The organism is Flavobacterium sp. (assembly GCF_043722275.1).
Taxonomy (GTDB): Bacteria; Bacteroidota; Bacteroidia; order Flavobacteriales; family Flavobacteriaceae; genus Flavobacterium.
In genome coordinates this window covers 1-57,671 of the sequence record NZ_JAYSPC010000008.1, presented here as the reverse complement: position 1 = coordinate 57,671, position 57,671 = coordinate 1, and the positions used below count along the sequence as shown (strand labels likewise).

The following is a 57,671-nucleotide window of genomic DNA, read 5'->3' as shown; positions in this document are numbered from 1 at the left end:
CAGAGCCGAATGGTTCCAATCGGCAGAAGCGCTGAAAAAAATAAATCCCGCACAGGCCGATTTCATTGTTCAGATTATCTCAAAAATTTCTTCTTCGATCTAAAATATAACATTCCTTTAGAGAATAATTTCGTAATTTACATCTTCGGTCAAGCCGAATAAATTAAAAATGTAAATAGAGATTATGGAAGTTAAATGTATAATTTTCGATTGTGATGGAGTTCTTGTAGATACTGAAAAAATTGGTAACGGAATCTTACTTTCTATGGCAGCCGAACATGGTTTTGAAATGAAATTAGAAGATGCGTATCGTGATTTTAACGGACGAAATTTAAAAGAGTGTTTTTTGCATATAGAAAATGCCATTGCCAAAAAACTTCCCGAAAGTTTTGAAAACGAATACCGTCAAAGAAGTTTTGAAGCCTTCAAAACACAGGTAAAACCAATGGAAGGCGTACTTAAATTTATTAATAAATTAAAAATTCCGTATTGCGTGGCTTCTAGCGGTCCGGTTGATAAAACCAGGCTGAATCTTGAAGTTGCAGGATTACTGGACAAATTCGAAAATAAAATATACAGTTCTTACGAGATTAATAGTTGGAAACCAGAACCGGGAATATTTTTGCACGCAGCAAAAGAAATGGGTTTTGATGTACAAGATTGCATCGTAATCGAAGATAGCAAAGCAGGAGTAATTTCTGGAATAACTGGCGGATTTAAAGTTTACGGTTTTGCAAACGGATTCAATAATGAGGACTTGGAAAAAGAAGGCGCAATTCTTTTTAGTAGTTATGAAGAATTAAGCGGGATTCTTGGGTTTTAACTTTTTTGTTTCAAGTTTCAGTTTTGTTTGAATGAGAGATTTACGTAATACGAGTAAACCCGACAGGTTTTAAAACCTGTCGGGTTTGACTTTTGTTAACAAACAATAGAGTTTTTTAAAGATACCTAACAGGTTTTAGAAACCTGTTAGGATACGCGTAACAACTTCCTGACAGGTTTTTAAAACCTGTCAGGTATATCTTTAAGAAACCAATAAAATCGATAAGCTTTGTCAAAGTATTAAAACTTTGACAGAGCTTTCTTATTTCAATACATTATATAATTATCAAATTTTATCATTATCAAATTATCTATTTCAAATGTAATTTGTTACATTAAAATAAATTTTTATATATTTGGATAAAGGGATTCGTTTTTTTTATCACAACAAATTATCAAATTATAATTTTAGTAGTATAAATACGAATGTCTTTTTTTACTTAAAAATACCTTCTCCCAAAGAGGTTGTTTTTAAGATTGCGATTGTCAAAAACCGCGAACTAACCTACAGACAGAAACAAAAATGACGAAATTTTTAATTAGAATTTTAGTTCTCTCCATATCCTTTTTGTGTCCAATTGTGAATGCCCAAATTAAAAAAATTGGAGTTCCTTTTATCACAAATTACAATCCGAAAACCTATAAAGCGGCTTCTGAAAATTGGGATGTTTTACAAGATTCTAAAGGAATGATGTTTTTTGCGAATCATTTTGGAATCATGCAATTTGATGGCGTGCGATGGAATATTGTCACACAACCACAAAACAGGAGCATGGTTCGTTCTCTTGCGATTGATAAAAATGACAAAATATATGTGGGCGCTCAGGGCGAATTTGGTTACGTCGTTCAATTAGCAAACGGACAATACAAATATTCCTCTTTACTCAAATTATTATCGGCTTCAGACCAGAATTTTGGCGATGTTTTATATACCGTTGTGCTTCATGACGAAGTAGTTTTTTTCTCTAATGAAAAGATATTTATTTATAAGAACAACAAAATCAAGGTCATAAAGTCCGGTTCTAATTTTGATGAATTCTTTAATGTTGCGTCAGATATTTATGTTTTAGATAATGCAAAAGGACTTTTAAAACTCAAAAATGATGTTTTGATACCGGTTGAAAACGGACAAAAGTTTGCCGGAATGAAAATAAGAAAAGCTTTTGAAACCAAAGAAGGTTTGCTGATTCTTACTCAAAAAAACGGACTTTATACCTTTAAAAACAATCAGCTTGAACCTTTTGTGACCAAAGTTGATAATTTGCTCAAGCAAAGTCAGATCACAACCGGAATTTTACTTTCTGATGGTTATATTGGCATTGGAACGCGACAATCCGGGCTGATAGTTATTGATAGTACGGGAAATTTGATTCAGCATATTAATAAACAAATGGGTTTGCAGAATGATTATGTTACGAATCTAAAAATGGATGTTGCAGGTAATTTATGGGTTACGCTTAAAGAAGGGATTTCGCTGATTCAGATTTCGTCACCATTATCAAAAATATTAGATGCTTCAAATTCTGAAACCAAGATATATTGCAGTCAGATTTATCAAAACAAACTTTATATTGCTACAGATAATGGGGTTTTCTGGCTGGATTGGGAAGCCTATAAAAGCGGTCAGCATGAAAATGTGCACTTTCAGCATATTTCAGGAATGTCAGAGAATGTATGGAATGTTGGTATTTTTGGTAATTCGCTTTTGGCTTTTGAGAAAAACGGCATCTATGAAATAAAAGGAAATTCGGCGCAATTATTAGCTAAAACAGATGGCGCGTGGCAGGGAATTCTGATTCCAAATCATGCTGATTTATTGCTTGTTGGCGGATATAACGGATTGTATTTATTGAAGAAAATAAATAATTCATGGGTGTATCAGCACAAAATAAAAGGTTTTGAGGAAAGCAGCCGAATCATTATAACCGATAAAGCAAACAATATCTGGATCGCGCACGGCTATAAAGGAATTTACAAAATCAATTTTAATGCAACATTTGACGCCGTTTCAAAAATTGAATTTTTCAATCAGGCAGATGGTTTTCCGTCCAGTTTATTTCTGAATACTTTCAAAATAAATGATGAGATTCTTTTTGGAACCACAAAAGGAGTTTACAAACAAGATCCTCATTCGAAAAAAATGATTCAGGATCGTGTTTTTAAGAAATATCTTGGAATTGAAAATCATATTCGTTTATTGAAACCGGACAATCAAAATAATATCTGGTACATATCAGGTGAAAATACAGGAAAGATTGTAGCAACAAAAAATCGAAATTTTACTATTGAAGAATTGCCTTTTCGAAAACTCAGATATTTGTATATTCCGGGTTTCGAGAATATTCAGACGACTTCAAATGGTGATGTATTTTTTGGAACGCAAGATGGTTTGATTCATTATAATGCAACCAAAACCAAAAAATATCAGACGAAATACAAAGCAGTTATTTCTGAAGTAAAATGTATATTCCCGAAAGATAGTTTGTTGTTTTCCAGTCGATATGATGTTCTTCCTTCTGATACAGAATTGGCAAATAATACACTTTCTCCCGTTTTATCGTATTCTAATAATGCATTGCATTTTTCGTTTGCATCGCTTTGTTATGATGAAGCCGATGCTACAAAATACGAATTTTGGCTGGAAGGTTTTGAACCAAAATGGTCTGACTGGAATCTTCAGACGGAAAAAGAATATACAAATTTGCCCGAAAATGAATATATTTTTCACGTAAGGGCAAAAAATATCTACGATGTTGAAAGTGAAGAAGCCGTTTTTAAATTTGAAATTCTACCGCCGTGGTATAGAACAATTTGGGCTTATATCTTGTATCTGATACTTTTTGGAGTTTTACTTTATACGATTATTAAATACCAAAAAAATCTTGCAGAACGTGACCGTGAACAATTGATTCTGAGTCAGGAAAAAGAATTGCTCCGTAATCGTGCCGAATTAAACGAACAAAAACTGGCATTGGAACAAGAAAATATGGCAATTATGCGGGAAAATCTCGAAAATACCATTAATCTTAAAAACGCAAAAGTGGCTTCGAATACGGTAAATCTGATTCATTTAAATGAAATTTTACTTTCGATAAAAGATCTTATTGGTCAGATCGATAAGAAGAATGATTTTAATACCAATTTTGATTTATTGAAAAAAATCAACCGAATCATTGATCACGAATTGCAGGGAGATCAGCATTGGAACGAGTTTGAGGAAATCTTCAACCAGCTTCATGATAATTTTATGCAACGTTTAAAAACGAGTTTCCCTGAATTGACTCCGCGTGATATGCGTTTATGTGCGTATTTGCGAATGAATTTCAATACAAAAGAAATTGCACCGCTTTTAGGAATCTCCGTTCGTGGAGTTGAAGATACAAGATATCGTATTCGCAAAAAATTACAGCTTTCATCTGAAGCAAATATCACGGAGTTTATTTTGAATTTCTAAATGTGTTTAAATTTTTTTCACGGAGATTAAACCGCAATCTTGTCATCCCGAGGAACGAGGGATCTCCACAAGAAACTCCGCTCTCAAAAGTCACCAATCTTTGTCGAGCTACTTGCGGAGATTCCTCGTTCCTCGGATGACAAAAAATGAGAGAATCTGTTTTGAACATATGCTTTGTCAAGTTTACGTACAGTATTTGATATTATAATGCGTGTAAAACCGCATCTTAAACCACTTTTTTACTATCAGTAAAATCCTAAGTACTTTTACGCTTTTTGAAAGCTGATTATTACATTTTTTTACAAACACCGTAGTCAAACCGTATTCAAAAATGTAAGTCAAACCTCATTTATTTGTTAATATTGTCACACTATTATCAAAATAACAATCTATTTTTTACAAAGTCGGTTTTTATTGCGGTAATAATCTTTACTAACAAAAAATTAAAAAAATGAAACAAAATGACTTCATTTTCGGCCGACCACCGAGAAGCAATTACAATTTATTTAAAAGATGCCTCATTCTGATAATGATTACATTGTCGCCTTTTATAAAAATTCAGGCACAATGCAGCACTTTAATTTGGGCAGATGAATTTAACGGTACAACCGTAGATGCCACTAAATGGCAAAGTATTTCCGGAAACGGCTGTCCGTCACTTTGCGGATTCGGAAATGGTGAAGCGCAACGTTACGATCCAAATCAGGCAACAATTGTCAAGGAAGGAACAGGCAGTTATTTGAACATTCAGGCAAAATACGAACCGAATGCATCATTTCCTGCTCAACCGTATTCTTCAGCAAAATTATCTACCGAAGGTAAATACGCCATTAAGTACGGAAGAATCGAAGCTCGTATGAAATTATCTTCAGGAATGGGCGCTTGGCCAGCATTCTGGATGTTACCTGCCGGAACTTCAAACTGGCCTTTTACAGGTGAAATTGATATTATGGAAGCCAAACACAGAAATCCAAAAAATGTGGATGGAACAATTCATTATGATGGAGGCGGATATCATTATACGGGCAGAAGCTACACTTCGCCAACTGATTTATCAACTGAATTTCACATTTATGCGGTAGAATGGGGACCAAATATTATTAAATGGTTTATTGATGGCAATTTATTTCATACTGCTACACCACAAACCACTGTAAATGGTGGCTGGCCTTTTAACGATCAACAGTTTTATATCATTTTAAATCTTGCCGTTGGTAGCGTAGGAACGCCTTATACAAGTGTAAACGGAGCAGGAGTAGAGCCAATTCCGGCTGACTTTCCTGCAAAATTACAAGTAGATTATGTTCGCGTTTACAGCGGAAGTTTTACTTACGGAGTTTTAGGTGATGCAAAAGTGTACAACAACGAAACGGCTAAAACCTATTCTATAAATGCAATTGCGGGAGCAACTTATAACTGGACAGTTCCTGCGGGCGCAACAATTACTTCAGGACAAGGAACAAATGCGATTACGGTAAACTGGGGAACAACTGGCGGAGATGTATCTGTGGCTACAACAGTTTCTGGTTGTGCTTCAAATACTTATAAGCTGGCTGTAATTACAGAAGTTCCTTTGCCGGTTGAAAAAATTCATGAAGATTTTCAATCGAATAGAAATATCGTATACGGACTTAAAACGGGAGTTTTGACAGAAGCCGTTGCAAATCCTTCGGCTACGGGAATCAATACCTCAGCTTTGGTAGGGAAATATGTTCGTAATGCATCTGAATTGTATGATGTTATGAATATCAAAAATGTAGTCATCAGCAATGCGAACGATTATGTGTATGGCAGAAAAAAGATTTCTTTCGATATTTATACTTCGGCGCCTGTTGGAACTAAAATTTCGATGCAACTCGAAAATAGTCTTGTAACAACGGCAATTAATTTTCCGTCAGGAAGACACAGCGGTTACAAAGCCACAACAACGGTTCAGAACAAATGGGAAACCATAGAATTTGAATTCGAAAAAGTAATCGACCCAAATACAAGTGCCTTATCAATCAATAATGTGGTTTTTCTTTTTGAATCAAATTCGAATTCCGGTGCGACCTATTATTTTGATAATCTGCTTACAAGAGCTGCTCCGGAGAAACCGATCATTTCTACTGATGTTTTACAAAACTATGATGGAATCAATAAAATCATTAAAGGAACAACAACCGGAGTATATTCTGTGGTAGCAAATCCGGGTGCAAATGCCGTAAACAATTCTGCTAATGTGGCAAAATATGTTCGAAATGTAACAGAACAATATGATGTACTTTTCTTCAATACACAAAACAATATTGAAGATGCAGGTTTACTAAAAAATCAGACAAAAAAAATCATGATTGATGTCTATACTACAGCGCCAATTGGTACAGTTGTAAGTCTGAATTTAGAGAATAGTGCAACATCGCTTCCGGCGAATTTCCCAACAGGAAGAAACAGTAATTATGTAGCGATCACGACCAAACAGAATCAATGGGAAACCCTGACTTTCTACTATAATTCAAGTCCGGATGAAGGAACTTCGAATCTTGCTGTGAACCAAATGGTAATATTGGCAAATTCAGGTTCTTATACAAGTGATACTTATTATTTTGATAATATCAGAATTGGTTCAACCAAATTACCGGACACTTTCACGCCCGGAGTAGTTTATGAAGATTATCAAACTGTTCATAATATTACTTTTAAAGACGCGATTGGAACATATACGCCAAACACGGCAAATCCTAGCGCAAGCGGAATCAATACATCATCAAACGTTGGAAAATATGTTAGAAAATCAACTGAATTGTATGATAATTTTGCATTCAATACGACTTTAACAAACATTGGAGATTTCAAAAGCGGGACAAAAAGATTTGCTATGGATGTTTACACTTCGGCTCCGGTTGGATCAGTAATTTCATGGCAGGCAGAAAGCAGCGCTTCGATTCCGTCAAATTATCCTGTGGGAAGACATAGTATTTATCAAGCCGTTGTAAAACAAACCAATACTTGGCATACACTTGTTTTTTCATACGCAAGTTCACCAGATGCTTCAACTTTAGACAGCGAAGTAAATCGTTTTGTTTTCTTACTTGAACCGGGAACGAATTCTGGAAACACCTATTATTTTGATAATATCAGAGCTGTAAATTTAGTTTCTACAGATGTTCCTCCGGCAACTTTACCATCGCCGTGGATTAGTCAGGATCTTGGTGCGGTTACGCCAGCAGGAGAAGCAACTCACGCAAACGGAACTTTCACAATCAAAGGATCAGGAAATGATATTTGGGAATCCAGCGATCAATTTCAGTTTGTAAATCAGTCTATTACTGGTGATGCTGAAATTATTGCCAAAGTAAATTCACTTACAAATACAAATACTTACGCAAAAGCGGGAGTTATGTTTCGTGAAACACTTACGCCAACATCAAAACACGCAATGACCAATATTACTGCTGCGGCAGGAGTTGAGTTTTTATCAAGAGATGCGGTTTCTGTACCTACAATTCAGCAGGGAGCAGCGGGAACAACGCCAAAATGGCTTCGTATAACAAGAGCTGGAAATGTATTTACCTCATATTCATCTGATAACGGAACGACCTGGACACAAATAGGAACGCCAAGAACAATTGCAATGGCCAATACAATTTATGTGGGAATGGCAGTTACATCTCACGCAAACGGAACTTTGGCAACGGGAGTTTTCAGCGATGTTATTGTTCGCAATATTACGCCGCCTGTTAACAATGTCAATTTGGCTTTAGCCAAAACAGCAACAGCTTCTACAGAAGAAAATGCAACATTATCAGCCAGTAAAGCCACAGACGGAGACGGCACTGTATCAAGATGGGCAAGTTCTTTCGCCAATGCATCAGAATGGATTTATGTTGATTTAGGAGCTAATTACAACATTAATCGTGTGGTTTTGAAATGGGAAGCTGCTTTTGCAACGCAATATAAAGTACAGATTTCGACACATAATGTTTTCACCGAAAATGAAACTGTAAACACGCAAACGGCAAGCGATGGCGGAACAGATGATTTAGTGGTTAGCGGAACCGGAAGGTACATTCGTATTTTATGTACCGCAAAAGCTTTGGCTCCATACGGATATTCTTTATTCGAAATCGAAGCTTACGGATCTGCTTCATCGGCTAAAAAAGCTGTTATTGAAGAATCTCAAGTAACAAATACCGCTTTTGTAATGTATCCAAATCCTGCAAATAATGCTGTTCAACTTTCATTGCCTGAAAATTTAGACAATAAAGTGATAACAATTTATGATGAATCTGGAACATTATTATTAGAGAAAAAAATCGATGATGATGTCAATGAAAGTCAAATTGATATTAGCAGACTTAGAAAAGGAATCTACATTCTGAACTTTAAATCAGATCAAAAAAGCTGGTCTAAAAAGTTGATTAAGCAATAATTATAAAATCTGTTGGGTGTAATGTCTTTGTTAGTTTTAGCATTACGCCCGGCAGATTAATTATGGCTTTTCAAAAGAAATTTAATTCGGAAAATCTATTTACGTAACCCCAAAATTAATTTAGATATGAAAAAAAACAAACTTAGAAGATTTTCTCTTCTGGCAACACTATTTCTGGTTTTGTCCAATTTTATGTACGGTCAGGGACCAATACCTTTTACGATAAGTAATGCGTCAACATTTAACGACAACGAATTGTATGTCGCAATTGTAGGAATTGATTATAACACGGGAAATCACGTTTGGGTAAATGCCAAAACAAGTCAGGTTTTACCAATGAGTGCTTCTTATAATACCGTAACAGGACCAACGATTGGCGGAAATACAGGACCGGGACAAAACTCAAAATATGCAGCTTGTTTTACGAAATTGAGCGAGATTCCTAACAAAACTTTTACGCTTCCTCAAATTGCAGGTTGCAGGGTTTTTATTGCCAAAGGTCAGCAATTGTACTTCTACTTTTTTGGTGCAAGTGGCGCTCCGTCAGGATATACATCACCAAATCCTTTGAATGCAACAGATCCAAATCAGGGAATTTTATACGAAATAATCGAATTAACGAACAATCAATACGGTTTCTTCGGAAATCCTTCGAGAGTTGATTCGTATAAATACCCAATGGGATTAGAATTATTTGGAGCCAATGGTTATCAAAAAAGAGTTGGTGAATTAAAAAAACACGCTGATATTGTGGCGGCTTTCAAAGCCAATGTTCCTTCAGAATTTCAGGGTTGTGTTAATGATGCAACGGGCGAAATTACTGCACCGTCAAAAACTCCCGCTTTCGCGGATGGAACCGGAGGAACTTCTGTAGGACCTCAGGCAAATTATCTGAAATCTTATATTGATGCCATTTGGAACAAATACAAAAATGAAGATTTAATATTTTACGCTGGAGACGCCGGAGTTTTCAAAGGAAGAGTTATTGGTGAACAACTTGAAATGGTGGGACAATCAGGCGGATTTGTTGGTCGTACAGGACGTGTTCAAAACAGACCTTCAACTCAGGAAGCACTTGAAGGAAAAGGTGTTCTGGACAGAAGATTGGTCGACGGAGATCTTGATCTTGTGATTCAGGCGCAATTAACCGCTGCAATTAATCGTCATGTTGTAAATACAACAACGACAAATCCGGGTCAGCAAAACTGGTACGATGCATCGAAATTTTATCAGGTGAATCCAACCAATCATTACTCAAAATTCTGGCATTTGCCTGGAATAAGCGTTGATAATCTGGCATATGGTTTTGCTTATGATGATGTGGCAGATCAATCGCCATCGCTTCATACACCGCAACCTACAAAAGTTATTGCCACGTTTGGAGGATATGCAGGATCAGTTCCTTCGGTTCCTGCTACAACAGATGTAATTACGGTTTATAAAGATTGTAATTACACAGGATTTTCGGGCGGATTAACGATTGGAGATTATAATCTTGCTCGTTTGAATGCTTTAGGAATTTTAAACGACGATGTTTCTTCACTAAAAATCACTCAGGGATTTCAGGCGATTTTATATCAGGACGATAATTTTACAGGAACTTCAACCGTAATTAATTCTGATAATACATGTTTGAATGCCACTTGGAATGATAAAGTAACGTCTATTCGAATAATCGCAAACGGAACTACAAGTTTAGGAAATCAAACTTTTTATCTTCAAAACAGAAACAGCGGTTTATACATGGATGTCTGGAATGCTAATTTAGCAAATGGTGCAGCGATTAATCAAGGTGCGCTAAATTCAGGCAACAATCAAAAATTTACATTGACACATTTAGGCGACGGATTGTATAAAATTATTGCTAATCATAGCGGACAATCTTTGGATGTAAATAATTTTAATAAAGCAAATGGTGCGCATGTAGAGCAATATCCGTACAATGCAACAACCAACCAACAATTTGTTTTGGTTGCAACAGGCGACGGATTTTATAAAATTGTGGCAAGACACAGCGGTAGAATTGTTGAAGTTGCAGGAGCAAGTACAGCTTCTGGCGCAGTTGTTCAACAATGGGACAACAACAACCAAACTTGCGGACAATGGAAATTAGTTCCGGCAACGTCTTCTCAAACTTCCGTTTTAATTCAGGCCGAAGATTATTCTGCCATGAGCGGAATTCAGGTTGAAGCCACTACAGATACTGGCGGAGGTTCAAATGTAGGTTATACAGAAACTGGTGATTGGTTGGCATATAACAATATCAATTTTCCAACAACTGGTTCTTATTTAATTGAATACAGAGTTGCAAGTGGTGTAACAGGCGGTAAATTATCATCTGATTTAAGCGGAGGAACTATTGTTTTAGGCAATGTTGATATTCCGAATACAGGAGGATGGCAAAACTGGCAAACGGTTTCTCAAACCGTAAACGTGAATGCAGGAACGTACAATTTCGGAATTTACATTCAGAATACAGGAATGAATATCAATTGGATAAAAATTACAAAAGTTGGTGCTGGTTTAACGGCAAAAACTGCTCAGGCTTCAATTGAAGAAGAAGCTGTTGCAGCTGGTTTGAATATTTATCCAAGTCCGGTTGAAAACACGCTTTATACCACAACAGATGTAAGCGGTGGAAATGTGAGCATCGTAGATTCTCAAACCGGAAATGTAGTTTCGGCACAAAAAATCAACAACAACAGCATCGATGTTTCACGTTTAACGAGAGGTGTTTATCTGATAGTTTTTGAAAAAGACGGTCAAAAAACAGTAAAACGTTTCATTAAAAAATAGCAATAGAAGAAATTTTAGAATTCAGATTTTAGATTAGAATTTGCTATCGATAACTATAGTAAATAATCTAAAATCTGAATTCTAAAATATTCAATTTAAAAAAGTTAACCCTAAATCAAAACCCTATGAAAAACAATTACAAAACAATGCCGCTAAAATGGACGATCATTTTAGTCTTGGGAGTTTTCAATTTGTCAATGGCCCAGAAAAAAGTAATCGCTTATATCCCAAATTGGGTAGATCTGAATTCATTTTCGAGCACTGTTCAATACAGTAAATTGACCCACATTAATATTGCTTTTGAAAATCCGGATGCAAACGGATATTTATCTTTTAACTCCGGAAGCAATACAATTATTAATGCAGCACATGGACAAAATGTGAAAGTGTTTGTATCTCTTGGAGGAGGATCAGTTTCTGAAGGCGGCGCAATTCGCGATAATTATTTCAATTTGATTACACCAGGAAACAGAACAGCGTTCATCCAAAAATTATATGATTATGTTGTAGCTCATAATTTTGATGGAATCGATGTAGATCTTGAAGGTCCGGCAATTAATGGCGATTACGGCGGATTTGTAATTGCTTTGGCAAACAAATTACATGCAAATGGCAAATTGATTTCAGCTGCACTTTCAGAAGGTTACGGCGGTGCAAATGTACCTTCGTCTACTTTTGCGGCATATGACTGGATCAATATCATGGCGTATGATGCAACAGGACCTTGGGCGCCTGGAACTCCGGGACAACATTCTCCTTATAGTATGGCGGTGAATCAGTTTAATTACTGGACTGGACGAGGATTGCCTGCAAGTAAAGCTATAATTGGACTTCCGTTTTACGGATATGGTTTTGGAGCATCTGCAAATCAGGGAATTTCTTATGCTAATATCGTAGCGCAATATCCGGGAGCAGAAAATCTTGATCAGGTTGGAAACACAATTTGGTACAACGGAATTCCAACTATCAAAGCAAAAACAACATTCGCGATTCAAAATGCGGGCGGAGTTATGATTTGGGAATTATCACAAGACGCAACGGGTGCAAAATCATTATTGACAGCCGTAAACCAAGTGATTACTGGAAGTCAGCCACCAACAGGAACCGGAACTTTAATACAAGCAGAAAGCTATTCGTCAATGAGCGGCGTTCAAACCGAATCTACTACAGATACTGGCGGAGGTTCAAATGTAGGTTATGCAGATACAGGAGATTGGATGGCATATTCGAATATTAATTTCCCAACTTCAGGTTCGTATGTAATAGAATACAGAGTGGCAAGTGCTGTAAGTGGTGCAAAAATATCATCTGATTTAAATGCAGGAACTATTCAGTTAGGCGCTGTTAATATTCCGAATACGGGAGGATGGCAAAACTGGCAAACGGTTTCTCAAACCGTAAACGTAACTGCCGGAACGTATAACTTCGGAATCTATATTCAAACTACAGGAGTAAATATAAACTGGTTCCGCATTACAAAATCAGGTGCAGGTTTAGCAGCAAAATCGGCTTCACCGGAAGCTACAGCTAGCGGAATCGCAAATATAAATGTTTATCCAAATCCTACTCAGGATGCACTTTTCTTTAGTTCAGAAATTTCAGGAGCAAACGTAAGCATTATTAATTCTGAAGGAGGCGCGACAGTTTCGTCACAAACAGTAAATAATAATAGCGTTGATGTTTCAGGTTTAAAATCCGGAATTTATCTTGTTTTAGTCGAAAAAGACGGAATCAAAACGGTGAGACGTTTTATTAAAAAATAGGATGGTTTAAAATCCGTTGAAAAGGTTTTTTCTCGCAGATTTGGCAGATTGAGCAGATTTTTTTGTCATCATTTGAGTGTAGTTTGTCATTCCGACGAAGGAGGAATCACACCCAGTATTCGACAAAGTTTGACGATTTGCTTTGTGGAGTTTTTAGTGTGATCCTTCCTTCGTCAGGATGACATAAAATGAGAATAAAAATCTGCTCAATCTGCCAAATCTGCGAGAAAAAATAACACCTATATGAATTTAGAATAAACCAAACGCTTATCCAAAAAAAACTAATTCATAATTAAAAAATTAACCCCAAACCTCAAATTAAATATGAAAAACAATTACAAGTTTCGATTAAGCCTGCTCGTATTTCTTGCTTTCGGAAGTTTTGCCATTGCGCAAACTTCTTTAGGTTCGAGTAAAACTTTTATGAATAATCTGAAGAAAGAATTAGTAATTTCTGCTACATCAAAAAGTACAGAAAAAACAGTTTTACTTCAAATAGATAATTCAAAACAATTTAACGGAAAAATCAATTACAAAGAATCCAATTCATCAAGTGAGTTTTTGATTGGAGAAATCAAGAATGTAGCTGAATCTTCTTTTTACATAAAAGTGAAAGATAAGTCGCTTGAAGGACATATTATTTTTAAGAAAACCAGAGAAGCCTACAAATATTATTCTGATGCACAGGGAAATGCCTATGTTTCTAAAGTTGATATTAATACTTTGGTTTGTATTGATTACAAAAACATTCCTGAAAATACCAGTAAAATAACCAGTAAAGCCGAAGCTGCTCAAATTGCACCAGCTTTATTGAATTTACAAAGTTTACCAGGCGGAGCGGGATGTGTATTATTAGATTTTGATGGCTATAATATGCCGGCAGGAAATCTATGGAATAATGGTAATGCGATTAACGCCGCGCCATCAGGAATGAGCGATGCCGATGTTCAGCAACATTGGGAAGTAGTTTCAGAAGATTACAGACCTTTTAATCTGAATGTTACAACAAGTGAAGCAGTTTTCAACTCCTATCCAAGAAACAGAAGAATGCGTGTGGTGGTAACTCCAACCAATACTGCAGCCCCGGGGGCGGGAGGTGTAGCATATATTGGTTCCTTCAATTGGGACAATGATGTACCTTGCTGGGTATTTATTACTTCGGGTAAATCTGGTGGAGATGCCTCTGCGCATGAAGTGGGTCATACTTTTGATCTTGGTCATGACGGACGTACAAATCCAGTCGAAGATTATTTCGTTGGCATCAACAATACTTCGTGGGCGCCAATTATGGGAGCCGGATATTACAGACCAGTTGTACAGTGGAGCAAAGGCGAATATGATTATGCCAATAATAAACAAGATGATGTAGCAACTATTTCAGGTTCTAAATTTGGCGTAGGTTACAGAGGTGATGATTACGGAAATACAACCGGATCTGCTGCAAATTTAGATTATAACGGAAACGGAACGATCAACCAAAAAAACGGAATCATTTCAAGTGAAGCCGATTACGATTTTTTCAGCTTTACAACAGGCGGAGGAAATGTTTCCATCAATGCAAATACCGTTGGAAGAGACGGAAATCTACATCTTTTATTACGATTGTATAATTCGGCTGGAGCCGAAATGGGAACGTATTGGAACTCTGATCCATTTGCTTTAAATGCTGCTATGAATGTAAATTTGCCAGCCGGTAAATATTTTGTTGGCGTTGATGGTAACGGAGCAGGAAGTGCAGGTTATGGTGGATATTCGGCTTATGGTTCTATTGGTAGTTATTCGATTACAGGAACGATTCCGCCAGGCGGAAATATCGCAGCTTCGACAGATGTAATTACGGTTTATAAAGATTGTAATTATACCGGATTTTCAGGCGGATTAACTATTGGAGATTACAATATGGCACGTTTGAATTCGTTAGGAGTTTTAAATGACGATGTTTCATCGCTAAAAATTACGCAGGGATTTCAGGCGATTTTGTATCAGGATGATAATTTTACAGGAGCTTCAACCGTAATTAATTCTGATAATTCTTGTTTGAATACAACCTGGAATGATAAAGTAACTTCTATCCGAATTATCGCCAACGGAGTGACTAATTTAGGAAATCAAACCTTCTTTTTGCAAAACAGAAACAGCGGTTTAAATATGGATGTCTGGAATGCCAGTACCGCAAATGGAGCGAATGTTGCGCAAGGAAATGTGAATACAGGAGCCAACCAAAAATATACTTTCACGCATTTAGGCGACGGATTGTATAAAATCATAGCAAATCATAGCGGACAATCTCTTGATGTAAATGGTTTTAATGTAGCAAATGGCGCCAATGTTGAGCAATATCCGTATAACGGAACTACAAATCAACAATTTATTTTAGTTTCTACAGGTGATGGATTTTACAAAATTATCGCCAGACATAGCGGAAAAGTTGTTGAGGTTGCCGGAGCAAGTACTGTAAATGGAGCAAACGTGCAACAATGGGATAATAACAACCAGACTTGCGGACAATGGAAATTAATTTCAACATCGACAGCGCAAACTTCGACCCTAATTCAGGCAGAAGATTATGCGTCAATGAACGGAATTCAAACTGAAACCACTACAGATGCTGGCGGAGGATTAAACGTTGCATACACAGACACAGGAGATTGGTTGGCGTATAACAATATCAATTTTCCAACGTCAGGTTCTTATTTAATCGAATACAGAATTGCAAGTGGTGTGGCTGGAGCCAAAATATCATCAGACTTAAACGGAGGAACTATCATTTTAGGAAATGTTGATATTCCGAATACCGGAGGATGGCAAAACTGGCAAACGGTTACACAAACCGTAAACGTAAATGCCGGAAATTACAGCTTTGGGATCTACATTCAAACCAGCGCAGTAAACATTAACTGGATCAGAATCACTAAAATTGGTGCAGCAGCGGCAACTATTATTCCTGAATCTTCATCAATTGTAGCCGAAGAAGAAATTAAAGATGTTGCATTAAATGTATATCCAAATCCAGTTTCAGAAGTGCTTTTCTTTACAAAAGATGTTATTGGAGGAAATGCAAACATCTTCGATTCTCAAACAGGAACTTTAGTGAAAACACAGGAAATAAAAGATAATAATATCAATGTTTCTGGCTTAAATAAAGGTATATATTTCATCGTTTTTGATATAGATGGCAAGCAAACGGTGAAACGTTTTGTAAAGAAATAAAAAATTTTTACCGCAGAGCGCGCAAATTTTTTGTCTCACATTGTGGTTATTAACACAAGTTCGCAAAGCTGGTTCAATACAAAAGCTTTGCGAACTTTGCGTTTGTATAAAAGCTAGCAAATTAAAAATCTTTGTGAACTTTGCGGTTAAATTTATAAACTATGTGTCCAAGGGATTAATCCCGAAGCCTCGGGACCTGGCTACAAAATAAATCATTCCTTCGGAATTTTCATAAAGAGTTCCAGAGGAACAAAACATATTGTAGGGATGGATTTTAATCCATTTTACGTTGCAAGATCGACAAAGATTGTTTTGTTTCTATTGTGGTTACGACGTGTTCAAGGGATTAATCCCGAAGCCTCGGGACCTGGCTACAAAATAAATCATTCCTATGGAATTTTCATAAAGAGTTCCAGAGGAACAAAACATATTGTAGGGATGGATTTTAATCCATTCAACGTTACAAGATCGATAAAGATTGTTTTGTTTGTTTGTTTGTTTGTTTGTTTGTTTGTTTTCTTCTCTTTTTGGAGATCCCTCTTTCGGGATGACAAAAAATAACAATAATCATAAATGGTCTGAATTTAATATTACATTGAATTCAGGCCATTTTCTTTTTAAAAACATTATCATTACATAACACTATCATAAAGGCATTTCAGGTTTTAATCCATAAAATTGCAACTCCTCTAAATCTCCATTTGCAAAAGATTAACCTTATGACTTCAAAAATTACCAGTTTATATAAAAATACCTTCTTCGTTTTATTCTTTATTTTATTATGTGCTAATATTTCAGCACAAAAGCAGAAGAATCTTGACGGAACACAAATTGCTTTTTTATCTGATGTTCATTTGCAGGATTTATTCGGAACGTTTTCTGATAATGATTATAAAGGAATTTTGAATCCAAAAACCGGTAAATATGTTTTGATGAGAACGATGGCTTCACAATTACATTCTACCCGAATTTTCAATGAAAACTACTTTGCTTTTATCGCTGCTTTAGAAGATATCGCAAAGCGAAAGATAAAATATGTTGCGCTTCCGGGCGATTATACAGATGATGGTCAGCCGATTCATGTAAAAGGATTAGAAAAAATCTTAGATAAATATAGAAAAAAATACAATATCGAATTTTTCATTACCACAGGAAATCACGATCCAGTTGGACCTTTTGCTCAGGAATCCGGCAAAGAAGATTTTCTGGGGAAAGGCGGAAAAAGTCAGCCCATTTATAGCAAAGAAGGTCTTTATAAGCCAAATTTAACGATAGAACAGCCCGTAGTTGTAACCGCCGATATTACTAAAATGGGTTATTTAGGAATTACGGATAATCTGAAGAACTTTGGATTTTATCCCAATAAAAAATACAAATTTTGGGCGACTCCGTTTTCAAATTATACAAGTCAGAATTATAGTTTTGAGAAAGCCACTGAAGCAGCCAAATTATCAAACAGAGTTTATAATGTAGCACCGGGATTTGAAGTTCCGGATGTGAGTTATGTTGTTGAACCTGTTGACGGACTTTGGTTAATGGCGATTGACGGCAATGTTTATATTCCGAAGAAAAATGACGGAGATCCAAAAGATTCTAAAAGTTATGCCGAAGCAAGTACGGGTTATAATAATGTACTTTCGAATAAAAAACACCTGATAAAATGGGTTGAGGAAATTTCGGCGCAAGCCAAACAGCAAGGCAAAACTTTAATTGCTTTCAGTCATTTCCCGATGATTGATTTTAATGACGACGCTTCCGCGGAAATAAAAGAATTACTTGGTCCAAATAAATGGCAATTGAACCGCGTTCCGGTTGAAGAAGTAGCGCAGGTTTTTGCCGATGCCGGATTAAAAATTCATTTTGGCGGACACATGCATATTAATGATACAGGAACGAGAACAACGGCAAAAGGAAATACTTTGGTAAATATTCAAACGCCATCTTTGGCAGCGTATATTCCGGCGTATAAATTATTGACGATTCAAAAAGATAATCTTGTCGATATTCAAACCATTACAATCGATGAGGTTCCGCGATACAACGAACTTTTTGATTTATATAAAATGGAATATCAATTCTTAGAAAGTCAAAACGTAAAAGATATTTGGAATATCGATATTTTGAAAACCAAAAACTATCATGATTTTACTAATTTTCATTTGAAGGAATTGGTTCGGTTGAGATTTCTGGCTGATGATTGGCCAGCAGGTTTTAAGAATTTTATCTTGAATATTTCGGGTAAGGATTTGTTGGTTTTGGCGAATATTAAATCCGATAAAGATTTTGATGTGATTCTGAAAAATAAAGAAAACTTTAAAAAAGAATGGTCAGAAGCTGAAAGTAAAACGGATAAATTTCTGCTAGAAAACAATCTTAAAAAACAAGATTTTAACTGGTCGGGTTATGATTTATTGGTTGATTTTTATCGTTTCCGCAGCGCTGATGAATTGGCTTTAGTTGATGTTGGAATTGCAAGAGCGAAACAATATAAGATATTATCTCAATTGTATTTTGAAAATCATAAAGATGATAATTCGAAAGAAAAACCATTGCAAAACCAAATGCGATTGTTTCTGATTATCTTTAGTAAATTCATGCATGAAGTTCCTGCGGATCATTTTAGTGTTGATTTAAAAACGGGGGAGATTAAGAGCGAAAAATAGTTTCAGGTCTATTTTGTTTCAGGTTTCAAGTTTTGTTGAGGTGTGAAATTGGGGTGAATTTACCGCAAAAGGGCACAAAGATTTTGCGCAAAGTTCGCTAAGTTTTGTTTGAAAAAATGCTTTGCTTTGAGATCGCAAAGGATTGTGGAAAGAAGATACGCGGATGATACGGATTCGCTAAAGCGAAAACGCGGATAAAAACGGATTTTTATTCTCAATTTTTGTCATCCTGAGCGAAGCCGAGGACATATAAGAAACTCCATTTCTACAGTCGCCAATCTTTACAGAGCTACTAGCGTGTCCTTCGACTTCGCTCAGGAAGACAAAAAAAACAAAAAACCGCGCTAAACCGTTTAAATCCACATCATCCGTGTGCCATAAAAAAGTTCCAAGTTTCACATAAAGCAAAACTTGAAACCTGAAACAAAATAAACTTGAAACTATTTAACGCCATTTATGGGATTCACTCTCACATAAGTTCCGTCATCATATTTTATCTGATAAGGGGAACTAAAAAGCGTACTTGGCAAATAATAATCAGTTGTGATAACTTGAGCGCCTGATTTTTTGGCGGCTTCAAAATGTGTGTAATCATTTTTACGAGCTTCTTTTGTGTCCGAATCTGCTCTTGTACGGATTATATATCCTTTTTTGACTAAATCGGCGATTTCAGGATCTTCCGAGTTGTTTCTGAATAAAGTTGCGGCTTCGGGTTTTCCGGGTTCGGCGTTGATGAAAACGGCACGTCCTTTTAATGATGGATGATTTTGAGCGTATAAATCTCTTTTTGCTCCGTTGTTATCTAAAATAAACAAGAATTTACCTTTTGCTTTTTTCAATGTTGGCCAATTGTTGTGCAAAACGGCTTCTTCTAAGGTTTTGTATTTTCCACGAACCATATCGGGCGTGATTAGTTTATTTCCTAAACCTTTGCGAAGTTCGGCGTCTAAAGCGTCGAATAATTCGGGAGTAAATTTCTCAGATTTTGTGCCTAAAAAACTATCATCATCTTTTGGTTCCAGCGTAATAAAAACCGGAATGTGATCCGGATTTGCTTCAGACCATTTTTTTAATTCGGCAAGACAACTTTGTAAAGTGTAACACGACGTTCTAAAATCAATATCGATCATGTGAAAAACTTTAAAACCCGGTTTGTTCATTTCTCCATTTGGATCATAAACTTTTTCAGATTTTGCCATATCCAAACCTTTTGGATGCGCATATCTTCCGCCTTTGGTATCGCCCTGAACATCAATTTCAAGATTTCGTAAACCTTTATTCAGTTGTTCTGTAAGCGGAATATGAGTGTATTGCAATCCTTTTAGGGAACGCGAAGTATCTTTTGCCTGAATCAGATTGTATAAATCCGGTTCAATATTCTGGCGGTAACTATTATGTGACCCAATTACCTGTATTTGGTTGATTTTTAGATTGTCATTTTGTGCTTGTACGCTGTTAATTGCGCCGGCAAGAAATAATGTAAACAGAATTTGTTTCATGATTTTAAAAGTGTAAAATATCTATTAATACTATGGACGCAGCATCAGAAAATCACCTTTTTAGTCACCGTGTGGACGCAAGTATAAAAACTAACACGATCCCGAAGCTTCGGGAGCACTAATTGTCACTAATTTGTTTGTGAAATTAATTTCACAAACAAGGCTAACTTATTAGAATTTGTGCAAATTCTTGACCCGAGACTGAAAGTCGAACAGGCGAAGCAAATTCGTGTTCAAAATTGATTTATAATATTTGTATCCAAACGGCAGCTTTTTAGAATCCACTAAATTATATTTTTTGTTTGATTATTGTGTTATTAAAAAAAAAAGAAATCGCAACCTGATTGTCATCATTGCCAAAAAATAGTAGTATTTCTACATCAAAATAATTCTTTATTTAATTTAAAGATAACGTTCAGGCAAAAAACTTTGGTATAACATTTTATTATTTTACATCACCAAACAGTCCCTAAATAAGTTATGAAAAACCCTGAAATTTTTGAAAAAACGTATACAGATTACTGGAAAAAGCTCAATGCGTTTTCGTATACGATGACTCAGGATAAAGACTTGGCGCAGAACATTGTTCAGGATGTTTTTATTGATTTATGGGAACGAAAAGATGATTTGAATATCAATGCAATCGAACCTTATTTGTTTCGTGCAGTAAAAAATCAGGTTTTCAAACATTACCAAAATAACAGGTTCGACAAGACGATTCTTGAAGATAAATTCGAAGATTATGTTATTGATAATTTCAGTTCGATCGATCCTGAATTAACAGATTTACTTTATTCTTTATTAGACAAACTTCCGGAGAAACGTAAGGAGGTTTTATTGATGTATAAATTTCAGGATATGTCAATTGATCAGATTGCAGATGAACTGGGAATTTCTAAACAAACGGTGAAAAACCAAATTTCATCGGCATTAAAACAATTGCGAGAAGGCTTGAAAGACCTTGCCTGGCTTGCTCCATTTATTATTTTGAATCAAAAGTTTTAAGATAACTTTCTGTTAATGGTTTCATAATATTTCCGGATAGTACGATTTTACATTTCTGGTACTTCCTTGTAATAAGAAGTATTATGATAAAAAGAATCAAGCATAGTTTAGAATATCTTGTCGATAAAAGCAGTCGGAATAAAACATCTGAAGCAGAAGAAAATTTACTGAATGATTTTGCTTTAAACGAATATCAAAATTCAAATTGGGAGGAATCCTCGATGGGAAATTCGAATGAAGTTTCTCAAAATATATATGAAAATATTCAACTTAAAATAGGGAAGAAGAAAACCTTCAATCCTTATTTAAAATATATGGCAGCTGCCAGCATTCTTTTTCTTGCAGGTTTAGGATTTTTCTTAAAACCAAAAATTGCTGTCGAAAAGCAATTGACATTTAAAACATCAGATGTCCCCAAATCTATCAAATTAAGTGATGGCTCGGAAATTTATCTGGCAGCAAATTCATTGTTTCAATATCCTGAAAAGTTTGAGGGAGATGAAAGAAAGGTTTCATTATTAAAAGGAAATGCATTTTTTGAAATTGCCAAAGACAAAACGCATCCTTTTATTATTGCTTCGGGTGAAATCAAAACAAGGGTTGTGGGAACTTCATTTCACATTCAGCTTTCAAAATCAAAATGCGAAGTAATTGTCGTAACCGGAAAAGTAAATGTTTCAGGCAAAGGTCAAAGCGTGGATTTGGTTCCAAATGAAGAAGCTTTGTTTGAAGACGAAAAACTAAGTAAACAAATCGCTGATAAATCATTTTTGGTGAATTGGTATAATACTGATGTTACGCTAAATCAAACTACGCTTAAACAAGTAATTACAATTTTACAATATAAATACGGAGTTTCATTTCAATATAAAAACAAGCTCGTATTAGCAACGCCGTTAACGGTATTCATCAAGAAGGACGCATCATTAGAGAATGTTTTAGAACAAATTAATTACATCACAAACCTAAAATTTAAAGTTTATGGCGAAATAGTAAAAGTAGATTAAAAACAAAAAAGCAGTTGCTGAGAACAACTGCGATTAATAATTAAGTATCGTAAAAAAAACCAATAACTTAAATCATGTATTTTAAACTTACCTATTTAAATCTAAAGAGAATCGTCTTTTTAGTACTGGCTTTACTGGCCTTGCAAAGTGGTTACAGTAAAACTAATTTCCCAAAAGAATCGAAGGATTCAAAAGTAAACAATAAAATAGAAAAAGCGACGCTTGTTTCTATTTTCTCAAAATTAAGCGCTCAAACGGACTATAAATTTAGTTACGGACAAGCTATTATCGCTGATAATACTACTTATACGGTTAATTATACAAATGAATCTATCGCTTTAATTTTAAGTGATTTATCTAAAAAAGCTAATTTCAATTATAATATAAACGGCAAATTAGTTTTAATCCAAAAAACAATTGCGCCTAAAACAGTTACTAATAAAGTAGTTGACAGAATTAAGGTAAAAGGAAAAATTGTTGACGAAAACAATGTGCCAATTCCAGGTGCGAGCGTTAAGGAAACAAGTTCATCAAACACAACGGTTTCTGATTTTGACGGAGTTTTTGAAATTACTGTTGGAGAAGGAAAAACTATTGAAGTTTCGTATGTGGGTTATAAAACGAAAATAGTTTCGGCACAAAATAGTTTTATGACGATTCAATTAGAGCCGGATACTGCTGAACTAAATGAGGTTTTGGTTGTTGGTTACGGTAAACAGGCTAAAAAAGATGTTACCGGAGCGGTTACTCAGCTTGAAGCGGCAAATTTTAAACAAGGAATTACAATTTCTCCTGACAATTTATTACAGGGAAAAGTTGCCGGAGTTCGTGTTGTAAGTACAAGTGGAGAACCTGGAGCAGGCGTAAATGTTACCATTCGTGGAGTTGGATCGATCAGAAGCGGAAGTACGCCTTTGTTCGTTGTTGATGGAGTTCCGCTAGCAAATGACGATGTAAGTCCTTCAGGAACTAATGTTGGTTTTGGAGCTTCGGCTGCAAAAAATCCTTTGAACTTTTTGAACAGCAGTGATATCGAATCGATTACGGTTTTAAAAGATGCTTCTGCGGCAGCGATTTACGGTGCAAGAGGATCTAACGGAGTTGTTTTGGTTACAACCAAAAAAGGATCAAAAGGCGAGGGAACTTTAACTTTTGATACGTATACAGGACTTTCGACTGTGGCTAATAAACTTGATGTTTTAAGTGCAGCTCAATATAGAGGTGCGATTAAAGAACCTGCTTTTGATCATGGTGGAAACACGGACTGGCAAGATGTAATTTACAGAACGGCGGTTACTAAAAATAATTCATTGTCATTTTCTAAACAAACTGAATCTGGAAATTATTATGCTTCTGTGGCGCAAATGGATCAGGAAGGTATTATTAGAAACAGTAATTTCAAGCGTATGTCAGGTAGAATTAATGCTGCCGAATCATTTTTGGACAACAAACGTTTAAAGGTAAAATTGAATCTTACGGCTAGTGAAACTAAAGATGACGGGGTTCCTACAAGTGATGACGGAGGTTCTAACGGTCAGTTGATTGTACACACTTTAATGGCAAACCCAACAAGATCTGTTTTTGATGCTAACGGAAATTACACGAATTTCAATATGAACGCGCACTATAATCCTGCTTATTTATTGAGCATTTATGAGGATCAAACGCGTACGTTAAGAGTATTGGGAAATATTGAAGCTTCGTTACGAATTTTTAATGGTTTAGAATATAAACTAAATATAGGTATTGACCGTTCAACGGCTGAGAGAAATACTACGATTTACCCGAACGTTACAGATTTAAATCCAAAAGGGAAATATGTTCAAAACAATTTAGATTCTAAAAACTCTCTGGTAGAACATTATTTGACTTATAATTTATCATTGGATAAACATAAATTTGAGGTTTTAGGAGGTTTCTCTTATCAAAAATTTGAAAGTTCAGGAACGAGTTTCAGTATTGACGGAATCGCTGCTCAGGGAGTTGGGATTAAACCATCAATTAATCCTGGTTTTAAAGGAACGCAATCCGGAACTACTGGTTATGCTCAGGAAAATGAGTTGCAATCTTATTTTGGAAGAGTAAATTATACTTTCAATAACAAATATCTTTTAACGGCTTCGATGAGAGCTGATGGTTCAACTCGTTTTGGAGATAATAATAAATACGGTTACTTTCCGTCAGCTGCGTTAGGATGGAATATTTCTAAAGAAAGTTTCCTGGAAAATGTAACTGCCATAAACAACTTAAAATTAAGAACGAGTTGGGGACAAACTGGAAATCAGGAAGTTCAAAACAAATTGACTAAGGCAAGTTATTCTTTATCCGGACCGGATGGATATTATTTGTATGATGATTTGAATCTGGTAAACGGAGTTTCTGTAACGAGAACTGCAAATCCTGATTTAAAATGGGAAGTTGTTACACAATACAATGTAGGTTTAGATTTCAATTTATGGGGTGATAAACTGTATGGAACTCTTGATTATTTCAACAAAACAACTACAGATGCGATCTTAAACGTTCCTTCAAGTCCTTTAAAACCAACAACAACGGTGTGGACAAATATTGATGGAAAAATCGTTAACAAAGGTTTTGAGTTTATGCTGGGTTCAAAATTAGTTGATACTAAAAACTTTAGCTGGAATATCGATATGAATGGTGCAACATTAAAAAATAAAATCGAAGACTTGCCAGTTTCAGAAATCTTAACAGGAACTATTTCAGGTCCCGGACAATCCGGAGTAAATGCAAACATCTACAAAAGCGGTTATGCGGCAGGTTCCTTTTATTTGTTAGAGCATATTGGTTTTGACAGTAAAGGCGGAAATATTTTTAAAGATCAAAACGGAGACGGTAAAATTGATAACAGCGACAGAGTAATTATCGAAGGAGCATTACCAACTTTTTACTACGGTTTTAATAGTGATATGAAATACAAAAACTTTACATTCTCATTCTCTATCATTGGTCAAACAGGAGGATATTTGTTGAATAATACAGGATTGAATGCATTGAATATAAACAACTTAGCCTCTGACCGAAATGTGGCTACAGGATATTATGAATCTGGTGCAAATGCAACAAACTCACCAATTTTATCGACATTATTCTTAGAAAAATCAGATTTTATTAGATTGAATACTGCACGTATTGGTTACAATTTTGATCTAAAAGGAGTAAACTGGTTAAACGGACTGACTCTTTATATTACTGGTCAAAATTTAATCACAATTACAAATTATACAGGTTACGATCCGTTAATCAACAGTCCGAAATCAAACGGAGGAAACCAATCTATTGGTATTGATTACGCTAGTTATCCAACTTCCAGAACTTTTAGTTTCGGAGCAACTTTAAAATTATAACAATGAAGACAAAGACATTTTTTAGCCTAAAAATTATAACGATATTCTCTTTTATTTTTCTCTTAAACAGTTGTACAGACCTTGACGAAGTTGTATTAGATGAAAAATTAGGAACCGATGCTACAGATCCTGCCGGTGCTCTTGCCGCAGCTTATGACAGACTTGGAGACGGAACTTTTACAGATCACGGAGCCGTTTTTTCAATGCAGGAATATACTACAGATGAAGCTATTTTACCAACCCGCGGAAGTGACTGGGGAGATGGTGGAAAATGGAGAGATATGCACGAGTTTACATGGACTTCAAGTAACGCCATTATAGTAGGGAACTGGGATTTATTGACTAACGGGATAACTCGTTCTTTGACTGCAATTAAATCAGCGCAAGAAAGTACTTTTCCGGAAAAGGCATTATTTTTAGCCGAATCAAAAGCACTTTTAGCCTATTATACTTATACTACATTAGATTTATACGGGCAAGCTCCATTTAGAGATCCTTTAAATGTAGATGCACCTTTGCAAATTTTAAAAGCTGAGACTGAGATTGACAAATTAATAACTGATGTTGAAGCTTTATTACCAAATTTAGCTGACATTGGTACACAACGTACTTACCACGGAAGATTCACAAAGCAAGCTGCTTATGCTTTTTTAAGCACAATGTATTTGAATCGTGCCGTATTTAAAGACCGTTATAATGCTTCATCTAGTTTCAATTTTAATGAACCAGCTGTTGCCGGAAGCACAGGAACAGATATGGACCGTGTTATTTATTATACATCATTATTAATTGATTCTGGAAAATTTAGTTTAGAAAGTGATTTTTTCAAAAATTTCGCAAGAGATAATGATAATGGAAAGGAACTTATTTTCGCCATATCTCAAAAAATAGATTACATCCGTAATGGTTCAAACAGTTTTGCTTATGTGTGTATGGAGCGTAACCAAAGAACATCTGCTGCAAACAGAGGAACAAATGCCGCTTGTACAACTCCGGAATTTTATGCAACATGGGATGGTAATCACGATGATCCAAGATTTGAACAGCATTATCAATATGCTGACGGAACATGGTTTATGAATGATGGTACAGATGTAAGCGTTCCGGCTACAGATATTGTACCTAAAAGCAGTCCGGCGTTGCCTTGGTTCCATTTTAACAGAGGAATTCAGGCGGGACTTCAATACGGTCCAATATTATTAGCTTCAGGATCTCTTGAAATGGCAGGAAACCGTATCAAAGTATCTCCATTAGTTATGGAAAAAAGTACCGGTACAAGAATGAATTTTACACCATCATTAACATTTGCAGATCCTACTAAATCTGTATTTGCTCAAAATGAAATCAATCAGGGAGCTCGTGTTTTTAAATACGAATTTGATCCCGAAGGAGGAAATGGTAATAGCAATGTCGATATTCCGTTGTTCCGTTTAGGTGGAATTTATGCAATGAGAGCCGAGGCCTACTTTAGAAAAGGAAACACAGGTTTAGCCATGATCAATCTTAATAAATTGCGTACAAGCAGAAAAAGAGAATCGTTATTTGGGAATGCTCCTGGAAAAGCGCTTATTTCCTTAGATTCACAGCAATTATATAAAGAATTAGGTTTCGAATTGTATTGGGAATTACAAAGAAGACCACAAAGCATTCGTTTTGGAAAATTTGATTTACCAGGAACTGCAAAAGCTGCTTCTCAACCCTTTAGAAGAGCATTTCCAATTCCGCAAACAGTAATTGACCAAAAAGTGTTTCAACAAAATCAAGGATATAATTAAGTTTTTGTGTTAGTTTATTTTTTTTTTACAAAGAGCCTGTTTCGAAAGATTCAGGCTTTTTTTCATTATATCTGTGCTGTAATGTATGAGGCATTTTACGCTCTATCAGAAACCTTTGAACCTTTGTAACTCTGAACTTTTGTGCCTTAAAAATTTGGGCGTGCCACCATCCCGATAAGAGGGCAAAATTACTGTGCGCATATACGCCCTCTTATCGGCATGCTGTCGGGCTTTCGCTGCTACTTCGGTAGCTTAGCTCTATCACTCACGCAAAACTTTGGGCATTCAATAAACATTTGTATTAAATTAAATTTAGGATGCACACTTTGTGTTAGACGCACTGCTGTGCGTCTCTACGATTCCAATCTTTGGCAATTTTTGCACATAACCGACAATATAATATCCACATCGTTAATCGTAGGGGCGCACAGCAGTGCGTCTCCCGTTCCAATTGGCAAATTCCTAAAAAACAATTTTCGCCAGTTTTATTTAATTCTACAACCGCAATCTGCTTTTATTCATTTAAATTATCGACGTTAATGATTTCGTTAATATTCCTATCTTTAAAGAATAAAGTAATTTATAATAAAAAAAACCAGCATTTATGTATGTAAATAAAAACTTCAGTTTTAAGACACTTGTAAAATTCACAGGCTGGTATTTACTGGCGATTGTATTCTGGATGTCGTTTATATTTTTTATTTATAGATTTCTGAATATCACATTTATAGCGATTCCGTGGGCAAGTGTCGGAATAATAGGCACAGCCGTTTCCTTCTACATTGGTTTCAAAAATTACGAAGCATATGAGAGAATGTGGGAAGCTCGCAAAATTTGGGGCGCGATTCTTAATGTAAGCAGAATGTGGGGAGCTAGTTTGCGTGGTTACATAAAAAATCAATTTGCAGATCAATTACTTTCTAATGAAGAGCAGAATGCAATAATCAAAAAGCTAATTTACAGACATATAAGTTATGTGTACACTTTAAGGGATCAATTATTAGTTCCAATGCCGTGGGAACATTTGAGCAATCAATCTTTTATAACGCATGTCAACAATAAAAGGCTGAAGAAATTTGGAATTGATATGCTTGAAGATGATCTGCTACAGGAAGTTTTTAAAAAATACTTACCAAAAGAAGAATATGAAGATCTCAAAAGGTATTCTAATATGGCGACACATATAATTGATTTACAGTCACAAAGCCTGATGCAAATCAGGAAAGACAATCTTATTAGTGATTTATACCATATAGAATTACAAAAACTGCTAAATGAATTATATTCAGAACAAGGCAAAGCAGAACGAATAAAAAAGTTTCCTCTGCCAAGGCCATACGCCTATGTAAGTGTTGTATTTGTACTGATTTTTATTACTGTTTTACCTTTAGGCTTAATAAAAGAATTTGACAGATTAGGAGGGAGTGGCAGTTGGTTATTTATTCCCATCGTAAGTATTATAGCGTGGATTTTTTTATTGATGGAACTAGTAGGAGATTATTCAGAAAACCCTTTTGAAGGTTTGGGAAATGATATTCCTATGTTTTCCCTTTGCAGATCGATTGAAATTGATTTGAAAGAAATGATAGACGACAAAGATATTCCTGAACCTATTGCGGTGAGAAATGGAGTTCTGATGTAATATGGTTTTATATATTTAATCCATTTGAATTTTTATACAATGCGCATTATCGACAACATAATCTTTGCCGATTTATTTAATTTAAAATTATCGAATTTATCGATTAAAATTTCCGACACCATATTCTACAATGTATTATCGACCAACAAAATCGTAGAGGCGCACAGCAGTGCGTCTCCGTTCCAATTGGCACGTTCAAAACGATCAAATTGGTACGTAAAAAACCTTGTGTTAGACGCACTGCTGTGCGTCTCTACGATTCCAATCTTTGGCAATCTTTGCCGATTTATTTAATTTAAAATTATCGACCCCGATATTTTCATCAATCTTTGTGGAATAATTGTATGAATTCACAACAAATTATCGACCACGCATATCGTAGAGGCGCACAGCAGTGCGTCTCCGTTCCAACTGGCACGTTCCAAAAAAACATAAAAACGATTTGGTATGTAAAAACCTTGTGTTAGACGCACTGCGGTGCGTCTCTACGATTCCAATCTTTGGCAATCTTTGCCGATTTATTTAATTTAAAATTATCGACACGATATTTTCATCAATCTTTGTGGAATAATTGTATGAATTCACAACAATTATCGACCACGCATATCGTAGAGGCGCACAGCAGTGTGTCTCCGTTCCAATTGGCACGTTCAAAACGATCAAATTTGTACGTAAAAAACCTTGTGTTAGACGCACTGCTGTGCGTCTCTACGATTCCCATCTTTGGGAATCTTTGTGGAATAATTGTATGAAATCACAACAATTATCGACCACGCATATCGTAGAGGCGCACAGCAGTGCGTCTCCGTTCCAATTGGCACGACCTACAATTAAGGCGACCTACAAAAACATCCTAAAAAACCTTTGTCTCTCAGAACCTTAGCGCCTTAGTACCTTTTTCAAAAACCACATCGTTATTTTATAAAAATTGAATAATAGGATATAACGTACCACATGTATTATCTAATTAAATTTGGAGGTAAATTTTCTCTTATGTGTAAAAAAAATACACAATAAATACAATTAGCAACAATTCAAAAAATATAAAAATGATACATCAAATTGATACAACAGACAATATTGTAGCTTTTAGAGCTTTAGCCGAAGTAACCAAAGACGATTTTTTAACCGCAGTTATTCCAGCTGTTGAAGGCTTAATAAAGCGAACAAACGAAATCAACTTTTTATTGGTGCTTGATACCGATATTCAGAATTTTACTGCGGGCGCCTGGCTTCAGGATGCATTATTAGGATTAAAACATTTAGGGAAATGGAACAGAGCAGCCATAGTAACAGATTCTGAAGAAATAATCACCTTCACAAACGGATTTAGTTATGTGGTTCCAGGAGAATTTAAAGGATTTAAAAAACTGGATTTCAATAAAGCTTTAAATTGGGTCGAAGGAAATATACACGTTAAATAATTCACATTGATTATTTCAAATTAAATAAAAGGTTGTCCTGAATTAGGCAACCTATTTTTTTGCATATTGCTTTGTTGTGAAATTTAAACCAATCTTTGAAGATGTGCTAACGAAGATTCTTCCTTCGTCAGAAAGATAATATTATTAAAGTATTAAAAAAAAGCCACGAATTCGCGAATCTTTTATAGCTGATGATGTAGCATAAATTCGTGAATTCGTGGCTGACAAATATTTCTTTATAATTGTTCAGTATCGGAGGGATTTAAAATTTACAATAAAGTAAAATCTTACAGAATAAAGTTAGTGATTATATTCAATACCACTACTATCAGTAAGTTCTTTTTTTGCTTTAGAAACTTTAGTAATTTGTTTGTAACAAGCTGATGCTAGTAATGGTACTGCAAGACTTCCAACAACTGCCGCTATTTTATTTTGTCCTGCTTTTTTTAGAACAGCACCAATAATCAGTGAACTAACTCCGGCACATATTAAATGTTTAACAGAAAGATTTGGTAATTTGTTTCCCGTTGTATCCGGCGTAATTCCGTGCAATAATGGATCTATAAAATTTAAATTTTCCATAGTTTTTTTTAATTTATTAAGTTAGACTTTTTTATATAGACAGCTTTTCGCTATCGGTTTCATTTTCAATTTTTTCAATTTCGACTTTTTCTTTTTTAATAGCTTGTCTTAAAAGAGCAAAAAGACTCATATAAGCATTAGCCATAAAAACAAGCGAAAATCCTGCCAAAATATAGCCACGCCAATCATTTAGCAAAAGTTTATAATTCGTAAAGATTAAAAAAGCAATTGTGACATAATGGCTAAAACAATATTCGCATGTAAAAAGATAAAAAGCTTTTCTGGACCAGATTGTCTTATCGTTTTTGGCATGTTTGACAAACCATTCACGAGGTTCCTTAAATATTTCTTCATGTGTTACAGTCCAGCTGATACAAGCTATAGGAATAGCAAGAATAAATAGCCAGATGATTTGAATTGTGATATCCATGTTACAAATGCATTTTTAAATCAGTTATAATTGTTTAAAACCAATTCAATAAAATTACTGAAATAAGGACAGGAAAAATTATATAGTTTTACTTTTTTCTTATAAAATTTCCTGACAGATCTCAAGTGCAAAAAATAACCGCCAAGTTGAAGTCTTAACGGTTGTCTAATTACAATATGTCATAATGTCTAGAAATTGTCCGAATTTGTACTCGGAAAAGGATCGTGAGAAACCTCGTCTAAATCTTCATCGATATCTCGTAAATTTTCTTCATTTTCAGAATCATCGTCGTCAAGATCTCCGTCTTTTTCAAGTGAATCATCAAGATCATCCGGATCTTCATCATTTGTTATTTGATCTTCTCCATTCAGGATTGGTTCTTCGCCGGGATTATTTTCATTTCGGTTATAATCATTAGTTTCATGATTAACATCTGTATATTCTTCCTGAATTTGATATTTATCCTGTTGATTTGCATTTTCTTTTTCAATAAGAGTATCTAAGTCCTGCTTAAAATCACGATTTTCATGACCGTAATTTTGATTGTTTCCATTTTCCATAATACTATATTTTTTGAATTGATTATTTTTTATTTAGCAATTGTTAATTACAAAGCTAGTTCCAAATCATTCCAAATACATTACAGAAAAATAAATTCTAATTGTATAATTTACAGTATCAATAAATAAATTTTTCATGGCAAAAGAAATTCTAATAAACCAAAAAACGAATTTATTGATGCAATTTTTGAATATTTGATAATTACTATTCTCTTTGAAATGAATATTATTATTTTGATTTTTATTTAGAAATCTTTAATTTGGTTCTAAATTTTTAGACGATTAAAAAGACTACATTTACCAAGATCCCATAATTTACAAAAAGTAAGTTAGAAGGTGTTTTATAAATGATATTAGAAAATTACAGAAAGATTTTCTCCTGTTATTTCAAAACCTTTTCTTAGAATTGGAATTCTGTTATAGTACCTGTTTTTTTACGTTTGCTGAATCTCAGTAAACAAGCGGCAAATCGTCCAAATATAAAATTTTTATTTACCATAAAATTATAATGACTACAAATTTGGGTTTCTCTACTTCCGTAGATTTTTTAGAAAAATTAAAGAATCAGACAGCACAAGCACATAAAAAATTGGAAAGTCTTCCGGTTTCAGCCTCAATACTTTCTCCAAATATGGAGATGGGAGACTATTACAATTACTTATCTCTTATGTATGACGTGCATATAAGCATTCAGGAAGTTGTTTTTCCTTTATTGGCAGATCTTATTCCTGATTTAAAAGAAAGAGAAAAAACACAACTTATTAATGATGACTTTGCCTATTTAAATTACAAAAAAAACAAAACAATACCAGTTTTAACAAAAAGCGATATCAGCATTCCATTTGCACTCGGAATATTGTATGTTGTCGAAGGATCTTCGCTCGGAGGTCGCTTTATTTTAAAAAATTTAGAAACAATTCCGGGACTAGATCATCAAAAAGGAGTTGCATATTTTACAGGATATGGCAATAAAACAGGAAGTTACTGGAAAAATTTTCTAAACATTCTGACTTCATATCAAGAACAAAACAATAATGAAGACGAAATTATCAAAGGCGCAGTTTATGCTTTTGATTGCATTTATAATCATTTTTTGAATACAGTCAATAATGAAAATTAAAGACATAGTAAATCGCGATCTGGTCACATTAACAAATTGTGAGCACGAGCCCATACATATTCCGGGAAGTATTCAGCCGCATGGTTTTTTATTAGGAATTACTTTAGACTGGAAAATTGACTTTTGCACACCCAATATTTCTTCGTATCTGGATTTAGCTTATGATAAAATATTAGGTCATAAAATCAGTGAAATTTTTGGAGCGCAGGCACAAAAAGAATTGTATGATTATGTACACAATCAAAAAGTTCCACCTGTATTTCCTTTAGAAATTTTACTTCAGGGAAAACAATTTCAGATAAACATACATAAAAGCGGGGCAATTTATATCCTTGAAGCAGAACCGCAATCAACCGGAAAAGAACAACTTGCTAATGTATACGCACAAACGATTCAGTTTGTGTCAAATATGAACAACACGCGTTCCCTCAAAGAATTATGCGCACTTGTTGCCGAAGGAACCCGTGAAATAACCGGTTACGATCGGGTAATGATTTATCGTTTTGATGCGGATTATAACGGTGAAATTTATGCCGAAAATTGCCGGGAAGACCTGGAACCATTTTTGGGACTTCATTATCCGCATACTGATATTCCTGTTCAGGCGAGGGAATTATACATGAAAAACCAAATGCGGCTTATAGTTGATATTGGTTACGAGCCGGTTCCTATTTTTACAATCGATGATCAGGAAAATAAAAACCTTGATCTGAGCCTTTCAACACTTAGAAGCACATCGCCGATACATGTAGAATATCTAAAAAATATGGGCGTTGGTGCAACGCTTACCATTTCGTTAATACACCACGACAGATTATGGGGACTTATTGCGTGTCACCATTATTCGCCTAAAAATATTTCTCCCGAAATTAGATTAGCAGCTAAACTTCAGGGACAATTTATTACCTCGCAAATTGATTTGCGACAATCAAATGACGAGTATGAAATTGCCCGTAAAACCGGTAAAGCCCTGGAGCGATTAACCGCCTTAAGTATCGCTTTAGAAAATGACTCGTTTGATGTAATTTGCAGCAATCCTGAATTATTAAAACTTTGTAATGCGAGTGGAGTTTCTATTTCTATTGGAGATAAATTGCATAAAAATGGACTCACGCCAACAAATGAAAAGATCGAAAAAATCATTTCAAGCATGCATGCTTATGAACACAACAGAACATTTTGTACCAATAAATTAAGTAATTTTATACCTGATTTAGACGGATATCAAGAAGTTTCGGGTATTATTTATCACTCGCTTGGTAATGGCAATAATATTATTTGGTACAGACCGGAAACCGTTGCAGAGATTAATTGGGCTGGAGATCCTGAAAAAGCAATTATTATTGACAGCAACGGATTACATCCCAGAAATTCATTTAATTTATGGAAACAAATTATTCAGCATCAAAGTAAAATTTGGCTCCTGCCAGAATTAAATGCAGCAGCAAGTTATGCGCATTTTCTTCAAAACCAAATCATTATGCTGTTGCTAAGTGAAGAAGAAGAAAAATACCGAAACTTAAGTGATGTATTGCACGAAACAAATTTAGAGCTTGAAAATATCAACTGGATCAGCACACACGATTTACAGGAACCTTTGCGGAAGATTCAGTTTATTGCGTCAAAAGTGCTTTCAGATACTAATGAAATTCCATCTGTTGCGATTATAGATTCGTTACAGCGCGTGACAAAGTCAGCCAACAGAATGCAGAATTTATTGGTTGATATTCTAAAATATACCCGAATAAAACATACAAAAGGATCGCTGCAAAAAGTGAATTTAAATCATATTCTCGAAGAAACTTTGCAGGATATGAAAGAAATAATTATAGAGAACAATGCAACTTTAGAAAGTCAAAGTTTGCCGGATGTTCATGCCGTTCCGTTTTTAATGAAGCAGTTATTCTCAAATATTTTACACAATTCCTTAAAATATGCTTCGCTAAAAAGAGATTCTGTCATTAAAATAACAGCTTCACAAAAACCGGAAATAAACGAATATTCTAATAAAGTATATTGTCACTGGATCACTTTTACAGACAACGGTATTGGCTTTGAACAAGAATATGCCGAGTCAATTTTTAAAATTTTTACCAGATTACATACCCTTGAAAAATACGATGGTTCAGGAGTAGGATTAGCATTGTGCAAAAAAATAATGCAAACCTGCCACGGAAATATTCGCGCAGTTGGTAAATTGAATGAAGGAACCGAAATTACAATCTATTTTCCTTGCGATCCTTTAGATTCATTAAGTAGTATGGAGTCTGAAATAGCAAAAAATAAAATCAGCGCAAACTAATTTGTTTTCAGAAGATTATACGATATGCTTTTAATTTTATTTAAAGTTAAAAGCATAATCGTAAATAAAAGTAATGGCTATTTTTAAACCATTGCTATTTATAACATCAAGTTTTCCGTTTAAATCTTGGCTTAAACCTTCCATTGATTTCATTTCCAGAGAATTATATTTTGAATGTCGATTTTACCGTCAATTCCAATTACAAAGGAACCATTCACGATTTCGGATTATTGAATTCTTTAGCCGAAATTCCTCAGACAAAATCTTTGTCATTCATGCGGGTGCAGAACTTAGGAAAATATCTTTTTAAAAAATAATCGAATTACTTAAATTCAAATAAACCATACCAATCTTAAAAATTTAAGTTTTGGTATGGTTTTTTTGTTGAAATCCAAAATTTAAAAAAAATAAACTTTGTGACTTTGGGGCAAATTTGTACTCATTAAACTTTTATTAACAAAAACTAAAATGGCATTAGTTTATATTTGTAAGGCAAAAATTAATTTTAGCACAAGCAAATATGAAAATCCACGCATTTAAAATTTATACTTTTTTATTCTTTGCTTTTTCAGTCGCAGGATACAGTCAAAATGTAAAGTTGATTAACATCGATCAATTGAACGAAAGAATCAAAAACGGAAAAGACAGTACGTATGTTGTGAATTTTTGGGCAACCTGGTGCGCGCCTTGTATAAAGGAATTACCTCATTTTGAAAAACTGAATAGCGAATTTAAATCAGAAAAATTAGCGGTTTTATTGATTAGTGTTGATTTTAAATCAAAACTGACTTCGGCTGTGATTCCGTTTGTGAAGAGAAAAAACATGCAAAGTCAAGTTTTTCTTCTGAATGAAAGTAATCCGCAGGAATATATTGACCGAATCGACAAAGGATGGTCAGGAAGTATTCCGGCAACGATTTTTATAAAAGGCGATAAAAGAAATTTTATCGAATCTGAACTTACCTACGAACAATTATTAACTGAATATAAAAAACTATAAATTATGCAAAAGTTCATTACTACAATCACGATACTGGTATTTAGTATCTTATTTGCTCACGCACAATCTACTACGCTAAAAGCGGGAGAACCGGCACCGGAATTTAAGCTAAAGAATGTTGAGGGTAAAGAAATTTCTTTTGCAAGTTTTCCAAAAGCGAAAGGTTTTATTGTTGTTTTTACTTGTAATACTTGCCCTTATGCGGTTGCTTATGAACAAAGAATTATTGAATTAGATAAAAAATTCAAGCCACAAGGATATCCTGTAATTGCAATTAACCCAAATGATCCCGAAGCTTCTAAAGCCGACGCTTTTGATAAAATGCAGCAATTGGCAAAAGATAAAAAATATCCTTTTCCTTATTTATTTGATCAGGGTCAAGTAATTACAGATAAATATGGTGCAAAACATACGCCGCATCTTTTCATCGTTTCAAAAACGACTAAAGGAAATGTTGTAGAATATGTAGGCGCAATCGATAATGATCCGGAAGGAACTAAAACCGAAAAAACAAAATATGCCGAAGATGTAATTGCAGCTTTAAAAAGCAATCAAAAACCCGCTATAACCGAAACTAAAGAAATTGGCTGTACGGTAAAAAGAAAAGCTAAGGCTTAAAATTATAGTTTGTGAAATATCCTGCAAGGTTTTTTCAACCTTGTAGGTATTATAATCGTAGAAATACGTATAAAATATCTATCTGCTTTTCAGTCATGTAGATATTAAAATAATAAATTACGTTTAAAAAATATACCTACGAGGTTGAAAAAACCTTGCAGGAAAGCAAAGCGACATTTAACAAATTGTCTTCTGTGGGAATTACCGGTAATATTTATTTTTCCCATTTTATTTATTCTTTTACAAACTTTTTAGTTTCTTCATAAAGACAGGAAATACTTCGTTCAATTCATCAAAAAGTGGATTTTTACGGTGTTTCAGTTTTATTTCACTAAATAATTTTAATCCAATTGCAAATTGTGCTGCTTCGTTTGGATCTTCAAAAATGTTTTTATCTTTTATTCTTTCTATAATCCCGAAGATTTCATCGTGATTGTCAAATTGTAATCCGAGTTCTTTTGCGGGTTCGGTTTCACCGTTTGCATATTCTTTTAGACTTAATGTCAAATAATATTTGTTTGATTTTTTTTCCATTTTTATATTAAATTTTATTCTGTAGTTTTTAAATATCGGCGAGCATAATTGAAGGCTTTTACAAATGTTTTACAAAAGCTCCAGCGTGTCGACATGTTTTTTGGTTTCCATTATATATTTCACCCCGATGGGGTTTTGTCGCGATATCTATAAATATTACGTTTCTATAAACATTTCGTCTTCTATAAATATAACGTCCCTCCGGGACTCTGAAAAAAAGCTCCAGCGGAGCGTTATATTTATAGATATTATTTTTTTATGTGTATATAGCTCCAGTGGAGCGACATATTTCGTTTGTTATACATATTTCACCCCGATGAGGTTCTGTGACGAACTCTATTATGTTTTCTATAAACATTTCGTCCATCTGGGACTTTGAAAAAAAGCTCCATCGGAGGGACATATGACCTTCCGGCAGAACGCAACAAATTATTTCAACCATTTTTCTACAATGGTTTTAAAGGTTTCTTTGTACTGTTCGCCAACAGTTATTTCGGTTTTATTGATGAAAATTGAATTTTTGCTGATCGCGTTTATTTTTTCTAATGAAACAATAAAAGATCGGTTGATTCTCATGAATTTTGATGATGGTAATTTTTCTTCCAGCGCTTTAAGCGAAATCAGCGACATTAATGTTTTGTCAGTATCTTCAAGATGAACTTTTACGTAATCTTTTAAACTTTCGATGTATAAAATATCTTTTAAGGAAATTCGAACCCACTGATATTCTACTTTCAAAAATATAAATTCATCATCGGCGGCGATGGATTGAAAATGATTCGATGCTTCTTCAGACATTTGAAGGACTTTATTGGCAGCGCGCAAAAACTCTTCATAACTAAAAGGTTTTAAGAGATAATCTATGGCATTTACTTTATAACCTTCAATAGCATAATGATTATACGCTGTTGTGAAAATAATTTTAGGCAATGGTCCCGGTTGTTCCTGTAAAAGTCGGGCAAGTTCCATACCCGTTAAATTAGGCATATTTATGTCTAAAAAAACAATATCCGGTTGTTGTTCGCGTATCAAAGTCATTGCTTCAACGGCGTTATCACAACTGCACGCTAATTCTAAAAACGGAGTCTGCTCTATAAAAGTTTCTACCAATCTCAATGCGAGTGGTTCATCATCTACTGCTATACATTTTAATACAATCATTGTTCTAAAGTTATTTGCAGATTTACTTTGTAATTTCCGTTTTTATCAAGACCGCAAGTCATTATATGCTTGTGCGGATAAATTAAGTGCAATCTGCGTTTGGTGTTCGTTAACCCAATTCCGCCCTCATTTGTTGCCGACGTTTTCTCAAAAAAAGTATTTTCAACTTCAAATTCAAGATTATTTCCCTGTTGGATCAGCTTAATATGAATTTCGCTTTTGTCTGTGGCGTGAACGCCGTGTTTAAAAGCATTTTCTACTAAAGGCAGCAACAACATGGGAACAATTGGATAATCGTGTATTTTTTCGGGAATATTTGTTGTTATCGTCAGTTTACTATTGGCACGAAGCTTCATCAAAGCTATAAAATCTTTCATAAAATCTGCTTCTTTTAGTAAAGTAGTTCTTTCGCCTTCGGTGCTGTAAAGTAAATATCGCATCATGCGGCTTAAGGTATGAAGTGCGCTGCGGGAATCCTCAATATTAGTATAAGTAAGCGAATAAATACTGTTAAGTGAATTAAAGAAAAAGTGCGGATTTATTTGTGCCTTTAACATCGCAAGTTCTGCCATTGTTTTATCCTGCTCCAGTTTTTGCTTGTGTTGCGCGGCTTTTTGCCAATGATGTAACATCGCCCAACTGGTGCTGATTCCTAAAACCAAAAGGCTTATTGTGAAAGTATAATTATCAAAATAATCATTCCGGTATTTTTTAAAACCCAGAATTATAGCCAGCTTATTATGTAAATCAGTGTTGTAATTATAAATATAAGCCACAAACTGCATTGCAAAAATGCTAAAAAGCGCCCAAAGGAAAAAGGGACTTATTTTATCTGTGATAATTGTTCTTGGAACTATTATTAATGCATTAAAATAAAAAATAACAATCATAAAAAACAACACAATCGATTGCCATAACCAGAAAATTGACGGAAGCACAATATTCCATGTTAATGGTATATAAAACAGCAGTGTGAATCCCAATAATAACCAGGCAAGAATATGTAATCCAGTGGATATGTACGGTTTAAAAAAGTTTGGTGACATTTTTATGTTTGATTTTGTGACAATATTACATTATATTTATAAAAGATATTAAATGAATCGCCCAAAATAGAATGAGAACCTTTAAAAACCATTTTAGAGCCGACGAGCCTGTTTTAAACTGCCGATGTATTGTTAAATAAATTTCCATCGGTTCTCACGGTATATCTATCGATTGTTTTTTGCCCTCCGTCTATTGAAAATTTTTCGTTTATAATATTTTAGTTCTTTTGTTTCGATATAAATTGATAATTACACATTTTTCACAATGAATAAGCAATCCTTTTTAAGCATTCTCGCAGCATCACTTATCATCGCTTCTTGCGGTAATAAAAATGACAAATCGGCACAAGCCGGAGGTGCACCACAAGTTAAAGAGTATAAAACGCTGACTTTGGAAACAAAATCGGCTACATTAAATAATGACTTTCCTGCAAGTATTCAGGGACAGCAAAATATTGAAATCCGACCTAGAGTTGAAGGTTACATCGACAAGATTTTTGTTGATGAAGGTGCTGTTGTAAAAGCCGGACAACCATTATTCAAAATCAGCGCGCCGGAGTATGAGCAACAAGTTCGTACGGCTGCTGCAAGTATAAAAAGCGCTCAGGCAGATTTAAGTTCAGCAAAATTAGCTGTAAATAAAGTGAAGCCATTGGTAGAAAAAGGAATCATTAGTAAATATGACCTTGAATCGGCTCAATATACTTATGAGTCAGCTTTGGCATCTGTCGCTCAGGCTAATGCAGCTTTAGTAAATGCTAAAACTAATTTAGGATATACAACTGTAACAAGTCCGGTTAATGGCGTTGTAGGTTCAATTCCGTTTCGTTTAGGAAGTTTAGTAAGTTCTAATAATGCAGATCCATTAACAACAGTTTCTAGTATTGGTAACGTTTATGCCTATTTTGCGATGAACGAAAAAGCGTTGCTTACTTTCACTCAAAGTGGTTCAGGAACTTCATTGGAACAAAAAATCAAACAAATACCTGCCGTTTCACTTTTACTTTCAGATGGTTCAACTTATGATGAAAAAGGACATATTGAAACCGTAAACGGATTAATCAATACACAAACAGGTACGGTAAATATCAGAGCTCGTTTTGCAAATCCAAAAGGAATTATCAGAAGCGGAAGCAGTACTACAGTTAGGATTCCGAATTATGTTAAAGATGTAATTTTAGTTCCTCAAAGTGCTACATTCGAACTTCAGGATAAAATATTTGCAGTTACAGTAGGGAAAGACGGAAAAACTAAAAACGTCAATATTACCAAACTTGAAAATACAGCAGGGAATTATTATGTTGTTACAAGCGGCTTAAAAGCAGGAGATCAAATTGTATTAGAAGGAGTTGCTGCTTTAAAAGAAGGAACCGAAATTAAAGCCCAAAATCAGAATCAGGAAACGGTTTACGCTGACTTAAAATAAGAAAAAAATGTTTAAAATATTCATACAAAGACCTGTACTTTCGACGGTAATATCTGTTATTATTGTCATTCTGGGAGTTTTAGGACTTATTGAGTTACCTATATCTCAATATCCTGATATCGCTCCACCTACAGTAAACGTTTCGGCAAGTTATACAGGTGCCAATGCAGATGTTGTACTTAAAAGTATTGTAATTCCGCTTGAAGAGCAAATTAACGGTGTAGAAAACATGACTTACATGACTTCTTCAGCGACAAATGATGGAAATGCTTCTATCAAAATTTTCTTCAAAGTGGGAACAAATCCTGATTTAGCAGCGGTAAACGTTCAAAACAGGGTTTCAAGAGCAACCAGTTTATTACCTGTAGAGGTAACTCAGGCTGGTGTAACAGTAACGAAGAGTCAGAGTAGTAACTTAGTGATTTTCTCTTTATATAGTGATGATCCTGCTTATGATCAGACATTCCTTCAAAATTATGCTAAAATTAATCTTGTTCCTCAAATTCAGCGTGTAGTTGGAGTTGGAGATGTTACGGTTTTTGGTGCAAAAGATTACTCGATGAGAATCTGGTTAAAGCCGGATATCATGCAGCAATATAAATTGATTCCAAGTGATATTTCGGCTGCTTTAGCGGAGCAAAATATCGAAGCTGCGCCAGGTAAATTTGGTGAAAACGGAGCTCAGGCTTTTCAATATGTAATTAAATATAAAGGACGTTTAACCAGTTCTCAGGAATTTGGTGATATTATCATCAAATCTGTTGGTAACGGACAAATGTTGCGATTAAAAGATGTAGCAAAAGTAGAGTTAGGAGCTTTAAGTTATACCTCTACGATTAAAACAAACGGTGTAGAATCTGCGGCAATGGCAATTAGCCAAACTCCGGGATCAAATGCCCGTGATGTAATCAACAACTCGAAAGCACTTATTGAAGAGGCTGCAAAAAACTTTCCAAAAGGAGTAAAATATACGATTCTTGTTGATGTTAACGAAAACTTAGATGCTTCGATCGAAAAGGTAATTCATACTTTAATTGAAGCTTTTATATTGGTATTTATCGTTGTATTTATATTCCTTCAGGATTTTAGATCAACGTTAATTCCGGCGATTGCGGTTCCGGTTGCGATTGTAGGAACGTTCTTCTTCCTGAATTTATTTGGGTTTACAATCAACTTATTGACACTTTTTGCAATGGTACTTGCGATTGGTATTGTGGTCGATGATGCGATTGTCGTCGTCGAGGCAGTACACGCCAAATTGGATCACGGTTATAAATCGTCTAAAAAAGCTACGATTGATGCAATGGATGAAATTTCCGGAGCGATTATTTCGATCACACTTGTAATGGCTGCCGTATTTATTCCGGTAACCTTTATTACAGGATCTACAGGGGTTTTCTACAAACAATTTGGTATCACATTAGCCGTCGCCATTATCCTTTCGGCGATTAATGCCTTGACTTTAAGTCCTGCATTATGTGCTTTGCTTTTAAAACCACATGCAGATGATCATAAACATAAAAGTTTTATCCAGAGATTCTATACTTCGTTTAACGTTGCTTTTGATAATGTTACGAATAAATATAAAAGATCAGTTCAATTTCTTTCAGTTAAAAAATGGATTGTACTCGCGGCTATTGTATTTGCAGGTGCAGCTTTATTTTATATGATGAAAACTACGCCATCAGCTTTCGTTCCTGCGGAAGATCAGGGAACTGTTTTTGCCAATATTAGTTTACCGCCATCGGCTTCTATGGAACGTTCTGATGTTATTGCAAAGAAAGTAGATAGTATTGCCAAAACGATTCCGGGTGTTAAAAATACACTTAGAATTGTGGGACAAAACTTTACGGCAGGAGCGGGAAGTGCGTACAGTATGGTTATTGTGAAACTGGAAACCTGGGACGAACGTGAATTAAGTGTAAATGACGTTATTGGTCAGCTTTTTGCCAAAACAAGCGGAATTCGTGAAGCTAATATCTTCTTTATTTCTCCGCCAACAATTCAAGGATTTGGACAAAGTGGTGGATTCGAATTCCAATTGCAGGATAAAGGAGGACACACAACAGCAGAATTCTTTAAAGTAAATACTGAATTTTTAGAGAAATTGTCAAAACGACCTGAAATACAATATGCAACAACGCCTTTTAATCCAGGTTTCCCTCAATATATGATGGATATTAATCTGGCAAAAGCAAAAGATGCAGGAGTTCCGGTTAATACAATTTTGTCAACAATGCAAGGATATTACGGAGGTTTGTATGCTTCGAATTTCAATAAATTCGGAAAACAATACCGTGTAATGATTCAGGCTTCACCAGAATTCAGAACCAATACAGAAGGACTGAACAAAATATTTGTTAGAAACAGTGCCGGAAATATGGCTCCAATTACAGAGTTTGTAAAAATGACAAGAGTTTTTGGTCCGGAATCTATTTCAAGATTTAACCTTTTCTCTTCAATTGCAATTACTGGTGCACCAAATCCCGGATTTAGTTCAGGAGATGCCATTAAAGCGATTCAGGAAGTTGCAGCCGAAAATCTGCCATCAGGTTATGGTTATGAATTCTCAGGATTAACACGTGAGGAATTAGCATCAGGGAGTGAAACTATTTTCATCTTTATATTATGTCTTGTCTTTGTTTACTTTTTATTAAGTGCACAATATGAGAGTTATATTTTACCATTTGCAGTATTATTTTCTATTCCGTTTGGATTGGCAGGAGCGTATTTGTTCTCGATTATTTTCAAATTAAACAGTAATATTTATTTACAGATTTCCTTAATCATGCTGATTGGATTGCTGGCGAAGAACGGTATTTTGATTGTCGAATTTGCTTTGGAAAGAAGACGTAAAGGAATGCCAATTGTACAAGCAGCAATTGAAGGAGCCGTAGCACGTTTACGACCTATTTTAATGACCTCTTTCGCCTTTATTTTAGGACTTGTTCCTTTAATGTTTGCTACCGGAGCAGGAGCTGTCGGGAATAAATCCATTGGTACAGGAGCCGTTGGAGGTATGTTAATCGGAACCATATTAGGAGTATTTGTTATTCCGATTTTGTTTATCATTTTCCAGACTTTACAGGAAAAAGTGAGTGGTCCTCCAAAAGAAGGTTATGATGAAGATGACGACGACGAGGAAGTAAAATTGATAGAAGCTCATAAAGAGTAATAATTTAATTAAGAAAAAATGACTCATAGTTCAAATAAATATATTCTTATGGTAACTGCAGCCGCGCTTTTAAGTGCGTGCGTTACCAAGAAATACGAACGTCCATCGGCGATTTCGACGGATAAGCTGTATCGGGATCAGGCTTCTGCCGATTCGACAACGATGGCGAATATGCCGTGGCAAACTGTTTTTAAAGATGACAGACTGAAAGCTTTAATTCAAAAAGGATTAGATCAGAATCTGAACCTGAAAAATGCAATTGAAAACATCGTTCAGGCGCGTGCATCGTTACGTCAGACAAAATTAGCATATTATCCAACTTTGAATGTTGATGCTAATGTTACCCGTAACAAACAATCTGAAGCAGGACTTAACTTTCCTGCCGGAATTAATATTAATACGTTAACAACGACTTATAAATTAGGTTTAAGCACCTCTTGGGAAGCTGATATCTGGGGAAAACTAAGCAGTTCAAAAAGAGCCGCTTTAGCCACGTATCTTTCTACAGATGCTGCAAAACAAGCCGTTCAGACACAATTGATATCAGACATTGCTAATAATTATTTTTTATTGTTAGCGTATGATAAACAATTAGAAATTACAAGATCGACCTTAGAAAGCCGTATTAAAAATGTTGAAGTAATCAAAGCTTTAAAAGAAGGCGCAATCGTAACCGGTGCATCGGTGGTTCAAAGTGAAGCAAATCAACATGCAGCCGAAGTATTGATTCCGGATTTAAAAAGAGACATTCGCGAGACTGAAAATGCCCTTAATATTTTATTAGGTCAGCCTTCAGGACCTATTGAAAGAGGAACATTGGGAGATCAGGTAATTCCTGAAAAACTGGAAATAGGTTTACCGGCACAATTGCTTGAAAATCGTCCGGATGTTCGTCAGGCAGAGTTTGATTTTAGAACTGCTTTTGAAACATCAAATATGGCTAAAACTTATTTTTATCCAAGTTTGACGCTTACAGCAAGTGGCGGATTCTCGAATTTACAATTAACGGATTTCTTTACTAATTCTGTTTTTTATTCCTTAATTGGCGGATTAACACAACCACTTTTTAATCAGGGACTTAATAAAGCCAGATTAACAAGCGCGCAATCAAGACAAGTACAGGCAATGAATAATTTCCAGCAAAGTCTTTTAGTTGCGGGTCAGGAAGTTTCGAATGCTTTATATGCATATGAAATGGCGGTTGAAAAAGAAGATTCAAGACAAAAACAAATTGAGGCCTTAACAAAAGCGGTTGATTTTACACAACAGCTTTTAGAGTTTAGCTCCGCTACAAATTATACAGATGTATTAACATCAGAACAAAATCTTTTGGCAGCTCAATTGAGCGGTATCAACGATAATTTACAAAAATTACAAGCAGTGGTTGATTTGTACCGCGCTTTAGGTGGTGGATGGAAATAGATTTTTATCATCATCGTTAATTAAAATTGTTAAAACAGAAACGCCTCAATATTTGAGGCGTTTTTTATTTTAACTTTTTATCGGTTGTGAGGTACTATTCGTCGATTGGTTTTGCCTTTTCGTATAATCAATAGGTCAAAGGCAGATAATTGGCACTACTTTAGCTTTGTTAAAATCAAATAATACTTAATACCACAAAAATGAAAAAATTAGGATTTGCTTTAATACTCTTGATGGGTATTTTTGCACAAGCGCAAGTTTCGATCAATGTAAATATTGGTACACCGCCAAACTGGGGACCACAAGGAAATGACAATAGCAGATATTATTATTTACCGGACATTGACACTTATTATGATGTGAACCAAAGCCAGTTTATTTATGACAATAACGGTAAATGGATTCGTGAAAATAAATTGCCTTCAAAATACAGACAATATGATTTATACTCTGGTTATAAAGTGGTTGTAAATGATTATAAAGGAGATTCACCTTATACATATCATACAAAACACAGAAGTAATTATCCAAAAGGATATCAGGGACCACCTCAAAAAAACAGAGGAAATAAACCTGAAAAAGGTAATAAATCTGGTGGAAAACAAAATGGAAATTCAGGAAAAGGAAATTCGGGAAAAGAGCATTCAAACGATTCTAAAGGAAATTCTAATAAAGATAAGAATCATTCACACGATGATCACCATTAATTAAACATGACTAAATTTGAAGAGCGCCTCAGAAATGAGGCGTTTTTTTGTACCAAAATTTACCAGCTTCCTTTCAAACCTTCTTTAAGCGCAACATTGTATTTTTCTAAATCAAAAGAATACAAATCGGGAGCTTTATGCGCGCCTCCTTTTCGGGATTCATCCAGTTTAGTCAGGATATCATATCTCAAAATTTTTCGGTAGAAATTGCCGCGATTGAGTTTTTTGCCCAGAATAATTTCATACAATCGTTGCAATTCCGGCATTGTAAACTTCTCAGGTAAAAGATTATAGCCAATTGGGTGATTGTTCAATTGTTCGCGAAGTGTAATAAGGGCTTTATCAAAAATAGTCCTGTGATCCATCATAAATAAAGGCAAATCCTCAACAGATTGCCACTCAACAACCGTTGAATATTCGTCAACAACTAAGTTTACTTTTGAATGTTCTGCCAAAGCATAATAACCAATAGAAACAAAACGCTGTTTGTGCCACAACGTATCATCATATTCCTGAAAAGCACTTTCAGAACGCTCTAAATTTCCGAAAGTATAAAATTGCTGCAGATAAATATTTTGAGTTCCCGTTCTGTCCTTTAAAATTCTAATTGCCGCATCATCAACGTTTTCGTCTTTTTTTACATATCCTCCCGGAAGTCCCCAAAAATCCTGCTCTTTCATTTTTACAGTCAATACCTGAAGCGTAGTTTCATGAAAACTGAAAATAACACAATCAATAGAAAGTGTAGGGATATATTTTTCCCATGACTCTGCGGATCGTTTTTCAAGTAGTTGTTTAAATTCCATTGCATTTGATTTATTTTCAAATTTAATGTTTTTGAAAAATATAAGACAACTTAAAAAATCAAAACTTTTTTAAATTCAATAATCGAACCTTTCTTACTGCTTTTTTCGGTTTAATAATGTTTAGTTTTTATTGTCTGAGTATTAGTAATTACTCATTTTTAAGTATTTAGGATTATTAGATATGAAATTTTAAGTCTTTTTATTTGTTGAAATGAAAAAAAGTGTTTAATATTGCTTCTATATGAAGCAATGAAATATCACGTACAAAACTTCATTAAAACAAAAACAATTTTATACTTCTAACTATGAAACAAACCATAAAAAAAACGGCGAGAATATCACTTTTAACCGCTTTAGTACTTTCGAATTTATCCTGGAAAGCAATTCCGACTAATGAAACAAATCCACCGCTTTTGACAATTAAAGGATTTACATTTCAGGATTTTAACAGAAACGGAAAATTAGATCCGTGGGAAGACACAAGACTTTCTGCCGATAAAAGAATTGAGGAAATCATCAAACAAATGACCAATGCCGAAAAAGCAGAATTGCTTATAGGAACCGGAATGCCCGGAATCGAAGTTTTAACAGGTCCTGTTGGAGATTCTAAGCAAGGTTTAGTTCCCGGAGCTGCGGGCGGAACTGCGGCTTTTGAACGATTTGGGATTCCTGCAACCGTTGTTGCCGATGGGCCAGCCGGTTTAAGAATTGAACCAACGAGAGAAAAAGATTCAAAAACCTATTATGCAACGGCATTTCCGGTAGGAACGGCTTTGGCTTCAACTTGGAATAAAACCCTTTTAGAAGAAGTTGGAAAAGCAATGGGAAATGAAGTAAAAGAATACGGAGTTGATGTTTTATTAGCGCCGGCTTTAAATATTCAGAGAAATCCATTAAACGGAAGAAACTTCGAATATTACTCTGAAGATCCGTTGATTTCAGGGAAAACCGCTGCTGCAATTGTCAACGGAATTCAGTCGCAAGGCGTGGGAACTTCGATCAAACATTTTGCAGTTAATAATGAAGAAACCAATCGTTTAACCATAAATGCTCACGTATCTGAAAGAGCGATCAGAGAATTGTATTTAAAAGGTTTTGAAATCACGGTAAAAGAAGCTCAGCCTTGGACAGTAATGTCATCTTACAACAAAATTAACGGAACTTATACCTCTGACCGTAAAGATTTACTGACTCAGGTTTTAAGAGACGAATGGGGTTTTAAAGGAATCGTAATGACGGACTGGTTTGGTGGTTTTCCGGGTTTTGAATCCATACAAAAAGGTTTGAGCTCAGATGTTGTGCAACAAATGAATGCCGGAAACGATTTATTAATGCCGGGAATTCCAGTTCAGAAAAAAGCATTATTAGAAGCATTAAATTCAGGAAAATTATCTCAGGAAGTTGCGAATACAAACGTGAGACGAATTTTAGAATATGTTTTTCGTACTCCAACTTTCGCAAAATACAAATACAGCGACAAACCTAACTTAACTAAAAATGCCGAAGTTACCAGAAACGCTGCCGCAGAAGGAATGGTTTTGCTTAAAAACGAGAAAAATACTTTGCCATTTGCTGATAAACAAAAAGAAGTTTCGGTATTTGGAGTAACTTCTTACGCATGGATTACGGGCGGAACCGGAAGCGGAAGCGTGAATAATAAACACACCGTTTCGCTTTTAGAAGGTTTAACCGCAGCAGGTTATAAATTAGACAAAGAATTAGTTGATTTATACAAACCGTACGCTGAAAAAGAAGTTACTGCCGATAATCTGAGAAAAAAATCCCAGGGAATTTTGGCTTTGCCGGAAAGACTTCATGAAATGAAAATGGATGATGCTTTTATTGCTAAAAAAGCTGCAAGTTCTGAAATTGCATTTGTGACTTTAGGAAGAAATTCCGGAGAAGGCGGGGACAGAGTTGTCGATAATAATTTCAATTTAGCGACAGAAGAAATCGAAATGCTCGATAAAATTTCAAATGCTTTTCATGCAAAAGGAAAAAAAGTTGTTGTGATTTTAAATATTGGCGGAGTTATCGAAACCGCATCCTGGAAAGATAAAGTTGACGCTATTTTATTAGCGTGGCAGCCAGGTCAGGAAGGCGGACATTCTGTTGCTGATGTAGTTGCGGGGAAAATAAATCCGTCTGGAAAATTGACAATGACTTTCCCAATGAAATATGCTGATACGCCATCGGCAAAAAACTTTCCCGGATTTCCGGTTGCAAATCCAAAAGACGTTACTTATGAAGAAGGAATTTATGTAGGATATCGTTATTACAACACTTTCAACATAAAACCATCTTACGAATTTGGTTTCGGAAGTTCATATACGACTTTTGATTTTACAGATGTAAAACTGAGTTCACCAACTTTCAATGATAAACTGACAGTTTCTGTAACAGTAAAAAATACCGGAAAAATAGCCGGAAAGGAAGTTGTTGAACTTTATCTTTCGGCGCCATCAAAAACTATTGATAAGCCAAAAGAAGAATTAAAAGCTTTTGGTAAAACCAAAGAATTAAAACCGGGTGAAAGCGAAACATTACAATTGACTTTATCGCCAAAAGATCTGGCTTCGTTTTTAGAAAGTAAAAGTGCCTGGATTGCCGAAGCCGGAATTTATAAAGTTTTGCTTGGAGCATCATCTTTAGATATAAAAAAAACAGCTGAATTTTCTGTAGCTAAAGAAATTACTGTTGAAAAAGTAAAAAAAGCCTTTGAACAGGATTCAAAGTTTACTGAGCTAAAACCGTAAGTATTTTGTAATAATGTTGATTAATTATTGTTAGTGAAAAAGCCAACTGAGATATATTTTTCAGTTGGTTTTTTTATTGTTTTAATCCACAATACGATTATTAATATAGAAATTCTTTAGACCTTTGTATAAAATAATGACTGAAGTAAAATGAAAATAATACCACTACAAGAAGGGAATTACGTTGTTAATAGCGAGAAAGAATTTAAACTCATTAATGAATTTCCGCAAGATTCAGGACTTAAAATGGCAATTCAGCCTTTTTTGATTATAACTCAAAACGATTATATAGTATTAGATTTGGGGTTAAGATCAGATAAAAATGAGATTCCGTTAATTCTGAATTTACTAAAAAGTAATACTATTTTACCGGAACAAATTACAAAAGTTTTGGTTTCTCATTTTCATAAAGATCATATTGGCGGTATCGGATATTTTAATGACAAAGATGAATTTGTACCAAGTTTCCCAAACGCCACAATTTACATGCAAAGCAGAGAATTGGATTTTGCATTGGAACAAAAAGAAAGTCCGTCGTATGATTTTGATATTCTGAATCAGTTGAAATCATTGCAAAATATTGAAATGCTGGACAACGATAAAGGGGAAATAACAAATGAGATTTCATATGAAGTTTCTGCCGGTCACACGCCTTTTCATCAGGTTTTCTGGATTAAGGAAAATGAGGAAGTTACTTTTTATGGCGCCGATGATTTACCACAAGAAGCGTATTTAAAACTTCATGTCGCTTACAAAACAGATTATGATGGAAAACGCGCAATGGAATCCCGTAAAAAGTGGGAACAAGAAGCGGAGGAAGAACATTGGAAAGTGCTTTTGTATCATGATATGAAGAAGCCGGTGTTGGAGTTTTTTTAGAAGAAAGAGGAAAGATTATAGAAGAAAGATTATAGAAGAAAGATTATCGAAGAAAGATTTTTGAGGAAAGATTTTTGAGGAAAGATTATAGAAGAGATTTTTGACGATAGATGTTGTGTAATCCTGCGGGACAAGAATCGGGTAGAAAAGAAATTAGATGTATAAAAAAAGGTTTGAATCGGCTAATTTTTGATTCAAACCTTTTTTATTAATTAGATTAAATCTTAAAACTTCACAGCGCCTTTAGGAACAGTTTCCCCAATAGTAGTTCTTTTAGAAAAATCTAAACCATTAGAAGAAACAAATTCAATATTTTGAGAAGCTTCTCAGTTAACAGAAATTGCTTTCGCCGATGTAGAATTAAACTCTACATTTTTCAGGGACAAATCTTTAGCGTTGTAAATTTGGAAAACATTACTTTCTGCAATATCCAGTTTTGCATTACTAATTTTGATTCCTTTAGCGTCAATAATCGAGAAACCTTTTTCTGCTTTAGCAATTAAATTAGAGATTTCGATATTTTCTAAATTCATTTCAGGTAAACCTTGTAAAAAAACCGCTTGTTGAGCACCTTTTATAGTTACGTTTTTGATTGAAATATTTTTAAACTGTGGCGTTTCAACCGTTATAGGCATTGCTTTATTGATGATTTTGTCTCCGCCTTCTTCTAAAGTTTCTGCGATAGATTTTCCTCCGTAATAAAGATTAAATGAAATTGCCTGCGACGGAATATCGGTCATAAAAATATTTGAGATATAAATATTTTCAACTACACCGCCACGTCCGCGGTTACTTTTAAAACGCAATCCCACATCAGTTCCCATAAAAGTACAATTAGAAACGTGCAGGTTTTTTACACCGCCAGACATTTCACTTCCAACCGTTACGCCGCCATGTCCGTGATATACGATGTTGTTTTTGACGATAATATTTTCGCTGGGAACGCCACGATCACGACCATCTTTATCTTTTCCTGATTTGATGCAAATAGCGTCGTCACCAACATCAAAACTAGAATTTTCGATGATTACATTTTTGCACGATTCCACATCAAGACCGTCTCCGTTTTGAGAATACCACGGGTTACGAACCGTCACATTACGAACAATTAAATCCTCAACCATTAAAGGATGAATGTTCCATGCCGGAGAATTCTGAAATACCGGACCATCAAACAAAACTCTTTTACTGTTTTGAATACTCACTAAAACAGGACGTAAAAAGTCATGAATTTTTTCAAATTCTTCTTTGGTTTTTAAATCCAGACGCACATTTTGATCAGCGCCTTTTGAAGCATTCATAAAAGTTTCTGATGGATACCAGCTCGTTTTTTCTTTGTTTAAAACTCCGCCTGAGGAAACAAATTTTTTCCATTGACCTTCAGATAGTTTATCTTTTTTTACCTGTCTCCAGACTTCACCTGAACCATCCCAAACACCATTTCCTGTAAAGGCGATATTTTCAAGATTTTTACCATAAATAGGTGAGATGCAACGCCATGTATTCAAACCTTCAAAACTGGTTTCTATAATGGGATACAAACTTTTATCGGGCGAAAATTTGATTAAAGCACCAGTTTCAGCATGAAGTTCAAGGTTGCTTTTTAGAATAATAGGTCCCGTAAGCCAGATTCCAGGCGGAATAATTACTTTTCCACCGCCTTTTTTTGAAACTGCGTCAATTGCATCGGCGAAAGCCTTAGTATTTAAAATGTAACCGCCATTTACAGCACCAAAATCTTTAATATTCACACTATTTTTTGGAATTACTGGTTCTTTTACCTTTGCCATTTTAAACTCAATGTTGGCATAAGTATCATACGACTTTGAATTTTGGGCAATATTGGTTTGCGAAAAACTTGTAATCGCAATCGCCAGCGCAATTCGAAAAAGGTTAATTGAATTAGTCTTCATTTTCATATTTATGGTTTAAATTAGATAGTTAATCTGAACGTTTGTTTATTAAATCAATTTTGAGATTGTTCTTTTTTATGAATAAAGAAAAAATCAAGAGATATTAATAATAAAACTTAAATGTAATCGATTACACAAATCTATAAAAAATTATTGAAAAAAGTAAAATTACTTGAATGATTACCACAAAAGAAAGTTAAAAGTTATAAAATTTTATAATCCCTAATCATTTACAGAGTTGCAGGAAAGTACAGGATGCTTTATTTTAGGGTTCTTTTAAATTAGTGCCATATATCATGATAAGCTTTAGAATGAAAATTTAATTTTCACATTAATCTAATAAAGGATTAAAGTATGTGCTTAATTTGCAAGATCTGCGAGAAAAAAATTAGAACATAAAACATAGATTTTAGTTTCCTTAAAAAGGCGTTTCATTTGTTATAGTTGACATAGTTTGACATTTCGACGCAAGGAGAAATCACACAAGTAATTCGACAAAGATTGCTGACATTCTGTGCGGAGTTTTTCCTCGTTCCTTTAGATGAGAATCTTTGTAAAAATAAAAATGTGCTCACCCGAGCGATATCGAACAGGCGAAGCAATCTGCAAAATCTGCGAGAAATAAAAAATTTCTTATAAAAAAGATTTGTTTTTATAATAGAAATCGGGATGACAAACCAGCCGATATCTGTATAGATATTGTTCTTTATCTTTGTATTTAATAAACTTCAAAACATGCTAACTTTTAGAAAGCACCATCTCGAATTTGATCCTCCCGAGGCATTACAAGACAGCATAAAATGTTTTTGGTATGATAAAAGAATTAGCGGAGAAGATCCGTTGAATTTTGAGGTTTTACCTGATGGTTATGCTGAAATTGTTTTTTATTTTGGAAGCATTTGCAATGTTTCTAATAACGGAATTTTACAGCCATTACCGTCGCCATTTATTATGGGTTTGCTAAATCATCCTGTTATTTTAAATTCTGGTTCTATGGAAGTTATTGCGATCAGATGTTTTCCATGGGCGGTATTTGATTTACTCGGATTGACTTCCGGCGCGGGAAATGGCGGAGTTTATCTATTTGAACATCCTATTGCGAAGCTACAATTAGTGTTACAATCTTTAATTGAATCTCATAAAATCGAAGAAGCAATTGCGCATGTACAAGAATTTTTCATGAATGTGCAATCACAAATTCCTGCCGAAAGTATGTTGTTTAAAGCGGGAACAGCGATGCGGAAAGCGAAAGGAATGATACCGGTGACTGAAGTTGCGGCGGCGGCGCATGCAACTGTAAGGACTTTAGAAAGGAACTTTAAACAATCGTCCGGACATACAGTTAAAGATGTTGCCGGTTTGATGCGTTTTGAGCAGGTTCGGAATCATTTATGGCATTTTCCTGATGCTAATATTTCGGGTTTAGCGCAAGAACTTGGTTATACAGATCAATCGCATCTTAGCAGAGAATTCAAGCGTTACAGCGGTACAACTCCGGGAGTATTTGCGCGAAATGCAAAAAAAATAATCAGTAATAATTTTGTCGCATTTGTACAATCCTAACTTTGGAACATTGCAGAATTTTGTCTTTCAAAACTAAAAACTAAATCATGTTATTGAAAAACAAAAAAATAGCCATTATTGGCGCGGGACCAGTTGGGCTTACAATGGCAAAATTACTGCAGCAAAACGGAATTGATGTAACGGTTTACGAAAGAGATAAAGATGCAGTAACCAGAATTTCGGGCGGAACTCTTGATTTACATAAAGAAACGGGACAAAAAGTGATGCAAAAAGCAGGATTGTTAGAAAACTATTATGCCATGGCGAAACCAATGGGAAGAACCGTAGCGGATAAAAATGCCGGGATATTATTTTCTAAAAATCCTACTGCCGAAAATCAATATGACAATCCGGAGATTAACAGAAACGATTTGAGACAATTATTGCTTGCAAGTTTAAAAAATGATACCGTGGTTTGGGACAGGAAATTTACGGGACTTAAAGAAGAGAATGGAAAATGGCTTTTGCAGTTTGAAAATGAAATTGAGGCAACGGCAGATTTTGTTATTGGAGCGAATGGCGGAATGTCGGTTGCCAGAAAATATATTACAGATGCCACGATTGAATATACGGGAACTCTTATTATTCAGGGCGAAGTTGCTGTTCCGGAAGTGGAATGTCCGGATTTCTGCCAACTTTGCAATGATACTATTTTAATGATTGCCGGAGACGGAAATTTGCTTGTTGCAAACCCTAAAAACGGGAATGTTTTAAGTTATAGTGTGATTTTTAAAAAGCCGGAGGAATCTGCTGAATCAAAATTAAACTTTGAAAGTAAGGAAAATATAATTGCATTTCTTACTACTAGATTTGCTGATTGGCATGAAACTTATAAGCAATTATTTCGTGCTACATCGTCTTTTGTTTTATGGCCCACCAGAAAAATAGCATTGGATAAACCGTGGAAAAAGAACCGACATTTGCCTATAACTCTCATTGGCGATGCAGCACATATTATGCCGCCCTTTGCCGGTCAGGGTTTGAATATTGGGCTTGTTGATGCCTTGATTTTATCTGAAAATCTGACGAATGGGGAATTTGAATCTATCGAAGATGCTATTTACGATTATGAAAAACAAATGATGGTTTATGCAAATGAAGCGCAACTAGAAACGGGTAAAAATGAAGCAGCGATGATTGATCGTAATTTTTCTTTTCTAAAAAATTATCAATAAGTTTTGATCTTATATGTTAAGGCAATCAATTTGATTGTCTTTTTTTTATATCTGAAATTTCTAAAAATAATTTAAAGTTTAGGTTTAAATTTTTTGATTTTGAAGTTTTTTGATTTTACTAATTTTCCGTTATCGGTAATCATTACGCAACTATATTCCGGATATTTTTTTAGTAAAAGTAGCCCTTCGGTTTGTCCTAAAACCATTAAAGATGTGCTTAAACCATTTGCGGTTTCTGCATTTGGACCAAAAACCGATACGCTGCACAATCCTGTTGCGGGATATCCTGTTGCAGGATTGATGATATGCGAATATCGTTTACCATTAAAAATAACAAATTTCTCATAACTTCCTGAGGTTGTGACTGCACCATTGTTGAGCGGAACCACCGCAAATAATGTATCTGGATGAAAAGGGTTTGTCATACCAATATTCCAGTCTTTGCCGTTGGGTTGTTTTCCCCATGCGGTCATGTCTCCGGAGCCGTTTACGATTCCGGCTTTTATGCCTTTTGCCAGCATCATATGTCGGCATTTATCGGTTGCATATCCTTCGCCCAGAGCGCCAAATCCTATTTTCATTCCTTTTAGTTTGAGGAATATAGTTGATTGTATCGAATCTAAAATGATGTTTTTATAACCTACTTTTTCTACTGATTTTTTTATGGCTTCCGCCGAAGGCATTTCGGTCATCGATCCGTCAAATTTCCAGATTCTGTCCATTGCAGCAAAACTGACATCAAATCCTCCTTTTGTGGCTTCAGAAAATTGTATGGCTCTTTGGGTTAATTCAAAAACTTCACGATCTACTTTGACGGGTTTTATTCCGGCATTTTGATTGACTTGCGAAACCTGCGAATCGGGTTTCCAGTCGGATATCAGGTTTTCGATTCGGGTGATTTCTTCAATTACCTCATGGATATTTTTTTCTGCCGAAAGGGAATCTTTTGCGACGATCGTAATATCAAAACGTCCGCCCATAAGTAAGGTGGTTCTTTTTCGTAATACTTGTGCGTTTGTTGAAAAACTGCCAATTAGTATAGAAAATAGTAGAATGGTTTTGATTGATTTTTGCATGATTTTTTTTAAACGATTTTTAAGCTCCAGCGGAGCAAAATATTTATAGCAAATTTATACGTTTCCAATTAAAGCTCCAGCGGAGCGATATTTTTTTATTATGATTGCTATAAATATGTCACCCCTCCGGGGTTTTGTTTTGCAAATAAATTAATATGTGTTGTAAATTCAAAAAGGCGCTTCACTTGTTTAAAAACGCATAGTTGGCTTGGTTTGTTATTCCGCTTTAGTTTGTTATTCTTTTCAGTTTGTTATTCTATTCAGTTTGTCATCCCGAGGAACGAGGGATCTCATCAAGTAGCTCCGTAGCAATTGGTGAGCGCAAACTTTGTCGAGTTTGCGGAGTTTCCTCGTTCCTCGGAATGACATTTTTGTCACCCCTCTGGGGGGGTTCTCGATTAGGTTTATGTTTTTCTATAAATATTTCGTCCCGCCGGGCAATGTCATTAAGTTAAGGGAAAATCTATAAAATTACTTAACAGTTTAATCAAGAAAGTAATTAGAAAAATCCGTTTTTATCAGCGTTTTCGCTTTAGCGAATCAGTAAAATCAGCGTCTAATTTTGACGCGGATAAAACAGA

36 protein-coding genes (1 of these 36 running past the window's edge) are annotated in these 57,671 nt (G+C 35.0%); 26 read left to right on the top strand and 10 right to left on the bottom strand.

Going from position 1 to position 57,671, the window contains the following annotated elements:
- The 8 genes from ACHZDT_RS01250 to ACHZDT_RS01215 form a co-directional block, all read left to right on the top strand.
- Positions 1-103, top strand: partial view of an NUDIX domain-containing protein gene (locus ACHZDT_RS01250; protein ID WP_394772848.1) — the end only. The gene continues 374 nt to the left of window position 1, outside the view; 103 of the gene's 477 nt are visible here — the last part of the coding sequence; its start codon lies off the left edge, out of view; the stop codon is at positions 101-103.
- 81 nt (positions 104-184) lie between these two features.
- On the top strand, positions 185-823 hold the full coding sequence (locus tag ACHZDT_RS01245) for an HAD family hydrolase (protein WP_394772847.1): 639 nt from the start codon (positions 185-187) through the stop codon (positions 821-823).
- Between the two features lie 522 nt (positions 824-1,345).
- On the top strand, positions 1,346-4,276 hold the full coding sequence (locus tag ACHZDT_RS01240; protein WP_394772846.1) for a triple tyrosine motif-containing protein: 2,931 nt from the start codon (positions 1,346-1,348) through the stop codon (positions 4,274-4,276).
- Between the two features lie 451 nt (positions 4,277-4,727).
- The gene (locus tag ACHZDT_RS01235) at positions 4,728-8,687 is read left to right on the top strand and encodes a family 16 glycosylhydrolase (protein ID WP_394772845.1); all 3,960 of its coding nucleotides are present in this window, start codon (positions 4,728-4,730) and stop codon (positions 8,685-8,687) included.
- 126 nt (positions 8,688-8,813) lie between these two features.
- Positions 8,814-11,483, top strand: a complete 2,670-nt coding sequence (locus ACHZDT_RS01230) for a beta-1,3-glucanase family protein (RefSeq protein WP_394772844.1) — start codon at positions 8,814-8,816, stop codon at positions 11,481-11,483.
- Between the two features lie 125 nt (positions 11,484-11,608).
- Entirely contained in the window at positions 11,609-13,246 is a 1,638-nt protein-coding gene (locus tag ACHZDT_RS01225; protein WP_394772843.1) for a glycosyl hydrolase family 18 protein, read from the top strand.
- 324 nt (positions 13,247-13,570) lie between these two features.
- A complete protein-coding gene (locus ACHZDT_RS01220) occupies positions 13,571-16,456 on the top strand; it encodes an RICIN domain-containing protein (protein WP_394772842.1) in 2,886 nt (961 codons plus the stop codon).
- 719 nt (positions 16,457-17,175) lie between these two features.
- Positions 17,176-19,119, top strand: a complete 1,944-nt coding sequence (locus ACHZDT_RS01215) for a metallophosphoesterase (protein ID WP_394772841.1) — start codon at positions 17,176-17,178, stop codon at positions 19,117-19,119.
- A 440-nt stretch (positions 19,120-19,559) separates the two neighbouring features.
- Here the strand turns inward: ACHZDT_RS01215 and ACHZDT_RS01210 are convergent, their stop codons facing one another.
- Positions 19,560-20,618: a phosphatidylinositol-specific phospholipase C1-like protein gene (locus tag ACHZDT_RS01210; protein ID WP_394772840.1), complete on the bottom strand. Its 1,059-nt coding sequence runs from the start codon at positions 20,616-20,618 to the stop codon at positions 19,560-19,562.
- 480 nt (positions 20,619-21,098) lie between these two features.
- Between ACHZDT_RS01210 and ACHZDT_RS01205 the strand changes: the two genes are divergently transcribed.
- The 6 genes from ACHZDT_RS01205 to ACHZDT_RS01180 all read left to right on the top strand — a co-directional run bounded on the left by ACHZDT_RS01205 (position 21,099) and on the right by ACHZDT_RS01180 (position 30,839).
- On the top strand, positions 21,099-21,623 hold the full coding sequence (locus ACHZDT_RS01205; RefSeq protein ID WP_394772839.1) for an RNA polymerase sigma-70 factor: 525 nt from the start codon (positions 21,099-21,101) through the stop codon (positions 21,621-21,623).
- A gap of 83 nt (positions 21,624-21,706) precedes the next feature.
- Positions 21,707-22,630 (top strand): FecR family protein, encoded by a 924-nt coding sequence (locus ACHZDT_RS01200; protein ID WP_394772838.1) that lies wholly within the window; start codon positions 21,707-21,709, stop codon positions 22,628-22,630.
- A gap of 74 nt (positions 22,631-22,704) precedes the next feature.
- The gene (locus tag ACHZDT_RS01195) at positions 22,705-25,998 is read left to right on the top strand and encodes a SusC/RagA family TonB-linked outer membrane protein (protein WP_394772837.1); all 3,294 of its coding nucleotides are present in this window, start codon (positions 22,705-22,707) and stop codon (positions 25,996-25,998) included.
- Positions 25,999-26,000: 2 nt separating this feature from the next.
- The gene (locus tag ACHZDT_RS01190) at positions 26,001-27,773 is read left to right on the top strand and encodes a RagB/SusD family nutrient uptake outer membrane protein (RefSeq protein WP_394772836.1); all 1,773 of its coding nucleotides are present in this window, start codon (positions 26,001-26,003) and stop codon (positions 27,771-27,773) included.
- Positions 27,774-28,377: 604 nt separating this feature from the next.
- Complete coding sequence (locus ACHZDT_RS01185; RefSeq protein WP_394772835.1) at positions 28,378-29,415, top strand: bestrophin family protein; 1,038 nt, start codon at positions 28,378-28,380, stop codon at positions 29,413-29,415.
- A 1,049-nt stretch (positions 29,416-30,464) separates the two neighbouring features.
- Complete coding sequence (locus tag ACHZDT_RS01180) at positions 30,465-30,839, top strand: STAS/SEC14 domain-containing protein (protein WP_394772834.1); 375 nt, start codon at positions 30,465-30,467, stop codon at positions 30,837-30,839.
- 300 nt (positions 30,840-31,139) lie between these two features.
- On the opposite strand, the gene ACHZDT_RS01175 is transcribed toward ACHZDT_RS01180, so the two are convergent.
- From ACHZDT_RS01175 to ACHZDT_RS01165, 3 genes are all read right to left on the bottom strand, one after another.
- Positions 31,140-31,421 (bottom strand): PrgI family protein, encoded by a 282-nt coding sequence (locus ACHZDT_RS01175; RefSeq protein ID WP_394772833.1) that lies wholly within the window; start codon positions 31,419-31,421, stop codon positions 31,140-31,142.
- A gap of 31 nt (positions 31,422-31,452) precedes the next feature.
- Positions 31,453-31,851, bottom strand: coding sequence for a hypothetical protein (locus ACHZDT_RS01170; RefSeq protein ID WP_394772832.1), 399 nt, complete (start codon positions 31,849-31,851; stop codon positions 31,453-31,455).
- A 188-nt stretch (positions 31,852-32,039) separates the two neighbouring features.
- On the bottom strand, positions 32,040-32,411 hold the full coding sequence (locus ACHZDT_RS01165; RefSeq protein ID WP_394772831.1) for a hypothetical protein: 372 nt from the start codon (positions 32,409-32,411) through the stop codon (positions 32,040-32,042).
- Positions 32,412-32,919: 508 nt separating this feature from the next.
- Here ACHZDT_RS01165 and ACHZDT_RS01160 point away from each other — a divergent pair.
- The 4 genes from ACHZDT_RS01160 to ACHZDT_RS01145 all read left to right on the top strand — a co-directional run bounded on the left by ACHZDT_RS01160 (position 32,920) and on the right by ACHZDT_RS01145 (position 37,451).
- Positions 32,920-33,531, top strand: coding sequence for a biliverdin-producing heme oxygenase (locus ACHZDT_RS01160; RefSeq protein WP_394772830.1), 612 nt, complete (start codon positions 32,920-32,922; stop codon positions 33,529-33,531).
- Positions 33,521-35,833, top strand: coding sequence for an ATP-binding protein (locus ACHZDT_RS01155; protein ID WP_394772829.1), 2,313 nt, complete (start codon positions 33,521-33,523; stop codon positions 35,831-35,833). Before ACHZDT_RS01160 ends, ACHZDT_RS01155 begins: the two co-directional genes overlap by 11 nt.
- 520 nt (positions 35,834-36,353) lie before the next feature.
- A complete protein-coding gene (locus tag ACHZDT_RS01150) occupies positions 36,354-36,833 on the top strand; it encodes a TlpA family protein disulfide reductase (RefSeq protein ID WP_394772828.1) in 480 nt (159 codons plus the stop codon).
- A 3-nt stretch (positions 36,834-36,836) separates the two neighbouring features.
- Positions 36,837-37,451: a thioredoxin family protein gene (locus ACHZDT_RS01145; RefSeq protein WP_394772827.1), complete on the top strand. Its 615-nt coding sequence runs from the start codon at positions 36,837-36,839 to the stop codon at positions 37,449-37,451.
- A 240-nt stretch (positions 37,452-37,691) separates the two neighbouring features.
- Here ACHZDT_RS01145 and ACHZDT_RS01140 read toward each other — a convergent pair whose 3' ends face one another.
- The 3 genes from ACHZDT_RS01140 to ACHZDT_RS01130 form a co-directional block, all read right to left on the bottom strand.
- A complete protein-coding gene (locus ACHZDT_RS01140; RefSeq protein ID WP_394772826.1) occupies positions 37,692-37,985 on the bottom strand; it encodes a DUF3861 domain-containing protein in 294 nt (97 codons plus the stop codon).
- A 429-nt stretch (positions 37,986-38,414) separates the two neighbouring features.
- Positions 38,415-39,146 carry a LytR/AlgR family response regulator transcription factor gene (locus tag ACHZDT_RS01135; protein ID WP_394772825.1) on the bottom strand — a complete coding sequence of 244 codons (732 nt, stop codon included), beginning with the start codon at positions 39,144-39,146 and terminating at the stop codon, positions 38,415-38,417.
- Positions 39,143-40,192 carry a sensor histidine kinase gene (locus ACHZDT_RS01130; RefSeq protein ID WP_394772824.1) on the bottom strand — a complete coding sequence of 350 codons (1,050 nt, stop codon included), beginning with the start codon at positions 40,190-40,192 and terminating at the stop codon, positions 39,143-39,145. Before ACHZDT_RS01130 ends, ACHZDT_RS01135 begins: the two co-directional genes overlap by 4 nt.
- Before the next feature lie 265 nt (positions 40,193-40,457).
- On the opposite strand from ACHZDT_RS01130, the gene ACHZDT_RS01125 reads away from it, so the two are divergent.
- From ACHZDT_RS01125 to ACHZDT_RS01110, 4 genes are all read left to right on the top strand, one after another.
- Entirely contained in the window at positions 40,458-41,618 is a 1,161-nt protein-coding gene (locus tag ACHZDT_RS01125; RefSeq protein ID WP_394772823.1) for an efflux RND transporter periplasmic adaptor subunit, read from the top strand.
- A gap of 7 nt (positions 41,619-41,625) precedes the next feature.
- On the top strand, positions 41,626-44,793 hold the full coding sequence (locus ACHZDT_RS01120) for an efflux RND transporter permease subunit (protein WP_394772822.1): 3,168 nt from the start codon (positions 41,626-41,628) through the stop codon (positions 44,791-44,793).
- An 18-nt stretch (positions 44,794-44,811) separates the two neighbouring features.
- The gene (locus ACHZDT_RS01115; protein WP_394772821.1) at positions 44,812-46,215 is read left to right on the top strand and encodes an efflux transporter outer membrane subunit; all 1,404 of its coding nucleotides are present in this window, start codon (positions 44,812-44,814) and stop codon (positions 46,213-46,215) included.
- A gap of 200 nt (positions 46,216-46,415) precedes the next feature.
- Entirely contained in the window at positions 46,416-46,922 is a 507-nt protein-coding gene (locus tag ACHZDT_RS01110) for a hypothetical protein (RefSeq protein ID WP_394772820.1), read from the top strand.
- A gap of 59 nt (positions 46,923-46,981) precedes the next feature.
- Here ACHZDT_RS01110 and ACHZDT_RS01105 read toward each other — a convergent pair whose 3' ends face one another.
- Positions 46,982-47,728 (bottom strand): NUDIX domain-containing protein, encoded by a 747-nt coding sequence (locus tag ACHZDT_RS01105; RefSeq protein WP_394772819.1) that lies wholly within the window; start codon positions 47,726-47,728, stop codon positions 46,982-46,984.
- A 305-nt stretch (positions 47,729-48,033) separates the two neighbouring features.
- Between ACHZDT_RS01105 and ACHZDT_RS01100 the strand changes: the two genes are divergently transcribed.
- Entirely contained in the window at positions 48,034-50,484 is a 2,451-nt protein-coding gene (locus tag ACHZDT_RS01100) for a glycoside hydrolase family 3 N-terminal domain-containing protein (RefSeq protein ID WP_394772818.1), read from the top strand.
- Between the two features lie 150 nt (positions 50,485-50,634).
- Positions 50,635-51,363, top strand: coding sequence for an MBL fold metallo-hydrolase (locus ACHZDT_RS01095; RefSeq protein WP_394772817.1), 729 nt, complete (start codon positions 50,635-50,637; stop codon positions 51,361-51,363).
- Positions 51,364-51,689: 326 nt separating this feature from the next.
- Here the strand turns inward: ACHZDT_RS01095 and ACHZDT_RS01090 are convergent, their stop codons facing one another.
- Positions 51,690-53,276: a glycoside hydrolase family 28 protein gene (locus tag ACHZDT_RS01090; RefSeq protein ID WP_394772816.1), complete on the bottom strand. Its 1,587-nt coding sequence runs from the start codon at positions 53,274-53,276 to the stop codon at positions 51,690-51,692.
- Between the two features lie 735 nt (positions 53,277-54,011).
- On the opposite strand from ACHZDT_RS01090, the gene ACHZDT_RS01085 reads away from it, so the two are divergent.
- A complete protein-coding gene (locus tag ACHZDT_RS01085; RefSeq protein WP_394772815.1) occupies positions 54,012-54,839 on the top strand; it encodes a helix-turn-helix domain-containing protein in 828 nt (275 codons plus the stop codon).
- A 47-nt stretch (positions 54,840-54,886) separates the two neighbouring features.
- The gene (locus tag ACHZDT_RS01080; RefSeq protein WP_394772814.1) at positions 54,887-56,014 is read left to right on the top strand and encodes an FAD-dependent oxidoreductase; all 1,128 of its coding nucleotides are present in this window, start codon (positions 54,887-54,889) and stop codon (positions 56,012-56,014) included.
- A 71-nt stretch (positions 56,015-56,085) separates the two neighbouring features.
- On the opposite strand, the gene ACHZDT_RS01075 is transcribed toward ACHZDT_RS01080, so the two are convergent.
- Complete coding sequence (locus ACHZDT_RS01075) at positions 56,086-57,090, bottom strand: FAD:protein FMN transferase (RefSeq protein WP_394772813.1); 1,005 nt, start codon at positions 57,088-57,090, stop codon at positions 56,086-56,088.
- Positions 57,091-57,671: the final 581 nt, after the last annotated feature.

Bases quoted from the DNA above. Each gene is read 5' to 3' on its own strand.
- ACHZDT_RS01090 (WP_394772816.1), bottom strand. From the start codon at position 53,276: ATGAAGACTAATTCAATTAACCTTTTTCGAATTGCGCTGGCGATTGCG.
- ACHZDT_RS01240 (WP_394772846.1), top strand. From the start codon at position 1,346: ATGACGAAATTTTTAATTAGAATTTTAGTTCTCTCCATATCCTTTTTG.
- ACHZDT_RS01115 (WP_394772821.1), top strand. From the start codon at position 44,812: ATGACTCATAGTTCAAATAAATATATTCTTATGGTAACTGCAGCCGCG.
- ACHZDT_RS01135 (WP_394772825.1), bottom strand. From the start codon at position 39,146: ATGATTGTATTAAAATGTATAGCAGTAGATGATGAACCACTCGCATTG.
- ACHZDT_RS01200 (WP_394772838.1), top strand. From the start codon at position 21,707: ATGATAAAAAGAATCAAGCATAGTTTAGAATATCTTGTCGATAAAAGC.
- ACHZDT_RS01095 (WP_394772817.1), top strand. From the start codon at position 50,635: ATGAAAATAATACCACTACAAGAAGGGAATTACGTTGTTAATAGCGAG.
- ACHZDT_RS01075 (WP_394772813.1), bottom strand. From the start codon at position 57,090: ATGCAAAAATCAATCAAAACCATTCTACTATTTTCTATACTAATTGGC.
- ACHZDT_RS01125 (WP_394772823.1), top strand. From the start codon at position 40,458: ATGAATAAGCAATCCTTTTTAAGCATTCTCGCAGCATCACTTATCATC.
- ACHZDT_RS01155 (WP_394772829.1), top strand. From the start codon at position 33,521: ATGAAAATTAAAGACATAGTAAATCGCGATCTGGTCACATTAACAAAT.
- ACHZDT_RS01180 (WP_394772834.1), top strand. From the start codon at position 30,465: ATGATACATCAAATTGATACAACAGACAATATTGTAGCTTTTAGAGCT.
- ACHZDT_RS01210 (WP_394772840.1), bottom strand. From the start codon at position 20,618: ATGAAACAAATTCTGTTTACATTATTTCTTGCCGGCGCAATTAACAGC.
- ACHZDT_RS01110 (WP_394772820.1), top strand. From the start codon at position 46,416: ATGAAAAAATTAGGATTTGCTTTAATACTCTTGATGGGTATTTTTGCA.
- ACHZDT_RS01100 (WP_394772818.1), top strand. From the start codon at position 48,034: ATGAAACAAACCATAAAAAAAACGGCGAGAATATCACTTTTAACCGCT.
- ACHZDT_RS01130 (WP_394772824.1), bottom strand. From the start codon at position 40,192: ATGTCACCAAACTTTTTTAAACCGTACATATCCACTGGATTACATATT.
- ACHZDT_RS01085 (WP_394772815.1), top strand. From the start codon at position 54,012: ATGCTAACTTTTAGAAAGCACCATCTCGAATTTGATCCTCCCGAGGCA.
- ACHZDT_RS01160 (WP_394772830.1), top strand. From the start codon at position 32,920: ATGACTACAAATTTGGGTTTCTCTACTTCCGTAGATTTTTTAGAAAAA.
- ACHZDT_RS01195 (WP_394772837.1), top strand. From the start codon at position 22,705: ATGTATTTTAAACTTACCTATTTAAATCTAAAGAGAATCGTCTTTTTA.
- ACHZDT_RS01245 (WP_394772847.1), top strand. From the start codon at position 185: ATGGAAGTTAAATGTATAATTTTCGATTGTGATGGAGTTCTTGTAGAT.
- ACHZDT_RS01145 (WP_394772827.1), top strand. From the start codon at position 36,837: ATGCAAAAGTTCATTACTACAATCACGATACTGGTATTTAGTATCTTA.
- ACHZDT_RS01205 (WP_394772839.1), top strand. From the start codon at position 21,099: ATGAAAAACCCTGAAATTTTTGAAAAAACGTATACAGATTACTGGAAA.
- ACHZDT_RS01235 (WP_394772845.1), top strand. From the start codon at position 4,728: ATGAAACAAAATGACTTCATTTTCGGCCGACCACCGAGAAGCAATTAC.
- ACHZDT_RS01185 (WP_394772835.1), top strand. From the start codon at position 28,378: ATGTATGTAAATAAAAACTTCAGTTTTAAGACACTTGTAAAATTCACA.
- ACHZDT_RS01190 (WP_394772836.1), top strand. From the start codon at position 26,001: ATGAAGACAAAGACATTTTTTAGCCTAAAAATTATAACGATATTCTCT.
- ACHZDT_RS01220 (WP_394772842.1), top strand. From the start codon at position 13,571: ATGAAAAACAATTACAAGTTTCGATTAAGCCTGCTCGTATTTCTTGCT.
- ACHZDT_RS01175 (WP_394772833.1), bottom strand. From the start codon at position 31,421: ATGGAAAATTTAAATTTTATAGATCCATTATTGCACGGAATTACGCCG.
- ACHZDT_RS01080 (WP_394772814.1), top strand. From the start codon at position 54,887: ATGTTATTGAAAAACAAAAAAATAGCCATTATTGGCGCGGGACCAGTT.
- ACHZDT_RS01170 (WP_394772832.1), bottom strand. From the start codon at position 31,851: ATGGATATCACAATTCAAATCATCTGGCTATTTATTCTTGCTATTCCT.
- ACHZDT_RS01215 (WP_394772841.1), top strand. From the start codon at position 17,176: ATGACTTCAAAAATTACCAGTTTATATAAAAATACCTTCTTCGTTTTA.
- ACHZDT_RS01150 (WP_394772828.1), top strand. From the start codon at position 36,354: ATGAAAATCCACGCATTTAAAATTTATACTTTTTTATTCTTTGCTTTT.
- ACHZDT_RS01225 (WP_394772843.1), top strand. From the start codon at position 11,609: ATGAAAAACAATTACAAAACAATGCCGCTAAAATGGACGATCATTTTA.
- ACHZDT_RS01140 (WP_394772826.1), bottom strand. From the start codon at position 37,985: ATGGAAAAAAAATCAAACAAATATTATTTGACATTAAGTCTAAAAGAA.
- ACHZDT_RS01230 (WP_394772844.1), top strand. From the start codon at position 8,814: ATGAAAAAAAACAAACTTAGAAGATTTTCTCTTCTGGCAACACTATTT.
- ACHZDT_RS01120 (WP_394772822.1), top strand. From the start codon at position 41,626: ATGTTTAAAATATTCATACAAAGACCTGTACTTTCGACGGTAATATCT.
- ACHZDT_RS01165 (WP_394772831.1), bottom strand. From the start codon at position 32,411: ATGGAAAATGGAAACAATCAAAATTACGGTCATGAAAATCGTGATTTT.
- ACHZDT_RS01105 (WP_394772819.1), bottom strand. From the start codon at position 47,728: ATGGAATTTAAACAACTACTTGAAAAACGATCCGCAGAGTCATGGGAA.